Source organism: Pantoea sp. Cr_R13 (assembly GCF_029222565.1).
GTDB lineage: Bacteria > Pseudomonadota > Gammaproteobacteria > Enterobacterales > Enterobacteriaceae > Pantoea > Pantoea eucalypti.
The window spans coordinates 401,567-456,717 of sequence record NZ_JARHXL010000003.1; the positions used below are offsets into that span (position 1 = coordinate 401,567).

A 55,151-nucleotide genomic window follows, 5' to 3' on the forward strand; every position below is an offset into this window, starting at 1 on the left:
TTTCCCGCTCCAGATTCGCATGTCAGGTTAGCCTGGCGGCATCATAGTTTAAGGCGCGTTGGCAGAGTGGCTATGCAGCGGATTGCAAATCCGTGTACCTCGGTTCGACTCCGGGACGCGCCTCCAGTTACACCCAGCCCGGGTGGTGAAATCGGTAGACACAAGGGATTTAAAATCCCTCGGCTGTAAGGCTGTGCGGGTTCAAGTCCCGCCCCGGGCACCATATCGCTTTACCAATAAAATCAATGATAAGCAGTGTCGTCAAGCCGCCCTCTAGAGGCGGTTTTTTTGTGTCCGGAATCTGGCATGGCTGGCACCTCACATCCTTATGCCTTTCAACTGGCATCACGTCTCAGTGCTGAATAACTGTTCATTATCCGTGTCACTGCTTTGCCAATTCAAACCTGATTACATCTGATTTCATTCATTTTTGCGGCCTGAGTCGAACTTCATAACCTGTTGAAACAGGTTGGTTTATCATAAAGTGGTGGGTATTATTTGCCGTTGCAGAGACGTTAACGTCAATGACCAGACCTTTCAAACATGACTCACCCCTTTCGGCTTTACCGCCGGTTATTGGTATTGTCGCCAGCCAGTTATTCAATCCGTATCAACAGAAAATGCTGGACGAAGTAACGCGGCAACTTAATGTTCGCGGTGCTATCACCGTGCTGTTGAGTGCCGATAGCGAAGAAGCACTGACAGCACTCATCCGGCAGGCGACACCGCTTGCGATGCGGGGGTTGATACTGCTACCCGGCAATCGCATTACAGATACCTGCAATCTGCCGGTGCTTGAGATTGACGCGGAGCCTGAACTGCAAGCGGATGCGCGGCGGGCAGGGGAAGTAACATCGGAATTACTGCTCGCGGAAGGGCATCAGCGGTTTGGCTTTATGCAAAGCCAGCCTGTTGAAAGCGCGCAAAAGCAGGGCTATAGCACGGCACTACAGGCGGCGGGCAGGGTGCTGAATGCTGTGCTGACTTCAGAGGCAGATGATCGTGATGGCGCGTATCAGGCGATGATGGATTATTTGAAAAAGACCCGTGCCGCCGATCGTATTCAGGCACTTTTCTGTGAAAGCGATCTGATGGCCTTTGGTGCGATACAGGCAATCCGCGATTTTGGTCAGGGTGCCCACATTGCGGTGGCGGGATTTGGAGACAGTGAGGAAGCCCGGAGCTCTACCTGGCATCTTACCAGCTGGTCACCTGATATCAGGCAAATTATGGGCAACGCGTTAGATCGCTGGTTGGGGCAGCACACAGTCAGCAGTCAAGTGCAGGGGCAATTAGCGCGTCGCCACTCCCATTTTGGCAAAATTGCGCCAGGTGAAATGTCAGCCTGCGGCTGCGCCTTTCGGCATTAGCCAGCCTGCAACGCAGACTGGCTGAAACAGACTATCCCTGCGGTTGTCCTGCCGGGCCAACACCGCCTGGTGCGCCAACCGGCTGCTGCCCGCCCGGAGGAGGTGGTGGGGCCTCTTTGCCTGGCGGCGGTGGCGGTGGTGCATCTCTGCCCGGCGGTGGTGGTGCACAGGCAGTGAGTGTCGCAAGTATAGCCAGCATCGATAACAGGTAAGCAATACGTTTCATCGTAATTCCCTGATCAGGTAAGCGGAACGTAGAGTATAGAGAATCGCCGTAAAATTACCTGGAGGAGGTAACATGTCCGAGCCAGAGAGAGAATTCGTGACGATTATATGAGATGTCTCTCAACCCGAATAAACGGGCGATGCTTTTTGGGCAGGAGCAGGTTAAGGTGGTTCATTATTTAAGAGGAGTCGTTATGAATGGCATTATGAAATTCGTCCGCGGATGGCTGGTGTTCTCTGTACTGTGGGGCGTATTCATGTGGTTTATGTCATGGCATCAGCAGGAAAAAGAGCCAGGCCTGGCGATTCTGACAAGTCTCTATGCTGGTTTAATCTATCAGGCGCTGATTACTATGGTTGGCCGCTATCGGGCGCGGCGGCAACAGGCAGAGTAAAGTCTGCTGCCGGAGAGGCAGCAGAACGGAGTTATTTATCCGAAATTACCGGTAAGGCGCTGATGGAAATCAGTGCTGCGCGGATCCAGCCCTTCAATCGTCACGTCTGCACCATAACGCTGATAGCGATATTCAATACCATCCAGCGCTGCGACGCTGGATGCATCCCAGATCTGCGCGTGCGTTAAGTCAATAGTCACTTTTTTCGGGTCATGCGCATAATCAAAATGCTCAAACAGATCGTTGCTGCTGGCAAAGAAGAGCGGACCGCGTACCTCATAGCGTACCGACTTACCATCTTCACTCAGCTGACGTTCAGCATGAATGACATGTGCAATACGGCGGGCAAACAGCAGCATCGCCAGGATCACTCCAGCGAGCACGCCCAGTGCCAGATTTCCTGTCCAGACCGTTACCGCCACTGTCAGCACCATAATCAGCGTCTCTGACCACGGCATACGTTTCAGTGTGTTGGGCTGCAGGCTATGCCAGTTAACGGTTTTCACTGCCACCACCATCATGATACCGGCCAATACTACCATCGGAATTTGCGCCATTATCCGGCTCAGTCCGGTCACCAGCAGCAGCAGCACCAGACCCGCGGCCACGGTTGAAACGCGGCTGCGCGCACGGCCCAGCTCAACGTTGACGATAGTCTGACCTATCATCGCGCATCCGGCGATACCGCCATAAAATCCCGCAAGGATATTTGCCACACCCAGACCCCAGGATTCGCGGCGCTTACTGGAAGGGGTATCGGTCAGGTCATCGACCAGTTTGGCGGTCAGCAGCGACTCCATCAGCCCGACAAAGGCGATACTCAGTGCGGTGGGCCAGATAATCTGCAGAGTCTGCAGGTTAAGCGGTACCAGCAGGCTGTTAAAACCGGGCAGGCCAGGACTCATCGGTCCTTCATCGCCCACATTCGGCATGCGATAGCCCATTAATAGCGCGACGCCCGTCACCACCACAATGGCAACCAGCGGAGAAGGAACACTTTTTAACAGACGCGGTAACAACAGCACGATTGCCAGGGTCGCCGCAAAGAAGATCCACACCAGTGATGACTGGCCCCATACGTGCGGCACCTGAGCAAAGAAAATCAGCACGCCCAGCGCATTCACAAATCCCAGCATCACCGAGCGGGGGATGTAGCGCATCATGCGTGCCAGACCGGCCACGCCAAACAGAATCTGAATCACGCCGCCCATGACTACTGCGGGAAGAATATATTCAACACCGTGCAGATGAACCATCGGTCCGATTACCAGTGCGACAGAACCGGCAGCCGCCGTAACCATCGCCGGGCGTCCGCCGAGTATCGACAGGGTCAGGCAGAGCACGACCGAGGCGATGAGACTCACTTTAGGGTCTACACCGGCAATAACGGAAAAGGAGATCACTTCAGGGATTAATGCCAGCGCGGTAATTACTCCGGCAAGGCATTCGCGGGTCAGCAGCGCAGGCGAACGCAGAACGCGCCCCACACTTATATCGCCCGCCACAACGTCGGTTGCGGCAACATCATTGGTTTGAGTCATAAAGGTCTGCAGGCTCTTTAGTTGTTTTGCTCCCGCGCGAAGGGCGGGAAGATCAGGCTCATGGTGAGGGGCAGATAGTACCGGGCGACTGGCAAAGATGCCAGAAAAAGGGGGGAACTCCCTCCATGGAGTCAGTCTTACAGCGAAAAATCATCCGAGGTCTTGTGGACCACGAGGTCGAGCAGCTGGCGGTAGCTATCCAGCATTTCCCTGTCACTTTCCAGTTCAAGCCGATGAATGAGTTTGGAAATAATGGCTTTATTATTCACTGGCATGCCTGACTGCAAAATTTCTGCAATCAGGATACCCAGCATTTCCATCTCATTGGCTGGCTTGTTGGCCGCAGGGTTAAAATAATCAGCGATTTCCTGATTGGTCCGGGGAATAATATATTGCATGTGTAAGCCCTTCAGAACAGCCCGATTCCGGTTCGGATGTCAGGACAAAAGCGATCAAAAAAACCACCGCATGGACAGATGCGATGGTACCAGTACCACAAATTGAGCAAACAAAAATTAACCTCTGAAGGTGGAAATCCACTGACACCTTCAGAGGCGACGCAAATGCATCATTCGTTACAGAGTCGCATACAACTCGTGGCAGTAAACTTATACAATGAATAACTATCTGTAAAATCGAATTCTTTAGCAAAATGTGCCATTCACAACTTATCAACGAGTTATAAGGATTATTCCGACAAAAAAGTTGTACAAATAACCTATACAGAAGGCGGGATTGGCGAACAGGGTGGAAAAAGCCGGGAAGCTGCGGCCAGTTTCCCGGGAATAAATTAGCTGAACAACACCAGTTTAGTCGTCAGCTTACGCAGATTTTTTTTATCGCCGACGATGGCAATGCCCAGCAGACGCCACTGATGACGAGGTTGCTGCCGTAGTAAGGCTCTCAGCGCCTGGTAATCTGTGGTGGTCTGCCCCTCTTCGGGAAACAGGACCAGATCGTAATCAGCCTGCTCGCACTGTTCACGCAACGCATTGAGCTGGTCGTTGGTCGCGGACAGCACCGGAATGCCGGTGGTAATCAAACCGGGCGAAGCGTGCTTCTCAGCATCTTCCAGCATGTCGCCAACCAGCGCGGGATGCCGCTGTCCGAGTGTCAGGGCTATCACGGCAGCGGCATTAGTTGCTTTGCCTGGCGGCAGCGCGGCATTCAGTATCATCACACATCCTGGATTTTGCATTGCGTTTCTCCTGTCTGAAAAAGCGCATTGTGGCAAGTGCCTCACCCCGGGTCTGGAAGATTTGTGCAGGCGCGCTGATAACGTGTGGGAGAGAGCTGGCAGGCGCGTTTAAACCAGCGGCCAAGGTGACTCTGATCGGCAAAGCCCAGGGCGGCAGCGACATCGGCGACGGGCTGCCCCTGAGCGAGTTGACGACGTGCCTGACTCAGCCGCCATTGCACCAGCCAGGCGTGAGGCGGCAAACCCCAGTGCGTCTGGAACAGGCGTGATAACCGGAAGCGATCCACCTGCAGCTGCTGCGCCATCTGCAGCAGGCCGGGATTGTCTGCATGATGGGCAATCAGCCAGTCACGCGCCTGCAAAGCCAGCCTGGCATCTTTATCGACGGGCTGAGCGGGCAGTGACCATTGCCTGTGCGAGGTGAGCTGACTGAACATCCGATCCATCGCCGCCTCTTTGATGATCGCGGGATGGTTGTACCACAGTGCATCAAACGCGTGCCAGACAGCATAAGCCAATGGACGGTCGTCGCGCAGTGTGGTAGCAAAGCGGAGTTCACGCGGCAAGGGGTCATCAGCCTGATCAGGCGTAAGCTGCTGCGCAATCTGTTGCGGTGAAAGATAGAGCATACGATAGGTGAAGCCGCTGTGGTTGATAGCATCGCCATCATGCAACTCCTCAGGCTCCAGCATAAAAACCGTGCCGGGACGGCTTTGATGCTGTTTGCGCCGCGAATGAAACTGCTGTACACCTTGCTCGGTCACGCCAATAAGATAGCTGTCGTGCCAGTGGGGATCATAGGCGTGGCCAGTGAAATGGGCGCGTAATGCCTCAATACCGCTGACGGCGTCACGGCGCAAATCGATCCAGTTTGCTGATGCCTGATTCATGTTATCCGGCTCCTGATTGCGGCCTCTGGACATTCTGACGCGATCCACTAATTTTTAACAGACCGGACGCTTTTCAATCGCGTTTCGCTTTGCGTATAATAACGCCTCCACTCAATTAGATATCTTACTATTAGGCTGCTAACATTTGTCTGAGCATACGCGTACCTTTACCCACTTACTGCATCTGACCGCCCATGCCTGGCGCCTGGCGGTTGATCGTCACCTTAAAGATAGCGGCTTAAGCATGAGCAGCTGGATGGCCATCGGGCTGATTGCCAGTGAGCCGCAGCGCATGACACAGACCGAACTGGCGCAACTGCTGGGGCTGGAAGATGCCAGTATGGTGCCGCTGGTGGATCGGCTGGTGAAACAGTCGCTGCTGACGCGGGTACAACCGCCAGAAGACCGCCGTAAACGTCACCTGGTGCTGACCGATAAAGGCAATGAAGCCTTCGCCAAAGTGAAAACCGAGGCTGATGCTCTCCGTACTGAAATGCTGGCTGATATTGATCCCGGGGATCTGGCTGTCACCGAGCGCGTCCTGCAACAACTGCTGAGCCGCATGGGAAGTATGTAGAGGTGGCAAAGCGAAATCCCTACGCTGCACGCGAGTGGTTACCGCACGAAAAACCGATGCTGCCGGGTTCACCCTCGACACCGCTGCATCCCATGCCAAAGCGCCTGGCATTTGGCCTGATAGGCTTACTGATTTCGCTGACCGGTGCGTTAAGTAACGCACTGGTCACCGCGAACCTGGTTAATCTGCAGGGCACCTTTGGAGCCTGGTCGAATGAGATTGCGTGGTTACCTGCGGTCTACGTGATGGGCAACATCTCTATAAATCTGCTGCTGGTAAAATTCCGACAGCAGTTTGGCCTGCGTGTCTTTACTGAAGCATTTCTGGTGCTTTATGTACTGGTCGCATTCTTTCACTTATTCGCTAACGACCTTAGCTCGGCGATCATTGTGCGCACCGCCCATGGCATGGTGGCGGCGGCGCTCAGCTCACTGGGCATCTACTATCAGGTTCAGGCCTGGCCCGCAAAACATCGCCTGAAAGCGCTGGTGATTGGCCTGACGGTCTCTCAGCTGGCTATTCCGCTGGCCCGCTTATTTTCGTCAGAATTACTGCAGCTCAACGAGTGGCGTGGCCTTTATCTGTTTGAACTCGGTCTGGCACTGATCGCGCTGGGTGGCGTGCTGCTGGTGAAACTGCCACCAGGCGATCGCATTAAAACCTTTGAAAAGATGGATTTCCTGACCTTCGTTCTGCTGGCGCCTGGCATGGCGCTACTGTGCGGCGTGCTGACGCTGGGCCGTATTGAATGGTGGTTCACCACGCCGTGGTTGGGAATCTGTACTGCGATTGCCCTAACGCTGATTGTCGCGGCGATTGTTATTGAGCATAACCGGCGTAACCCACTGATTAACACCCGCTGGCTGAGCAGCGGCATGATGGTGCGGCTTGGCATTGTCATGGTCATGATCCGTATCGTACTGGCGGAACAGAACACCGGCGCGATCGGCTTTTTGCAGCAGATGGGTTTGCAGAACGACCAAATGCGCGGTCTGGCACTGGCGATCATGGCCGGGGTTATCGTAGGCATCGCCGCCAGCGCACTCACCATCAAACCCAATCATCTCAACTGGCCGATTGTCGCCTCGCTGGTGGTGATGATTATCGCCTCGCTGATGGATGCCCAATCCAGTCCGCTGACCCGTGGCCCCGAAATGTATCTCAGCCAGTTTTTGCTTGGCTTCAGCAGCGCCTTTTTCATGGCACCGGCGATGCTGATGGGCATTGGTAGCGTGGTGACCCAGCCAAAAAACCTGGTGAGCTTTGTGGTGCTGTTTGGCATGAGTCAGAACCTGGGTGGACTGATCGGATCAGCGATCCTTGGCACTTTTCAGGTCTGGCGGGAAAAATATCACTCCAGCCTGCTGGGCGATCAACTCTCACTGCTCGATCCTAACGTTACCGAACGGCTAAGCCAGTACAATGCGCTATTTAATTCACTGGTGGGTGACGACGTTCTGCGCGGTGCGCAGAGCACCACCCAGTTAGAGACGGTCGCCACGCTACAGGCTAATGTGCTCGCCTACAACGATACCTATCTGTTAACCGCTGCGCTGGCACTGGTGACTCTGATGTGGGTCATCTGGCGCTTAACCCGGCGTCGTTATCTTGACTGGCGTCAGGCACAATTTAACCTGCGTGAGCAGCAACAGCTGGCTGCGTTACAGGAATCAACGGAGAAACAATGAGTCAGCAGGATGAGCTTCAGGCGGCAGAACGCGAACGTGCAAACCGTCGACGTATTCTTTCGATAGCCGCCGGCAGCGGTATTGTAGTGATTGGCGTACTGGTTATCCTGTATGCCTGGCAGCTTTGGCCTTTTACCAGCGCAATACAAAGCACCGAGAATGCCTATGTGCGCGGTCAGGTGACCTTTATCAGTCCGCAGGTAAATGGCTATCTCACCTCGGTAAAGGTCATCGATCTGCAGCCGGTGAAGAAAGGGCAGTTGCTGATGACGATTGATGATCGTATCTATCGTCAGCGGGTGCATCAGGCGCAGGCGCAACTGGCGATGAAGCAGGCGGCACTGAAAAACAATCTGCAGCAGCGGCGCAGCGCAGAAGCGACCATCCAGAGCAATAAAGCGGCGCTGGAAAACGCGAAAGCGCAGGCACTGAAAAGCGGCTTTGATCTCAAACGCGTTGAGAATCTTGCGGCGGATGGATCGCTGTCGGTACGTGAGCGCGACGCCGCCCGCGCAGCAAACGCCCAGGCCCAAGCCCAGGTCCGCCAGGCTGCCGCGCAGATCGCCGTCGCCCAGCAGAACCTGCAAACCGTTATCGTTAATCGCGACGCGCTGGAGGGGGATGTCGAGAGCGCCCGCGCCGCGCTGGAGCTGGCGGAGATCGATCTGGCGAATACACGGATTACCGCGCCTGATGATGGCCAGCTCGGTCAGCTGTCAGTGCGAACCGGCGCCTATGTCACGGCGGGTACGCGCCTGACCTCGGTGGTACCCAATCACAAATGGATCATCGCGAACCTGAAAGAGACTCAACTGGCCCATATCCGGCCTGGCCTGCCGGTGACGATTCGGGTCGATGCACTGGATGGCAAACGCTTTAACGGGCAGGTGGAATTTATCTCGCCGGCAGCCGGCTCAGAGTTCAGCGCTATTTCACCTGACAATGCCACGGGTAACTTCGTTAAAATTGCACAGCGTATTCCGGTTCGAATCCGTATCAACGATCAGGATATGCAGCAGCTGCGCCCGGGCATGTCGGTTGAAGTCGATATCGATACCGCAGCCCAGGCCGCCGATGAGGGCGCACAATGATGCGTCGCGGCATACTGGTAAGTGCGCTGATGCTGGCGCTGACCGGCTGCGCCACGCAGGTTGAAAAGGCACCGTCCTCTCTGCCGATCCCCGCCGCCTGGCGTAACAGTGTCGGGCCTGCTGCTGCGCCGGAAGCGGAGTGGTGGCGCGCGTTTCATGATGCGTATCTTAACCGGCTGGTCACACAGGCGCTGCGCAACAATCCTGATATTCTCACCGCGCGTTCCCGGGTTGATCAGTATCGCGCCCAGCTGCGCGCCACGCAGGGTGATGAATTTCCGACCCTCAGCGCCGGCGTAGCGGCGACCCGTGAGCGAACGCTCTCGTCAGTGACGGGCCAGCCGTATGAAACCGATGTTTTTCAGGGGTTGTTACAGGCAAATTACGAGGTTGATCTCTGGGGGGCGCGTAGCAACAGCGTCTCGGCGTCGCAGGCAAGCTTAGCGGCGCAGCAGGCCGCCGCGTCTGCTGCAGAGCTGACCATTGCCAGCTCAGTGGCATCGGGTTATCTCAACCTGTGCGCGCTGGATGAACAGCTGCGGGTCACCGAGGCGACGCTGGCGACCCGCAACAATTCACTGAAGCTGGCCCAGCGTCAGTTTGAGAGCGGCTACACCTCAAGGCTGGAGTGGATGCAGGCCGCTTCTGAATATCAGTCGGCTAAAGCACAGATACCGCAGCTGCAGCATCAGATCGCGCAGCAGGAGAATGCGCTGAGCATCCTGGTGGGCATGAACCCGCGTAGCATTGCCCGTCGTCAGCAGTTTGACCAGATTCTACCGCAGCAGATGCCATCGCTGCTGCCGTCCGAGCTGCTAAATCGCCGCCCGGATATTGTGCAGGCGCAGCGTCAGTTACTGGCCGCAGATGCCAGCCTTGCCTCGTCGCGGGCTAAGCTGCTGCCGGGGCTGAACCTCACTGCCACCGGCACCCTGCAGAGTTCGGTGCTGCACCAGCTCGCAGACAATCCATTCCGGCTCTGGAGCGTGGGCGGCAGCATTCTGGCACCGTTGCTGAACCGTGAAGCGCTGACGGCACAGGTTGATGTCTCAATGGCAACGCGTAATCAGGCGCTGTATGGCTATGAAAAAGTGGTGCGCAACGCCTTCTCGGAAGTCAACGATGCCCTGGACGCTATCCGACAGCGTGAGGCACAGCTTCAGGAACTGCAAAAGCAGGAAACTTACGTAACCGAGGCGCTGCGCATTGCCCGCAACCGCTATCAAAATGGCTACGCTTCCTATCTGGATGAACTGGATGCGCAGCGAACCCTGTTTTCAACTCAGCTGAATCGGGTGGCCGTTAAAAATAATCTGTTGCTGGCGCAGATCGATCTCTATCGCGCACTGGGCGGTGGCTGGGCACCCGCCTCCACACAATGACTGTCCGGGCCGATCCAGCCGCAGTAAGAGTTTCTGCGGCCGGGCTCGGCCTCTGCGCAGACGCGTCGACTGCGCATTTTACCTCGCGTTAATCCCTCAAATAACCACCAAAAACCTATACATACTTCTGCTTACCTGTCTTTACATTCGATGGTATCATGCGCGGGTTTTGAACCAGCCAGCCGGAAAAAAGCACTTAATGTTAAGCTGGTGTTGGGTGATTTTTACGTTTAAATCACTGATAAAAAAGATCAAAGAAGGGACTCGTTATGATCAAAAAAACAATTTTCGCGCTGGCTGTGGTCGCTGCATGATTAACCGGCTGCGCACGCACGCCGCCGATTCATAACGTGAATCAGGCCCTCACTCAGCATGACAGTGATAATCAGATGAAACTGGCGATGATTGAGGCGGGTATTGGCCGGAAACAGGTGATGACACCCGTTTCGCCTGGTGTAATCAATGGTCGTCTGGCCCAGCGTGATGTTGTGGCGACCATCCGCATTACTTACACCAGACAGAATTACCGCATTGAGTCTGTCGGCAGTGAAAACCTGAAAGCGGGACAGAGTGTGATCCACAATAACGATAACGACTGGATGGCCAATCTCGATCAGGATTTTCAGTTGCGGCTGTCGGCCCTGGCCGCCCGGTGATGGTGTGCTATCGCAATAATGGGTCGACAGACTCGCTAAGCATAAAGTTCTGCGGCAACCGGCCGACAAATCAGATGAGCTGCTATTGATGAATCCTGGAGTAAACCTCTACCGTGAGAACCTGATAAGGGTTCGGCAGGTTTTCCGGTACGCACTTTTTTTGCAGAAGGCAGGAGTGACGATCCAATGAACGCCGACTCCACACGTATGATGAAAAGAGTGTTGAGATGAAACTCGCTTACTCACTGGTCGACTGGCAGGCACTGGCTCCGGGTTTAAGCGCGCCAGAAGCCTGGCAGGACTGGGCGCAACAGAGCAGGGCCATCGACCCCTTAGCGGCGATGGCAAAGCCGCAATGCTTACCGATGATGACGTCGCGTCGTCTGAGCGGCGGCAGCCGTGCGGCGGTGGAGTGCGGGCTGGCGCTTCTGGCACGGCAGAAGGCAGACGCTATCGTGTTTACCAGCCGTCACGGTGAACTGGAGCGTAATCTGCGTATTCTTAATACCCTGGCAGATCAACAGTCGATGTCACCCACAGACTTTGCCATGTCAGTTCACAATTCGGCGGTTGGCAGCCTGACCATTGCGGCAAAAGCGCCGCTGGTGTCGACCTCCATCGCGGCAGGCATTGACTCTTTTCAGCAGGGATTGATTGAAGTCAGCGCTCTGCATCAGGCGGGTTATCAGCAGGTGCTGCTGGTCGACTTCGACGGCATCGTGCCGGACTATTATCTGCCGTGGCTGGCGGATCAGCGCGTGAATTTCCCCTATGCGGTGGCACTGCTGCTGCGTGCGGGCGAACAACTCTACTGCACTGGCTGTAAAAGCGGAGAGAAGCGGGCAGAACCGCTGTTACCGCAGAGCCTGCGTTTTCTGCAGCAATGGCTGGCGGCTTCGCCCACCTTCAGCCTGGCAGGCGAACGCCTGACATGGCACTGGGAGAGAAATCATGGCTGAGTGCTCACAACCCGCACAGCACTCAGGCAGCCGCCTTAACTACTGCTGGCGACTGGTGATGACCGCCGTCAGTTTTACACTGTTTGGGCTGGGCGGACTGCTGCTGTCACTGATTGGCTTCAACCTGCTACTCCTGATCCAGCGTGATTCTCTGCGCCGCCGGCTGCTGGCCCGACGCGCTATCGCCTTTAGCTTCCGCTGCTTTCTGCGTTTCTGCCGGATGACGGGCGTTTACGACTACCGCATTGAAGGCGCAGAGCTGCTGCAACAGGATCGCGGATGCCTGATTGTCGCCAATCATCCGTCGCTGATCGACTACGTGATGATCGCGTCGGTACTGCCAGAGATGGATTGTCTGGTAAAGGCCGATCTGCAAAAAAATCCCTTTATACGTGGGGTGATTCGCGCCGCCGATTATCTGATCAACAGTGAAGCGGAGACGCTGCTGCCGGACAGTCAGCAGAGACTGGCGCGCGGCGACAATATCCTGATTTTTCCGGAAGGCACCCGTACCCGTTACGGTCAGCCGCTGACTCTGCAGCGCGGAGCCGCCAATATTGCGGTGCGCGCCGGATGCGATCTGCGCGTGGTTCACATCACCTGCAGCCAGCGTATGCTTGATAAACAGAGCCGCTGGTATCAGATTCCGCCGGTTAAACCGCTGTTTACCGTGCGAGTAAAGTCACGAATCGACAGTCAGTCGTTTTGTGAAAGCAATCCCGATGCGCAGCCACTGGCCGCGCGTCGCCTGACCCGCCACTTAGAGCAGGCGCTGGTCCCCCAGAACAGGTAAGACGAAAACCGGTATGGATTCATTAATTAACGATATCAAACAGATGATTATCGCCACGCTGAACCTTGAAGATCTCAGCCCCGATGATATTGAGACTGACGCTGCGCTGTTTGGCGACGGGCTGGGGCTGGACTCAATTGATGCACTGGAACTTGGCCTGGCAGTGAAAAATCGCTACGGTGTGACGCTCTCTGCGGAAAGTGAAACCCTGCGTGCCCACTTCTTCTCTGTCGCGACGCTGGCCGCGTTCGTCAACCAACAGCGCGGCTGAAAGCGGAGACAATCTTATGATGAACAAAGAAGAGATTTATCAGGAAGTGACTTCGCTGCTCACCAGCCTGTTTGAAATTGCGCCTGAGGATATCCACCCCGAGGCGCGTCTGTATGAAGATCTTGAGCTCGACAGCATTGATGCTGTCGATATGGTCGTGCACCTGCAAAAACGTACCGGCCGTAAAATCAAACCGGAAACCTTCCGCGCGGTCCGAACTGTGCAGGATGTCGTGGATGCCGTGGAACAACTGATGCGCGAAGACGCCTGATCCGTCGTGCCTGCTGCTACGCTTCGCCTGCTCAATCTGCTTACGCTGCTGGCCTGGCCCTTGCTGGTCTGGCTGGCGCTGACCCAGCCGCGCTGGCAGGGACTCTTCTGGCTGCTGGCGCTGCTGTTTGGCCTGCGCTGGCTGCAACTGCGTCGTCAGCAGAACGCGCTGGGCGCAGTCATGGGCTGGCTGGCGCTGCTCGGCGCACTGCTCTGTATCAGCAGCCAGCTGTTACGCGCTCAGCATCTGTTGCTGTGGTATCCGGTGGCGGTCAATCTGGCGATGCTGCTGGTGTTCGGTACTTCACTCTGGAGCGCGATGCCGCTGGTGGAGCGTATTGCCCGGCTGCGTGAGCCAGAACTTCCTGCCGCCGCAGTGCCTTACACCCGTCGCGTCACGCAGATCTGGTGCCTGTTTTTTATCGGCAACGGCAGCATGGCTTTCTATACCTGTCTGCAGGACGATCTGCGGCTCTGGACGCTGTGGAACGGTGGCATCAGCTACCTGTTGATCGGCGTGCTGATGGGCGCTGAGTGGCTGGTTCGTCAGCGTGTGAGGCGAAAAGCATGAGCGTGGCAGAGTGGCTGACAGGCGCCGATCGTGAAGTCGCCTGGCGAGGCGATCAACCCTTGATGCTCGGCGCGATGCGTCGTCAGGTGCAGGCACTTAGCCTGCGCTTAGCGGCACAGCCGGGCACGCACTGGGCGCTCTGTTTTGACGACAGTTATCGTTTCTGTGTGGCGCTGCTGGCCTGCTGGTATGCCGGTAAAACGCCGGTGATGCCGGGTCATAGCCGCGCCGCGCTGCTGGATGAGATGCAGGATCAGCTGGATGGCGTGCTATGCGACATGCCGCTGGCGGTCAGCCTGCCGCTGCTGACGTGGGATGAGGCAGAAGCCCAGGGCCAGCTGCCGCCACTGCCTGCGAGCTCAGCGCTGATACTCTTTACCTCGGGGTCCACCGGCGCACCGCGTCAGGTGGTGAAGTCACTGACGGTGATGGAGCAGGAGAGCCGCTGGCTCAGCGCTCTGTGGGGCGAACAGCTGCAAGGCTGTCGTGTGATTGCCTCCGTCAGCCATCAGCATCTTTACGGTTTATCGTTCCGACTTTTCCTGCCAATGACGCTCAGGCTGCCGTTTTCCGCTCAGCCGCTGTTCTACGGCGAGCAGCTGGCCCAGCTCCCGCGCGACTGTCGCTATGCTTTTATCAGCAGCCCGGCTTTTTTATCGCGGCTGGACAGTACGCTCGACGCGCCCGGTTGTGAACTGATTGTCTCTGCCGGTGGCACCCTGCGCGGGCCGGATGCAGAACAGGCCTGGCAGCGCTTTGGCTGCCCGGTCAGTGAAATCTACGGTAGCACCGAAACCGGCATTCTGGCCTGGCGTCAGTGCGATCGGGCCGATGCACCGTGGCGAAGTTTTTCTGGCGTCAGGCTTGAGCAGGTGACGCCAGAACGCTGGCAGGTCTGGTCGCCGCTGATTGCGGGTGATAACGGCCTTGCGCTGGACGACCGCCTGAATATGCAGCCGGATGGCGGATTTCAGCTGGCAGGACGTCACGATCGCATCGTGAAAATTGGAGACAAGCGCATCTCATTAAGCGAGATAGAGCGCCGACTGACCGATCTGCCGGAAATCGACGATGCCGTGGCGCTGGTGGTCACGCGTCATGATCGTCAGGCAATTGGCGTCGTGCTGTCGCTCACCAGCACGTTGGATGAAGCGGCTCTGCACCAGCACAGACAGCAATGGAAACGCCAGCTGCAGTGCTGGCTGGAACCGCTGGCGATGCCGCGCTACTGGCGGATTGTTGCCACCATTCCGGTTACCCCCCAAAGTAAACGCGCCTGGCCGCAAATAGAGGAACTTTTTCATGTTGCCGATTGAACGAAGCCGGGAGTTGCAGGCTGACAGCGCCACGCTGATTCTGCAGGTTGAAGCCGGACTGTTCTGGTTCCAGGGCCACTTTCAGACGCTGCCTATTCTGCCTGGCGTGGCTCAACTGGACTGGGTGATGCACTACGGCGTGTCACTGCTCGCGCCGGGTAAGCAGTTTGCCGCCATTGAAAACATCAAATTTCAGCAGCCGGTGCTACCTGACTCACTTCTGCAACTGCGTCTTGACTGGGATGCTGAAAAGTCGCGCCTGAGTTTCCGTTACAGCCTGCTCAGTCACGACGGCGAGCAGAGCGCCAGCATCGGGAAGATCGCGCTGTGCTAACCCTGCCGTTTACGCCTTGCGTAGTGATCCCGTGTTACAACCATGGTGCGATGATGGCATCGGTACTGGCTCGGCTGGCACCGTTTAATCTGCCGGTTATCGTCGTGGATGATGGCAGCGACACGGCGACTCAGCTTCAGCTGGCGACGCTGTACGGCCCAGAGCTCACTGTGCTGCGATTCGACAGCAATCAGGGTAAAGGTGCGGCGGTGATTCATGGTCTGCGCGCTGCGGCGGCACGCGGATTCACCCATGCCGTGCAGCTTGATGCGGACGGTCAGCATCAGGCGGAAGATCTGCCGCTGATGCTGGCGGAAGCTGAGCGCTATCCCGACGCGCTGATCTCCGGACAGCCGATTTATGACGATTCGATCCCTAAATCACGTCTTTACGGTCGCTATATCACGCACTTCTGGGTCTGGATTGAAACGCTGTCGCTGTCGATCCGCGACAGCATGTGCGGTTTTCGTGTCTATCCGCTGGCCGCCACGCTGGCGCTGTGCGATCGCCGTGCCATCGGTCAGCGCATGGATTTCGATACTGAGATCATGGTGCGGCTCTACTGGCAGGGCATACGCAGTCGCTTTATCCCGACCCGCGTCACCTATCCCGCCAGCGGGCTGTCGCACTTCGATGCGCTCTATGACAATCTGCGCATCTCCTGGATGCATACCCGTCTGTTCTTCGGCATGCTGCCGCGCATCCCGCGTCTGCTGGCGATGCGTAACGCGCCAGCACACTGGTCTGTGGAAACGGAGCGGCGCGGACAGTGGGGATTACGTTTTATGCTTTCGGTGTATCGCTATGGCGGGCGGCTGCCCTTTACGCTGCTGCTCTGGCCGGTCGTCGCGGTCTACTGGCTGAGCGGTCAGCGCGCGCGAAGCGCTTCACGGCAATGGCTGGCGCAGGTCACCGCCGCCGCACAGCAGCGGCAGGTTGCATTACCGCCACGGCTTAACAGCTACCGCCATTTTCTGCGCTTCGCCGGGGCGATGCTGGATAAAGTCGCCAGCTGGCGCGGGGATTTGCACTGGGGACGGGATATCGATTTCGCGCCGGGCGCAGAAGCGATAATCCGCGCACCCACACCCCAGGGCAAGCTGATCCTGGCCTCCCATCTTGGCGACATTGAAGCCTGTCGCGCGATGGCGCAGCAGGTCAGCGGACTGGTGATTAATGCACTGGTATTTACCGACAATGCCCGGCGCTTTCGGGCGGTACTGGAAACTATCGCCCCGCAGGCGGGGGTCAATCTGATGCCGGTCAGTGATATCGGGCCGGAGACAGCAATCCTGCTGCAACAGAAGCTTGATGCGGGCGAATGGGTGGCGATTGTCGGGGATCGTACGGCGGTCAATCCCCAACGCGGCGGCGAGCGTCGGGTCATCTGGAGCGATTTTCTGGGCCGGGCAGCACCGTTTCCGCAGGGGCCGTTTGTGCTGGCGGCAGCATTACGCTGTCCGGTGCTGCTCATGTTTGCCCTGCGGCAACAGGGTAAACTGCTTATCCACTGTGAGCCGTTTGCCGATCCGCTGCTGCTGCCCCGTGCACAACGTCAGCAGGCGCTGCAACAGGCGGTCGATCGCTATGCGCAACGGCTGGCGCATTATGCGCTGCTGGCCCCGCTGGACTGGTTCAACTTTTTCGATTTCTGGACGTTGCCTGAGCACCAGGCACACCACAAGGAGTCTGACCATGACTGAACATCATGCTGAAGTCGTGCTGACCGTCTCATTCCACGACTGTGATCCCATGGGTGTGGTCTGGCACGGTAACTATTTCCGCTTCTTCGAAGTGGCACGCGAAGCTCTGCTGCGCAGCATCAATTACAGTTATGCCGAGATGGCTGCCAGTGGCTACGTCTGGCCGGTAGTCGATACCCGGGTTAAATATCGCCATCCCCTGCGCTGTGAAGAGACGATTCGCGTCAGTGCCCGGATTACAGAATATGAGAACCGCCTGCGCATCGACTATGAGGTGCGAAACGCGGCCGATCAGATCACCACTAAAGCGCATACGCTGCAGGTTGCGGTGGAGCAGGAGAGTCAGGCGCTGTGCTTTGTTTCGCCCGATATTTTACTGGAACGTTTAGGAGTAAAAGGATGCTGAAAATAGTGCTTGCCGGCCTGCTATTGTGGGCCAGTGCCGCCAGCGCAGTCACACTGGATCAGCTGCAGCAGCGTTTTGCCAGCCAGCCGGTGATCCGGGCCGACTTTACCCAGACGCGCACCATTTCAGGTATGCGTCAGCCGCTGGTGTCGCACGGTCAAATGCTGATCGCCCGTGAGCAGGGGTTATGGTGGCATCAGCAGACGCCGTTTGTGATGACACTGCTGCTGGATGATAAGCGCATGGTACAAAGCCTTAACGGCCAGAAGCCCCAGGTGATCACCGCTGACAGCAATCCGCAGATGTTCCAGTTCAATCATTTGCTGCGGGCGCTGTTCCAGGCTGACCAGAAGGTGCTTAACGAAAATTTCAGCGTGGCCTTCAGCGATCGTGGCAACGGCGCCTGGACGCTGGACCTGACGCCCAAAGCTGCGCCACTCAACAAAATCTTCAACCGTATCTCGCTGGCGGGTAATACCTTCCTGGACAGCATCAACCTGGATGATAAGCAGGGCGATAAAACCCAGATTCAGCTCAGTAACACCCGCATAGAACCGCCGCAGTTAAGCGACGAGGAGCAAGCACGTTTTGCCGGGCCGTAACGATCGGCTGCTGGCGATCCTGTGGCTGGCCATCTGTCTGCTGCTGGCGGCGGCGCTCGCTTTTCTGTTGCCGCGCAGCCAGCTCAACAGCAGCGTGCTGGCTTTGCTGCCGCAACAGAATCTGGGCGCGGCACCGCCTGCGCTACAGCAGGCTTTTATGCAGCGGCTGGATCGCCAGATGGTGTGGCTGGTTTCACCCGGTGAGCAGGACGATCCGCAGGTCGCTGCCTGGTGGCTGGCGCAGTTGCGTGCGCTGCCTGACCTGATGCATGTGCAGGGCGATCTTGATGCACAGCAGCAGCAGCAGTGGGGCCGTTTCGCCTGGCAACACCGCAATGGTCTGCTTGATGAGGCGACACGCAGCCGCTTGGAGAACGGGGGTGAAGCGCAGGCGGACTGGCTGCTGGCGCAGCTTTTTTCAGCCTTCTCTGGCGTCAGCAGCAGAGAGTTGCAGGGCGATCCTTTGATGCTGGTGCGCGGTTCACAGCTGGCACTGGCTCAGAATGCCGGGCGTATGACGCTGCATGATGGCTGGCTGACCGTAAAAGACGAGCAGGGTAAGCAATGGTATTTTCTGCATGGCGAACTGGCGAACAATGCTTTCAGTATGCAGCAGAGTCATGCGCTGGTGACCCGGCTTAGCGCGCTGGAGCAGCAGCTTAAAAGCCGCTGGCCGCAGGCGAAACTGCTGACGCGGGGTACTGTCCTGTTCAGCGACAACGCCAGCCAGCGTGCGCAGCACGATGTTAAAACTCTGGGGAGTGTAACGCTGGGTGGCGTCGTCCTGCTGGTGCTGCTGGTCTTCCGATCACTGCGTCCATTGCTGCTGACGGTGACGTCTGTGGCGGTTGGCGCGATGGCAGGCACAGTGGTGACGCTGCTTTGCTTCGGTGAGCTGCATCTGATGACGCTGGTGATGAGTCTGAGTATTGTCGGCATCTCGGCGGATTACACGCTCTATTATCTCACTGAGCGTATGGTTCACGGCGAACAGCAGTCACCGTGGGAGAGCCTGCGCAAAGTCCGCGGTACGCTGCTACTGGCGCTTGCGACCACCGCGATTGCCTGGCTGCTGATGCTGCTCGCGCCATTTCCCGGACTGCGTCAGCTGGCGGTGTTTGCCGCCAGCGGATTAACCGCGTCCTGTCTGACGGTAATTCTGATGACGCCGTGGCTGGTACGTGGATTACCGGTGCGCCCTGTGCCGCTGATGGTGCCGCTGGCGCGCTGGCTTGCCGCCTGGCGTCGCCAGCGCGGATTGCGTGTCGGATTACCCGTATTGATGGCCATCTTCGCCCTGACCGGGATCGCTCAATTAAAGATAGATGATGATATTGCGCATCTGCAAAGTGCCCCGGCACAGTTGCTGGAACAGGATCGCCAGCTCGCTACTCTAACCGGTCAGCGTGCCGATCAGACCTGGTTTGTGGTCTGGGGCGATGACGCGCAGCAGACGCTGCAGCGGCTGGAAAAACTGGCACCGGATCTTCATCAGGCACAGCAGCAGGGCTGGCTGCAACATTATCGTCTGCTGCCGCTGAAGTCGCTGGCACAGCAACAGCAGGATCTGCAGCTGCTGAAACAGGCCGTTCCGACGATTACGGCCCGCCTGCAGCAGGCGGGAATTGCCCTTGCCGCGCCAGATCTGACGCCAATGCCGGTAACACCCGATGCCTGGCTGTCGGGTCCGCTGAGTGAGGGCTGGCGTCTGCTGTGGCTGACGCTGCCGGACGGGCAGAGCGGCGTTCTGATCCCCACCAGCGGCGTAAAAAACAGCGCCGCACTCGCAGAGCTGGCTAAGCAGCATCCTGGCGTCAGCTGGATCGATCGCAAGGCGAGTTACGATGCGCTGTTCAGCTTCTGGCGCACCTTGCTTGGCGGATTACTGGCACTGGCGCTGCTGCTGATCACCCTGAGTTTTGTACTGCGGCTGGGATTAAAGGCGGGCTTACGCAGCGCGCTGCCGTCGCTGCTGTCGCTGGCGATGGCGCTGGCAACGCTGGGCTGGATCGGCGCATCGCTGAACCTGTTTGCACTGCTGGCGCTGATTCTGGTGCTGGGGATCGGCATTAACTACACGCTCTTTTTCAGCAACCCACAGGGTACACCATTGACCTCATTGCTGGCGGTATCGCTGGCGATGATCACCACCTTACTGACGCTGGGCATGCTGGTATTCAGCAGCACCAGCGCGATTGCCAGTTTTGGCACCGTATTATGCAGCGGCATCTTCAGCGCTTTCCTGCTGTCACCGCTGGCGATGCGACCCACCCGATCAAGGAGTAAACGATGATCCGCGCCGCCTGTATTCTGCTGATGGCTTTGCTGCTCAGCGCCTGTGCCGGACCTGCACCCGATAGCAGCCGTCCCACCGCCTGGCTCAAACCGGGCGTGAAGGTGACGCTGCCGCCGCCAGGCATCCGTCCCGCCTTTCAACAGCAGCAGTTGCTGACCGGCCAGGTTAAAGGTCAGAGTCAGTCACTGCTGGTGCTGCTCAGTGCTGATGAACAGCAAATTGATCTGGCGGGGCTCTCTTCGGTGGGTATTCGACTCTTCAGTCTGCGCTATGATGCCAGCGGTATTCATACCCAGCAGTTGATGCCGCTGCCGCAGATGCCGCCCGCGAGTCAGGTACTGGCAGACATCATGCTCAGCTACTGGCCGCTGGATGCCTGGCAAAAACAGCTGCCACCAGGCTGGAAGCTGCAGGATAAGGGATTAAAGCGCCAGCTAAGGGATGCCGATAATCAGCTGGTAACGGAGATTGATTATCTGCAACGGGGTAATCAGCGCCAGCCAGTCAGCATTCGGCAGCATGCCTTTGGCTATCAGATCCGCATTCAACATCTGGACGCCTCATGATTTATATCTCTGCTATCGGCATGCTGAATGCCCTGGGAAATGACAGCCAGCAGATCGCGGCCAGCCTGAAAAAAGGTGAAGCACCCGGCATGCAGTTGCGTCATGGCTGGCTTAGCGGCGATCGCGCCTGTTGGCTTGGCAGAGTTGAAGGTGAGCTACCAGCGATTCCTGCTGTCCTTAGCGCGCATAACACCCGCAACAACCAGCTGCTGCTGGCCGCGCTGATACAAATCCGTCCGACGCTTGACGCGGCGATTGCACGCTATGGAGCCAGCAGAGTGGCAATCGTACTGGGGACCAGCACCTCGGGGGTGGATGAGGGGGATCAGCAGATTTGCGGCGGCCAGCCCGATTATCACTACCAGATGCAGGAGCTTGGCGATCCGTCACGTTTTCTGGCGCACTACCTGCAGCTGGATGGCCCGGCCTATACCATTTCTACCGCCTGCTCTTCCAGCGCCCGCGCCATTATCAGTGGTGAGCGGCTGATCGCGGCAGGGCTGGCGGATGTCGCGCTGGTGGGCGGTGCAGACTCGCTGAGTCGGATGCCGATCAACGGCTTCGACAGTCTGGAATCGCTCTCTGAGCGCCGCTGCGCGCCGTTCAGCCGCGAGCGTGACGGCATCTCGATTGGCGAAGGAGCCGCGCTGATGCTGCTGACGCGGGAACCGCAGCCGCTGGCGCTGTTGGGTGCAGGTGAATCTTCTGACGCCTGGCACATGTCTGCGCCCCATCCTCAGGGCGAAGGCGCTGAACGGGCGATGCGAATGGCGCTGCTACAGGCGAATCTGTTGCCGCAGCAGGTGGGTTATATCAATCTGCATGGTACCGCCACGCCGCTGAACGATCAGATGGAAGCCGCCGTGATTCATCGTCTGTTTGGCAATGCGGTGCCATGCAGCTCAACCAAACATCTGACCGGCCATACGCTCGGCGCGGCGGGTGTGTGCGAAGCTGCGCTCAGCGCGTTGATCCTGCAAAACAATCTGCCGCTGCCTGCGCAGGATTTTAGCGCGGCAGCGCAGGATGAGACGCTGCCGGATTGCGGATTGCTGTTACAGCCACAGGCGCTGCAACGGCCGGTCATCGCCTCTAATTCATTCGCCTTTGGTGGCAACAACACCTGCCTGATTCTGGGACGCCTTGATGGACATTAATTCTCCCGCGGCACTCTGGCTGCCGCATGCTGCACCGATGTTGCTGCTTGATCAGCTGATTGCCGTTGATGAAGAGCACGTTCACTGTCAGGTATCGACCAGTGCCGATGGCGTACTGGCGCCGTTTCTGACGCCACAGGGCGAACTGCCTGCCTGGTTTGGCGTCGAGATGATGGCTCAAACCGTGGGCGTCTGGTCGGGCTGGCATGCAAAGCAGGGTGGCGCAACCCTTATCCCGCCCGGCATGCTGCTGGGTGGACGCGGCTGGCGGGCAGATCAGCCGTACTTTCACGCGAACGTCACGCTGGACATCAGAATGACGTTGCTGATGCGCGATGACCGTATGGGCAGCTTTGAGGGCGATATTTGTTACGGCCCGCAACGGCTTGCCAGCGGTCGTCTCAACACCTGGCAACCCAATGAAACAGAGTTAAAGCAATTAATGTCACAAGGAAATCAGCCATGACAAAGTCGGTATTAGTCACGGGCGCCAGTAAAGGCATTGGCCGCGCGATTGCGCTGCGTCTCGCCCAGGATGGCTATCAGGTTATCGTTCATTTTAACCGCGACCGCGCGGGGGCTGAGCAGTGCCTGCAGCAGATCGAATCTGCAGGCGGCAGTGGTCGTGTGCTGGGATTTGATGTGGCTGACCGGGCAGCCACCCGTGCCGCGCTGGAAGCGGATATTGCGCAACACGGGGCCTACTATGGCGTGGTGAGCAATGCTGGTATCACCCGTGATGCAGCGTTTCCCGCCCTGACGGATGAGGAGTGGGACAGTGTAATCCACACCAACCTCGGCAGCTTTTACAACGTTATCCAGCCCTGCGTGATGCCGATGATCGGCCTGCGCCGCGGTGGCCGCATTATTACCCTCTCTTCGGTCTCCGGAATGATGGGCAATCGCGGTCAGGTCAACTATAGCGCGGCGAAAGCGGGCATTATCGGGGCTACCAAGGCGCTGGCGATTGAGCTGGCTAAACGTAAAATCACCGTTAACTGCATCGCGCCCGGTCTGATCGATACCGGCATGGAGGGGCTCGAGCCTCAGGTGATCGAAGAAGCGATGAAGATCGTGCCGATGAAGCGCATGGGCGCGGCTGACGAAGTCGCCGGACTGGCGAGCTATCTGATGTCCGATATCGCCGGTTACGTAACGCGTCAGGTGATTTCAATTAATGGAGGCATGCTGTGATCCAGCGGGTGGTCGTAACCGGTATGGGCGGCGTAACTGCCTTTGGTGAATCCTGGGCTGAGGTTTCGGCGCGTATTCGTGCCGGGCGCAACGCGGTACGCTTTATGCCGGAGTGGCAGATCTATGACGGACTGCATACCCTCCTCGGCGCGCCCGTGGATAACTTTGAACTGCCTGCGCATTATACCCGCAAGCGTATCCGCGCCATGGGCCGCGTTTCGCTGCTGGCAACGCGTGCGACCGAACTGGCGCTGACCCAGGCAGGGCTGATTGACCATCCGGTGCTGACCAGCGGAGAGACGGGCATCGCCTACGGCTCCTCTACCGGCAGCACCGGGCCGGTCAGCGAGTTCGCCACCATGCTGACCGAAAAGCACACCAACAATATTACCGGCACGACGTACGTGCAGATGATGCCGCATACCACCGCCGTGAATGCCGGGCTCTTTTTCGGCCTGCGCGGCCGGGTGATCCCGACCTCCAGCGCCTGTACGTCAGGCAGCCAGGCCATTGGCTATGCCTGGGAGGCGATTCGTCATGGATATCAGACGGTGATGGTGGCGGGTGGTGCGGAGGAGCTCTGTCCGTCGGAAGCGGCGGTGTTCGATACCCTCTTTGCAACCAGCCAGCGCAATGATGCACCGCACACCACCCCAGCGCCTTTTGATCAGCAACGCGATGGCCTGGTGATAGGCGAAGGGGCCGGCACGTTGATCCTGGAGTCGCTGGATCATGCCCTGGCGCGTGGTGCCACAATTTATGCTGAAATCACGGGCTTCCACACCAACTGCGATGCCGCCCATATCACGCAGCCGCAGCGGGAAACCATGCAGATCTGCATTAAGCGGGCATTGCAGAGCGCCGGTATTACCGCATCAGAAGTCGGTTATGTGAATGCGCACGGCACAGCCACTGAGCGGGGTGATAGGGCAGAAAGTCTGGCGACGGCGGCGGTGTTTGGCGAGTCAACGCCGATCTCCTCTCTGAAATCCTATTTTGGCCATACGCTGGGTGCCTGCGGGGCGCTGGAAGCCTGGATGAGCATTGAGATGATGCGGGAAGGGTGGTTTGCGCCCACGCTTAACCTGACGCAACCGGCCGCTGATGGCGGTCAGCTGGATTACATCATGGGTGAGCCGCGAGAGATTGAAACCGACTATATCCAGAGCAACAATTTTGCCTTTGGTGGCATTAACACATCTCTGATCTTCAGACGCTGGCGCGGCGTCTGATATCCGGTCCGTGCGGTACTGGCACGGGCCAGTTTATTTTCCGAACGAAAAAACCGGACGATAAACAACCTTTCATTTACACTGTCACTCACCGCATTACACCCTGCGGCCCCTATTTTCCACAGGATAGTTATGTCTTTGCCCTTGCCACCCGACGATCACGATGAGCCAATTCGCCAGTCACTTGACGATGCGCACTTTGCGATAGTGGTGCTTGCGGTGACCTCGGTAACGCTTATAATCTTTGTCCTGATAGTTACGCTCTGGATGAGCTGACACGCCCAGGGATTCGTCGGATGGCATAAGGAGAAGGCGATGGACTCCGGAGATGACAAATTAATCGCAATTATCGGTTTGCTGGCGGCCTGCCTGATCGGGGTCACTTTCCTGTTTACCATGGTCTGGCTGACCGACGTTCGTCATCCTGCCGATCCCTCTCTTGATGTTCGCTCCTGTTACCCGAAGAACCATCCTTCTCAGCATGCCTGATTATGCGTTACGTGTGGTGAACTTAATCTGCTGACTGCGCAGAACCAGCGCCAGCGCTTCATGCAGCTTGCGGTTGCCATTAGGATCAGCTAATCCCAGCAGCGGACCTGGTGAACGCCGGTCGTCAGCCCAGGCGGGATACTCCACTACCGGATAGAGCGAAATGCCCTCCACTGCAATGCCGTGATCCAGCGCCACCGCCACGTTTTCACTGATCTCCTGCAGCCAGGGCGCGCGCGCGTCACCCTCTGCGCCGGTTTCGGCAATTAACATCGGGCGCTGGTAGCGTTGCCAGCACTGCGCCAGCAAAATGTGCAGTGGAGTTCGCGCCGGATCCTCCAGTGACATCGGCTGGTCGGGGAAAAACCAGTGGTTATCGGGATAGTAGTTCAGGCCCAGGATATCCAGGCAATCTTCACTGCCGCCTAACTCTTTATCAACGCGGCCGGCCAGCATATCCCAGGCCTCAAACTGCGCCTGATGCTGCGCATCCGCGTAAGGTTTGCTGTCTGGATTATCGGGATGATGGGCAATCTGTACCAGCGGATCGGTCAGTACAAAACGTGCTTCCGGATAGACTTCGCGAATGGCGTGAATCGCTGCCAGCGAGGCACGGACCAGCTGTCGCTTCAGTTCTTTACCGCGATTAGCGGCATGGGGATTGAACCAGGCCACATCGGCTCCAGCCCATGACCAGAATGAAATTTGATTTACCGGCGTAAAGAAGGGGCGTTCGATGCCCTGATCGCGCATCAGTTGTGCCATCGCACGGGCGAAACGACTAAAATGCTCAACAAATTCGGCTTTCCAGATATTAAGATGATCGGGATAACCAAAGTGCGCCAGCTCCCAGATGATCTCCATCTGCTGACGCTGCGAAGCTTCTATCATCGGCAGAAAACTTTGCCAGTCATACTGGCCGGGGATCTTTTCAATCAGATGCCAGCGTGCACCGTCACGGGCGGTGAGCAGATGCTGTTCAGTCAGGGCAGCATAATCTTTTTCCAGCAGCATATCGTGGCCACTGCTGAAAACCATATCGAGCCGTTTACCCGGTGTACGGCAGGCGGTGGAGCAGGGAAAACTGCCCTGAAAAAAGCTGCGAAACAGGCTGGGATGGTAGCGCTGGCGGGCATCTGTAAGGGATTGATGAGACATATTCCTCTCCTGCCGGGTTAATGCCGGTCACAGATCGTCCGATTAAGTCTAGACTAAAAAACGCCCATAACTGCGCACGCATTCGGAACAGAGGTATGGTGTCAGAGGGCGGGCCGGGGAATAATAAAAATAACTGCATTTTACAGGGAATTGTCATGACCGAAGCGTTTGAGCTCTCCCAGTCATCGGAACGTACCAGCTGGCTGGAAACGCAGCTGGAGCCAGAGTGTCAGCGTCATCCGGGAATGAGCGGTGTCCATCAGCTGAGCGACGGGCTGGATGCCTTTGCCGCGCGCTATCTGCTGATGCAAAAAGCGGAACGTTCACTCGATATTCAGTACTACATCTGGCAAAACGATCTGTCGGGACGGTTGCTGTTCAGCGCGGTGCTGGAGGCGGCCCGTCGTGGCGTGAAAGTGCGGCTGCTGCTGGATGACAATAATACGCCGGGCCTGGACGATACGCTCGCCCAGCTTAATCGCCATCCCAACATTGAAGTGCGGCTGTTTAATCCCTTCTCGTTTCGTACCCTGCGCGCACTGGGATATCTCACTGACTTTGCCCGTCTGAATCGCCGCATGCACAACAAGAGCTTTACCGTGGATGGTGTCACGACTGTGGTTGGCGGGCGTAATATCGGCGACGAATATTTCGGCACCGGCAATGAACCGTTGTTTGCCGATCTGGACGTGATGGCGATAGGTCCGGTGGTGAAAGAAGTCGCAGAGGATTTTGAGCGTTACTGGCGCAGTAAGCCGGTATCAAAGCTGCAGCAGGTGCTGGATGAAGAGGAATCCGAAGAGGACAGTGTGAGCCTGCCAGCAGAATGGCGTCATAGTGAACCGGTACAGCGTTACCTTCAGCGGCTGGAAAATTCGTCACTGCTACAGGAGCTGGAAGAGGGCACGCTGGCCCTGACCTGGGCGAAAGCGCGACTGCTCAGTGATGATCCGCGTAAAGGACTGGGTAAAGCACGCGCCAGAAGCCTGCTGCCGCAGCGGATGCTGGAGGTGATTGGTACGCCCCAGGAGCAGTTCGACATCATCTCTGCCTATTTTGTGCCGACACGCGCTGGCGTCGCTCAGTTGCTGGCGCTGAAGCGCAAAGGGGTAAAAATTGCCATTCTGACCAACTCGCTGGCGGCCAACGATGTCTCGATTGTCCATGCCGGCTATGCTAAGTGGCGCAAAAAACTGCTGCGTCACGGCATCGCGCTCTATGAACTTAAACCACAGGCGGGCGTGCCTGATGCCCCGCACGACCGGGGATTAACCGGTAACTCGGGCTCCAGCCTGCATGCCAAAACCTTTTCGGTGGATCAACAGACGCTGTTTATCGGTTCGTTTAACTTCGATCCGCGTTCAGCAGTGTTGAATACCGAGATGGGGCTGGTCATTGAGAGTGCGGCGCTGGCCGCAGAGACGCATCAGCGTTTCAGCCACTCGATGCGCGATCGGGCATGGACGCTTCGGCTGGATAAGTGGGGAAGGGTTAACTGGCTGGAGTATCCGGATGAGCCGCAGCAGATTGTGCATAAACACGAGCCGGGTTGCTCGTGGTGGCAACGTCTTCAGGTAAGGCTGGTGTGGCGACTGCCGATTGAGTGGTTGCTGTAAGCCAGGCTCTTCACCGCAGTTTACACCCAAAACCACAGATTGCTTATCACAGACGACTCCTGGGCGTAAAGCGATGGGAGTCTGTGCCCGTAGCAAAGCAGCGCGGGCCATGGACAAGAACGCTTGGAGCGTTTTTGAACAACAACGCAAAGCGTTGGCCCGGTTACAGGCGCACCTCAGAGATGAGGTGCGTATTCGCCCGCGCTGAGCCTGCCATGGGTGGCATCTTTTGCGCTTTTGCGAAGGGCACAGGCTCCCTGAGCCTGCTCGCTGTACTCAAGGCGATGAGGGTGTAGTCCCATCGCTTTGAGTTGTCGACTCTATTCAGGCAATACCGTCAATGCTCTTGTCCGGATTGTTTGCGCTCAAACTTCCCCGAGAACAGGAAGCGCAGCAGCGGGATGCGCAGGTGAATCTCATACAGCAGAAACGCGATGCCAAACACCATCAGCAGGCCCACAAAGAAGCCCAGCGTGTTGTTTTCAATCCGTGGTGTGACATAAATACCATATAAGAGCGTCAGTGGATGGTGCACCAGATAGATAAACAGCGACGCATTCACCAGATACATGATGCGTGGCGAATGCGAATTCAGCAGCTTGTGACCAAAGCAGAAGCAGACGTTCAGCATGCAGAGGCCCATCAGCGTGGTGATAATCGCGTCCAGCTCATATAACCAGCCATCGCCGCTGCTCAGACGCTGATTTGTGCAGTAGGCAACAAACATCACCACTGCGCCGACCCACATCACCGGATTGAACCGCACAAACAACTGTTTCAGTGGCGGATGTTTCCATGCCAGCGCCCCCAGCATAAAGAACGGCAGATAGAAAAGCGTTTGCATAACCACAATGCTGAATAAGCCATCCATCAGCCAGGCTGGCTGGAACATAAACACCAGACGGCGGAACACACACCACACCAGCGCCCATGTCAGCACACCAGCGGTAAGCGCTCCCCAGCCCACCCGCGTATAATCAAGGGTGCGATGCTGATCGCGCAACCAGCGGAACGTGACCATGCCGAGCGTGGTCAGCATCACCAGCACCACCAGGAACCACAGGTGTGAAATCAGCTCCCACATCAGGTTATTGAATTTCTGGTACGGCGTGAATCGCGGCCAGTCAGCCAGCTTATCTGTCCAGGCCTTCAGCATGAAAAATTGCGGCAGCGTGAGCAGCGGAACGGCCGTGAGTAGAGGGATTCCCACACGCTCAAGACGTACTTTCAGGAAGCGACGTGGCTGATAGCGCAGATACAACATGTAGGAGAAGTATCCCGAAATGACAAAAAACACCTGCATACGAAATGCATGAATAAAGTCATTCAGCAGCGTCAGCCATAACGAGGCTTCATGACTGTTGACGGCCCATTTTTGCGCGGAATAAATGAGGGAAACATGAAACGGTACCCCCAGTAACATCAGGTACGCGCGTATGGAATCGAGAAAGTATTCACGTTCAGGTTTTACAGTACTCATAAAGTTCCAGTTCGTTAGTACGTATGGCCGGTTTCACCCTGAAACCGGATTATGTTCTGTGAAAAGTCTACCTGGGATAAACCAGGTATACTATCAGTGGAATCCGTAGTGTCTAATTGTCCTAAAAGTAGCGTTAACCCAGACGAAATGCGGGAACAATGTTGCGCATAAGCTGTCGGAAAACCGAATAATCCTTTAAGATAAACGGGTTTGATTTAAGCACACGAAAGGGGGGGATGTGCCGACTAAAGAAAAAAATAAAGCCGGACTGATGAAGGTACGCTGGATTGGTACTGCAGTTCTGCTGGCGTTGTACGCCAATAACAGTTGGGCGTTTAACATCGATGATGTAGCCAAACAAGCCAAAGCGTTGGCAGGGAAAAGCTTTGAAGCGCCTAAAAGCAATTTACCCTCTCAATTTCGTGAAATGAAATTTGCTGATTATCAGCAGATCCAGTTTAACCACGATAAAGCGTATTGGGGCAAACTGCGCACGCCATTCAAGCTGGAGTTCTATCATCAGGGCATGTATTTCGATACCCCGGTGCAGATCAACGAAGTGACGGGCAGCGCGGTACGCGAGATTAAATACAACCCCGACTATTTTAATTTCGGTAACGTAAAACATGACGCAGAAGCGGTAAAAAACCTCGGATTTGCCGGTTTCAAAGTGCTTTACCCACTCAACAACAAGGGTAAAAACGATGAGATCGCCAGCTTCCTGGGTGCAAGCTATTTCCGTGTGATTGGTGCTGGCCAGGTTTATGGCCTGTCGGCGCGTGGCCTTGCCATTGATACGGCTTTGCCATCCGGTGAAGAGTTCCCGCGTTTCAAAGAATTCTGGATTCAGCGTCCTAAACCGCAGGACAAGCAGCTGGTGATCTACGCACTGCTTGATTCGCCGCGTGCGGCGGGCGCGTATCGCTTTGTGCTGCATCCGGGTGAAGCGTCAACGGTTGATGTGCAGTCTAAAGTTTACCTGCGTGATAACGTCGGCAAACTCGGGATCGCACCACTGACCAGTATGTTCCTGTTTGGTCAGAACCAGCCGTCGGCGGTGAACAACTTCCGTCCGGCACTGCACGATTCTGATGGACTCTCTATCCATAATGGCAACGGGGAGTGGATTTGGCGTCCGCTGAATAACCCGCGTCATCTGGCGGTGAGCACGTTCACCATCGAGAATCCGAAAGGTTTTGGTCTGCTGCAACGTGGGCGTGACTTTGACAACTACCAGGATCTGGATGACCGCTATGACCTGCGTCCAAGCGGCTGGGTTGAGCCAATCGGCGACTGGGGTAAAGGCCGGGTTGAACTGGTTGAAATCCCGACTGCAGATGAAACCAACGACAACATCGTTGCTTTCTGGACGCCAGAGACGCTGCCAGAGCCTGGTAAAGAGATGAACTTCAAATATCGTCTGCACTTCTCGCGCGACGAAAACCAGCTGCACTCCGATGATACCGCCTGGGTCAAAAATACCCTGCGTTCAGCGGGTGACGTGAAGCAGTCTAATCTGGTGCGTCAGCCGGATGGCACCGTGGCTTTCACCATCGACTTCGTGGGTAAAGACATGAGTAAGATGGCGGAAAACAGTCAGGTGGCACCTCAGGTCAGCGTCGGTAAAAATGCTGATGTGGTTGAGCAGAGCGTACGTTATAACCCGGTCACCAAAGGCTGGCGTCTGGTGTTGCGTCTGCGTGTGAAAGATGCCAAGCAGTCCACGGAAATGCGTGCGGCCCTGGTAAGCGGCGACAAGACATTGACGGAAACCTGGAGCTATCAGTTACCTGCCAATGAATAAATCGACTTTTACACCTCAACGTTATGTGGAATCTCTGCCGCTGGATGCGGCAGGGAAGGCTCGCCTGAGCGTCTCATTGCAGAATGCCGGTGAGTTCCACTTCATCCATGATGCGCTGGGAAGGGATGCCGCAGCCAGTGATCGTCCGGATGATGCGCCGTTAAAATCGGTCTCATCGCGGGTTGAAATGGCCTGGCCTGATTCATTGGCCGACGGTCAGCAGTTGGGCAAAGATTATCTCGACCGCACCACGCTGAAAGCGATGCCGAAGGTCAAGCGCTCACTGATGTTTCCGGAAGCGTGGCGTACCAACCCGGTCGCCCGTGCCTGGGACTCACTGCGTGGACACAAATCGGTTCCGCGTTATGCCAATGCGGAAGAGCGTCGCGCCGAAGAGAAGTGGCGTCATGTCGGTTCAATTCGTCGCTACATCCTGCTGATCCTGACCATTTTTCAGACAGTGGTCGCCACCTGGTACATGAAGAGTATTCTGCCTTATCAGGGCTGGACGCTTCTGGATCCGATGGAGATGATCAATCAGAACTGGCAGCAGTCAGTGATGCAGATTCTGCCTTACTTATTGCAGACCGGTATCCTGTTCCTGTTTGCCATACTCTTCTGCTGGGTCTCTGCTGGCTTCTGGACAGCACTGATGGGCTTCCTGCAGCTGCTGATTGGACGTGACAAATACAGTATCTCTTATTCAACAGTCGGAGATGAGCCGCTAAATCCGGAACATCGTACTGCGCTGATTATGCCGATCTGTAATGAAGACGTTGAGCGTGTTTATGCCGGTCTGCGTGCGACATGGGAATCTGTGGTTCGCACCGGTAACGCTGAACACTTTGACGTTTACATCCTCAGCGACAGTTACGATGCGGATATCGCCATTGCCGAGCAGAAAGCCTGGATGGAACTGGTGCGGGATGTCGGCGGCGCAGGCAAGATTTTCTATCGCCGTCGTCGTCGTCGTGTGAAGCGTAAAAGCGGCAACATCGATGATTTCTGCCGTCGCTGGGGCAGCAACTATAGCTACATGGTCGTGCTGGATGCGGATAGCGTCATGAGCGGTGAGTGTCTCACCGGTCTGGTGCGCATGATGGATGCTAACCCGAATGCCGGGATCATCCAGTCGTCGCCGAAAGCATCGGGTATGGATACGCTGTATGCGCGCTGTCAGCAATTTGCCACCCGTGTATACGGTCCGCTGTTTACGGCCGGTCTTCACTTCTGGCAACTGGGCGAGTCTCACTACTGGGGTCACAACGCCATTATTCGCGTAAAACCCTTTATTGAGCACTGTGCACTGGCTCCGTTACCAGGTGAGGGCTCCTTTGCCGGTTCGATCATGTCCCATGACTTTGTGGAAGCTGCGCTGATGCGTCGTGCTGGCTGGGGCGTCTGGATTGCCTATGACCTGCCGGGATCCTATGAAGAGCTGCCACCGAACCTGCTGGATGAGCTGAAGCGTGACCGCCGCTGGTGTCACGGTAACCTGATGAACTTCCGCCTGTTCCTGGTTAAAGGTATGCACCCGGTCCACCGTGCGGTGTTCCTGACCGGTGTGATGTCCTATCTGTCTGCTCCTCTGTGGTTTATGTTCCTTGCGCTTTCAACTGCCTTGCAGGTGGTGCATACGCTGATGGAACCGACCTACTTCCTGCAACCGCGACAGCTGTTCCCGGTCTGGCCGCAGTGGCGTCCGGAGCTGGCGATAGCGCTCTTCTCGACCACCATGGTGCTGTTGTTCCTGCCGAAGATGCTGAGTGTGGTGCTGATCTGGTTCAAAGGGTCAAAAGCCTACGGAGGTCCCCTGCGCCTGCTGGCTTCACTGGTGCTGGAAACGCTGTTCTCAGTGCTGCTGGCGCCGGTACGTATGCTGTTCCATACGGTGTTTGTTGTCAGCGCCTTCCTCGGCTGGGAAGTGGTGTGGAACTCTCCGCAACGTGATGACGATGCGACGCCGTGGAGCGAGGCATTTAAACGTCACGGTTCGCAGATGGCATTGGGTCTGGTGTGGGCAACGGGTATGGGACTGCTGGATCTTAACTTCCTGTGGTGGCTGGCCCCGATTGTCTTCTCGCTGATTCTGTCGCCGTTTGTTTCTGTGATGTCGAGCCGCTCAACACTGGGTCTTAAGAGCAAGAAAGCCAAATTGTTCCTGATCCCGGAAGAGTACTCGCCGCCGCAGGAACTGGTGGATACCGATCGTTATGTGCTGTTAAACCGCGAACGTGCGCTGGAAAATGGCTTTATGCATGCCCTGTTCCATCCTGCGTTTAACGCACTCGCAACGGCACTGGCGACATCGCGCCACAAGCAGAGTCAGCTGCTGGACTATGCACGTGACCGTCGTGTGGATCAGGCACTGAGCGATGCACCGGATAAACTGGGCCGCGAGCAGCGACTGCAGTTAATCAGCGATCCGGTGGTACTGGCCCGTGTTCATACCCGACTGTGGGAAAATGCGGATAAGTATCATCAGTGGGTAGAGAGTTATCAGAAACTTAACCTCAACCCTAACGCGCTGGCAAAAAACGCGTAATCTGAAAAGCGGCAGCGATGCCGCTTTTTTATGGGATTAAAACAGCGATACGCTGATAAATTGTTTGCTGGCAGTCACCGTGAACAGCGCGTGACGTTCTCAATGGCAGTTCATAGCGGGTATCAGTGGTGAAAGCATTTTTAAAGGCAGGCGTTGTTGTAGCTGCGGTGCTTTGCTTAAGCGGATGCGGCAGTATCATCAGTCGCACCCTGCCGGGGCAGGGACACGGCAATCAATATTATCCCGGCGTTCAGTGGGATGTACGCGACAGCGGCTGGCGAGTCTTAACGATCCTCGATTTGCCACTGTCGCTGGTGGTTGACACCCTGTTATTACCGGTGGATGCCAGTCACGGTCCTTACGAATAACTGCGATCGGAGTCGCTGTTATCATCTTCCCACTCTTGCGCGGCGGCTTCACCCTCTTCGGTGTCCAGCGGCGGCTCAAGCTGGAATTCGCCGTCATCCCACTCGTGCAGGGTATTTTCTGCTAACCACTCCTGACGCAGTTCAACTTCGTCAAAGTCAGCATCAAAGATGGCCTGTGCGGCGTCACCGCTGCGGAAGGGCAGGCATTCGCCCGCTTCACCTTCATCGGTCAGGAACTCAGCCTGCCACATAATATCGCCATCCTGCATGACATACTTTTGCAGGCCAAACTGACTGATCGATGCTTCTTCTTCATCCACCTCAGGATTATTAGCGAGGTACTCTTCACGTGCAGCATCAATCGCTTCCTCTAACGTACTGTACATGCTCATAGATCTTCTCCTTACCGGGTTCATTAACTGCAGATTCATTTGATTTCAGTGAAGGATAGACGAAATTCAGGGGAGGGAAAGGGCGGGTCAGTGCAACTGGCGGGAAATAAACCATTTCCCGCCAGTCAGGGTCAGATCATCTTTTGTGGAAAGTGCAGAACGGGTTGAACAGAGTCATGAATCACCGGTGCTGAGTAGCGGATACAGCATTTTATACAGGGCTTAACTTTCTTAAAATTAATTCTGGCGATAGAAAGCGCCTGGCTCAGGTTATATAAAGTGCCAATGAAGATGACTTCATCTTTATCTGGCATTCGCTTACATCCCTTACGATGAAGGAAATGATAATTTTCCTGATCGGTACCAATTGTGACGTAATAGTAGAGACCTTTGTTCATATAATATGTCCCGATAGAGGTTTGCTGTGTTGTCTTTTTATAATTTTTGTCAGAGCGGTTAAAGATCTGACTGTCACGAAAGAAACTACCGATTAGCTTTAACTTCTTCAAATGCCATAACGGTCTATCAGGCTGTTAAAAAAATGTAAAAAGGAATATAGGTCAAATTAACGAGGCAAAAGCTTGTAATATAAGTTAATTTTAATCGATCCATTAGCCAGAATACATCGTTAAGCCTGGCTAAATAGGATTAGGCCTGGTTTGAAAGTTAATTAGCACCAAATAATATTAAATACTGCACGCTGAAAATTAATGACTGAAAAGAAAGTCAGACAGAACGGCGCCTGTTGGTAAGGTTTTTGATTGGCAACTTTAAGTTTTAAATAGATAAATAAATTATTATGAGTCTGCGGCTTGATTAATTAACGGTCCTGAGAATTCGATGAAATGCTGATTCCGCCACGAGCGACTGATTTATTCAGCAGAGCATAGAGTAAGAAAAGCGCTAAATGCCAGACAGACATTTAGCGCGAAAGGATTAATAACGGGAGGGTTCGCCTTCGGGGCGGGTTTTAAAGCGACGATGAAGCCACATATACTGTTCCGGTGCCAGCAACACGCCTTCTTCAACCACTTTGTTCATTCTGGCAGCGGTGACAACATCGCTCTCCAGTGTAAATTCGTCGCTGATGTCAGGCAGTATCATCAGTTCATAACCACGACCACCAGGCAGACGACGCGGCACAAAGGGAATAACCGCCGGTTTACCGGTACGAATCAGCAAGTGGGTGCCCACCGTGGTTGCCGCTTTTTCCACAGCAAAGAAGGGCGCAAAAACGCTGCTGCGCGGGCCATAATCATGGTCGGGTGCGTACCAGATAATGTCGCCGTTTTTCAGCGCGCGAATCATTCCTTTAAGATCTTTGCGGTCAATCATACTTTTATTTGAACGCATCCGGCCTTTAACCTGCAGCCAGTCGATCAATTTGTTGTCATTAGGGCGATAGACACCAATGCCTGGATTATGGATACCAAACATGCGCGCCCCAATTTCCAGTGTCAGAAAGTGCATGCCAATAAGCAGGACACCACGCTGACTATCCCGCGCCTGCTGAATATGCTCCAGACCTGAAGGCTTATGCCATTTATTGATGCGCCAGTCAGGCCAGAACCATGCCATCCCGGTCTCGATCAGTCCCATGCCAACCGATTCGAAATTGTGTTTTACCATCGCTTCACGTTCATTGATCGGCATTTCCGGAAAACATAATTCCAGATTACGTCGGGCGACACTGACGCGGTGCTTCATAAAACGCATCCCGATACGACCAATATTGCAGCCGAGAACATAAAGCAGGGGATAGGGAAGTAGCACCAAAAGATAAAGAAAAGCGACACCCACCCAGGACAACCAATAGCGCGGGTGAAGCAGTTCTCGTGAAAACTGAGGCAACTGGGTCATATGAAGGTTAATTTTCCTGCGTCGCGCACCGTGCGGTGCTGATATCTCATTAATTTCTGCCATTGTGCCAGTTTTTATCGGGCGTATAAATATCACTGACGGAACAGGCTACTGCAGGCGGATGTAAACTCTCCAGATATTGGCGGAAAAAACAGCAATAGATGATCAGTTCTGACACTGGCCTTTGCATCCTGCTGAAATCAGGTATCATGTGCCCGCTAAAATTCTCCTATTGATAACAGGAAAGAACACCATGCCAGTGTTACATAACCTCGTTTCCAATAAAGAGCTGAAGGCGCGCATGCTGGCTGAAACTGAGCCGCGCACCACTGTCTCTTTTTACAAATATTTCCAGATTGCCGATCCAAAAGCATTCCGTGATGCGCTCTACCTTGGCCTGACAGCACTCAAGGTGTTTGGCCGCGTCTATGTCGCGCACGAAGGTATTAATGCGCAAATCAGCGTGCCCGCCAGTCAGTATGAAAAGATGAAAGCGTGGCTCTATAGCTTTGATCCGGCGCTGAATAATCTGCGTATGAATATTGCACTGGATGATGATGGAAAATCGTTCTGGGTGCTGCGTCTGAAAGTGCGCGATCGCATTGTCGCGGACGGAATTGAAGACAGCAGTTTCGATGCCAGCAATGTGGGTCAGTATCTTAAAGCGGCAGAAGTTAACGCGATGCTGGACGATCCTGACGCGCTGTTCGTGGATATGCGTAACCACTACGAATATGAAGTGGGCCGCTTTGATAATGCGCTGGAAGTGCCTGCTGACACCTTCCGCGATCAATTGCCGATGGCGGTTGATATGCTGCAGGATCAGAAAGACAAAAAGATCGTAATGTACTGCACCGGCGGGATCCGCTGTGAAAAGGCCAGTGCCTGGATGCGGCACAACGGCTTTGAGGATGTCTATCATATCGAAGGCGGGATCATCGAATATGCCCGCCGCGCGCGTGAGCAGGGATTACCGGTACGCTTCAAAGGCAAAAACTTTGTCTTTGATGAGCGGATGGGTGAACGTATTTCTGACGACGTGCTGTCGAACTGTCATCAGTGCGGCGAACCCTGTGATACCCACGTCAATTGCGTCAATGACGGCTGTCATCTGCTGTTTATTCAGTGCAAAAGCTGCGCAGAGAAGTTTGAGAACTGCTGCAGCCCGATCTGTCAGGAAGAGGCAAAACTCTCTCCGGAAGAGCAGCGCGCTCGCCGGGCGGGGCGTGAGAATGGCAATAAGATCTTTAACAAGTCACGTGGCCTGTTAAATATGACTATTCCTTCGCCAGTGAAGAAATAAACGTGGCCGCCTGAAGTCAGCTTCAGGCGGCGTGTTGTTTTACTGACGTACACCTTCAACTGAGATCATCAGCTGCACCTTCTGCGAAGCGGGCCCCAGATCTTTAGTGATGTTGAAATCTTTCAGTGCAATTTCCCCTTCGGCCTCAAAGCCAGCGCGGTAACCGCCCCACGGATCTTTACCTTCACCCAGCATTTTTGCCTCCAGCGTCACCGGTTTCGTCACGCCATTCAGCGTCAGATTGCCGGTAATCTTCAGCTCATCACCCTCTTTTTTTACCTCTGTGGATGTAAACGTGGCCTGCGGGTTTTTACTGGTGTTCAGGAAGTCAGCGCTGCGCAGGTGCTTGTCACGTTCAGCGTGATTGGTATCGACGCTGCTGGTGTTAATCGTGACATCGACTTTGTCTGCTGCAGGGTTCTTCTCATCAAAAGTGAAGCTGCCATCGAAATCTTTAAAGGTGCCGTAGAGCCAGCTGTAACCCAGATGCTGAATACGGAACTGAATAAACGCGTGCTGGCCCTCTTTATCGATTTTGTAGTCTGCAGCATTGGCGGTCATCGAACTGAGCAGCAGGCTGGCACCGGTCATCGCCAGCAGAGTCTTCTTGAACATATTATTTATCCTTTTCAGAGGGAGAAGGGATGCGTAAACCTGACATCCGTTTTAGGGTGATATCACGATCGATAAAATGATGTTTTACCGCAGCCAGACCATGCAGTATTGAGAGGATCACAACCGTCCAGGCCAGCCAGAGGTGAATGTCGCCCGCCAGGTCAGCCTGCGCGCCTGCACCGCTGAATAGCGCAGGCAGGGTAAACCAGCTAAATACAGATATCGGTTTGCCATCGGCGGTAGAGATCAGATAGCCACTGATTAAAATGGCCAGCAGCAGGGTGTACAGCAAAAGGTGCGCAACCATTGAACTGATACGCACCAGCGGGGAATAACTGTTCAGCGGTTTTGGCGGCGGCGAAATAACACGCCACACCAGACGAACAATCAACGCCAGCAGCAGCATCACGCCAATGCTTTTATGAATTTCCGGCGCGTCGTGATACCAGCTATCGTAGTAGCCCAGACCGACCATCCATAACCCCAGCGCAAACATGGCATAAATCGCCAGCGCCATACACCAGTGCAGCAGCACGGCAATCAGTCCAAACTGATGAGATGAATTACGTAATAACATGATGTCGTTTCAAAAAAGAAATAATATGAAATAAGAATCCACACTTTGAAATATAAAAGCAATTGCCCTTACGTTTCTATAAATTTTAATTTTTAATATGAAATGGCTGAATAAGAAGGGATGAAAATGCGCAATATTTCTGAATGAGTTATTTGTGGCAAAGGGCTCGTCAACGAATAAGGCAGTAAATTAACTTAAAGGGCGAAATAAACAGCGTCGCTATGTCAGCAAAATTCGATTTACGTCATTTAATGTCAATGGGTGGCCCCCGCTGGATGCCACCCATTTTCAGCGTCAGAAGCGTGAAAGCCGGAAAGGGGTCAGATCAAATGAGAACGGTTTTTTCTGAGCAAATTCTGCAGCCAGTTCGCCTAATACACTGGCAAATTTAAACCCGTGTCCGCTGAGTCCGGTAATCAATAAACGGTCAGGTTCACCTGGCAGCGTATCAATAATAAAGTCCTCATCCGGGCTGAAATCGTAGCTGCAGGCTTCACCATGCAGACAGACACCCACGCCGGGTAAAAACTGACGCAGGAAACCAAAGGCTTCACTGCCATCGGCCGCGACCGCACCAAAAGGTTTACGATCCTCTGGCTGCTGCATCGGCTGTCCGCCATCATGACGCCCCACCTTCAACGCGTTATTATCCGCCGGGAAGCCATAGAACTGGCTGCCATTCGTCATTTCTACTGTAAAGCCGGGAAACTTATTGTTTTCGCTGTAGCGACCATCAGCCTGATACCAGGCAAACACTTTGCGGGTGGGGGCCACTGGCAGGTCAGGAACTAATTTACCCACCCATGTGCCGGCACTGACCAGCATTTTGCGACCCCGATAGATGCCGTCCAGGGTGGTGACCTGCTGCAGATCGCCATCACGTCCCAGCTCTGTGACCGGACAGTTAAACAGCTGCGCACAACCCGCCTGCTCCGCCAGCTGAATCCAGCTGCGAACCGCCTGTTCGCACTTCAGATAGCCGGAGTCCGGCTCAAAGACGCCCAGATAACCCTCAGGCACGTTAATTTGCGGCCAGCGCTTTCGCACGTCATCGGGCTGCATTACCTCAATGTTGAGTTGCCAGCGAGCGGCGCTGTCGATGACGTTCTGAATAAAAGGTGACTGAATTGGCGCAAGGTTAAGTACGCCGCTGCGATGCATAATGCGCTCACCGGCGCGCTGTTCCAGTTCATCCCACAGCGTCTGCGCTCGCAGGACCAGGGGAACGTAACGTTCGCCTTCGCCATAAGCGTGACGGATCAATCGACTTTCGCCGTGATGCGTGCCCTGATTGTGGGGAGGATGTGCACTGTCGATCATCAGCACCGATAAACCCGCCTGGGTAGCATAGTAGCCTGCGGCCGCGCCCACTGAGCCGCTGCCGACGACGATAAGATCATAAATCATGATAACTGTGCTCTAAGAGTAAGATAATCAAAAGAATACCAGAAACAGAAACGAAAAAGGCACCCCTGAGGGCGCCTCTTTGATGCGGCAGAGATTAATGCTTATTGAGGAGTCGTTCTATCTGCTCGGCTGATTCTATCTTGGCGATGCCCGCTTCGAGTATCGAGATAAACTGCCTTGCCACATCCGTTGTCAGCCAGTAAGTAGGGCCAACATCCGCTTCTTCTTCTTTTTGATCCTGCGACGACAGCGAGTGCAGGCGGATCATCATGGCGTCATAGCTATCAACGGTACTGATATCCCAGCCCACCAGCGGATGAGTCTGAATAACGTCTTTTCTTCTGTCCATTATAACCTCCTTATTACTCGTTAAACGAAGTGCATGGTGAGGTTCAATGCGGCTTTTTTATTCCAATAGCGAAACTATTATAACAGTAAACCAGGGAATCATGACTTTAAAAAGGCCGTGAGTCAGCTTCTCACAGAATATTTGCGTTTGAAAGGCGCGGAGGAAAAAATAAAATGCCTGACAGGCAGGCATTTTAATCACTATTCATTGGGCAGGCAAAAAGTGGCTTAAGCCACGTGAGCGTGCTTAAAGTGTCGGGCTTTCTGGCACGATGCCGCCGCCACGTTTCTGCAGTGTTTCTGCCAGACGGGCAAAGTGCTGCTGAAGCTGTTCATCATGGTTTTGATTTTGGGCTTCCAGCGACAGATTGTGCACCAGCAGCTGACTGGCGCGATCGTCAAGACAGAAAATCAGACTGGAAAAGGCATTTTCCAGCACCGTCAAACGACGCTGTTGATCACCAATCAGTGCTAACAACTCACCAAAGGTCATCGCCTCTTCCGGTTTATCAGTAGTCATGGTGCGCACCTCCTGTTATGCGTGACGAGCGCAAGGATAGGGCATTGATCATTAAGAGTCTAGATGCAGAGAGGGGGAAGTGCGAGAGGGAAGAAAAGATAAAAAAACCGGGTGGCGACACCCGGAAAAAAAGCACAGTGGCGGTTAATCAGTAATGAACCAGTCATCAGCACTTTCCCACGTCTGCTGCAGGATTTCGCTGATCTGGTCGCGCGTCTCTTTTCCACCGCCCAGCACGCTGAGATTATTGGCACTGGCGTAACGTACCTTGACGTGATTGGTCGAGTCAGGGAACTGTTCATCAATGCGGCGCGATAATTCATCGCTTAACGCTTCAATCGCGCCAGCAGGAAGAGGTCGGGTATTGGATACGGTAATTTCAACGCGCATAATAGCCTCCGGTTAAGATACTGTATATATTTACAGTATAGGCGAGCCGGAGGCAAGTAAAATTATGCGATGCGCCAGTTCAGTGTCTCACCCGCCAGGAACGGCACCAGAGCGTGGCTGCCGAGCGCGATTGATTCAGGCACCTGCCAGGGCTCACGCACCAGCGTAATCGTTCCTTCATTCAGCGGCAGGCCGTAGAAACGCGGCCCATTCTCAGAACAGAATGCTTCGAAATGTTCCAGCGCGTTCAGCTCTTCGAAAACGGTGGCGTAAGCGGGCAATGACGTTGGCGCATTAAACACGCCAGCGCAGCCGCAGCTGGCTTCTTTGAGATGGCGCAGATGCGGCGCAGTGTCAGTGCCGAGGAAGAAGCGTGGGTTTCCGCTTGCTACCACCTTACGCAGCGCTTCCTGATGCACGTTGCGCTTAAGGATCGGCAGGCAGTAGAGGTGCGGACGAATACCGCCTACCAGCATATGGTTGCGGTTAAACATCAGATGCTGCGGGGTAATGGTTGCGCCCAGCGTCTCATCGGCGGCGGCGACATAGTCAGCAGCGTCCTGCGTGGTAATGTGTTCCATCACCACCTTCAATGCCTGAAACTGGCTGCGCAGCGGCACCATTACGGTTTCGATAAACCGGGCTTCACGGTCAAAAATATCAACGTGCGCATCGGTAACTTCACCGTGGATCAGCAGCGGCATACCGAGCTTCTGCATACGCTCCAGCACGCGGGCAATCGACGCGATGTTGGTGACGCCATGGCTGGAGTTGGTGGTGGCGTGCGCCGGATAAAGCTTAGCTGCAGTGAACAACCCCGAGGTAAAACCGCGCTCCAGCTCATCAGGATCCAGCGAGTCGGTCAGATAGCAGGTCATCAGCGGCGTAAAGGCGTGTCCGGTGGGCAGCGCCGCCAGGATACGATCGCGGTACGCTTCACCTGCCGCCACGCTGGTCACCGGCGGAACCAGGTTCGGCATGACAATGGCACGACCATTCACCGCGCTGGTATAGGGCAGGACCGTGTTGAGCATCTCATCATCACGCAGATGAATATGCCAGTCGTCAGGGCGACGCAGGGTAAGTTGCTGAGGTTGTGCTGTCATCAGTGAAGCTCCGGCAGAAGGGAAACAAAAGGCATGTTTTGGCCGGGGTCTAAGCATAAGGATTCAGGCAACCGTTTGCACCTGCTTTTTATGCCGATAAAGAAAATCCGCGCCATAAGGCGCGGAGATCGGGGTTACTGTGTGAGCGGAATGACCAGTTCTCCCGGTTTCACTTCCAGTCCTTTGGCAAATTTCTTCGCCAGCGACTCGCCTTTACTGCGGTCAGCACTCAGCACATAGGCCGGATTTTGATCAAAATAGCTTTTGAGTGACTGATTCAGGTATGGCGTCAGCGTCTTCATAATTGACGCCATTTTTTCCGGGGCAACCTGCGTATCTACAATCTCCAGATCGCGAAGATATATGGCGCCCTGCTGCGGCTCATAAACCGGCTGAGCACGCATCTTCAATTGCATATCGGCCTGCTGAGGACCAAACAGTGAGGTGACGTTAATTTTTGCATTGCCGGAAAGTGTCACTTTTCCGGGTTCTTCGCGACCAATCTGACTGGTCAGGTTGTTCAGCACGATATGTGCGTTAACCAGTCCGGAGACACCAATGTCTTTCTCATAGTTGTTGTGCTTCTGCAGCGCCTGATTCACTTCCTGTTCGCTGATGGTGTATTGGGTCAGTTGATTACATCCGCTCACCAGCAGCGCAATCAACAGGGCCGTCAGCCCGAAAAATGCCTTTTTCATCGATCTTTATCCTGAATATCAGAGCCAGTAAACAGGCTATAGCCTGCCTGAATGCGGGGCGGGTGTCATCAGGAAAGGGATGAGAAACGCCGCAGCGTCTCTCATCGCGGCAGGGTTAGTGGGCTATTGAAGAGAGAAGATTTACCTGGGTCTGTTTAGCCATATTATCGCGGTAGTCAGCGACCCGTGCTGGCCAGTCGATACCCGCCACCAGCGTCAGTGAGCGCAGCAGTGGAAAGAGATTAAAATCATCTTCTGACAGCTCGCCGTTCACCGCATTGGGCTGTTCGATTAATTTGTCCAGCTTGCGCAGATCCTGGCTGACATTTTTAATCAGCCCGGCCGAGTGACTTTTCAGCGCGTCAAAATCACCGATGCTTGCCTGCTTTTTGGTGTGGAAATAGTCACGCGCCTCCGGGGTAGCGAATTCGGCAAACGCCGACTCAGCAATGCGCGGCAGTAGCAGTTTGTTGACATAGCTATTCATATGACGCAGCCAGTCAGCGATTGCCGGATTCAGCGCGCCGGTAATCAGCGGCTCGCGATCCTGCTGATCGACATAATGCACAATATCCATACTCTCAGGCATCGCGCTGCCATCCTGCTTCTGCAGAATCGGCGCCATTTTCTGCCCAATCAACCGGTTCGGCGTCTCCTCGTCGTCGTTTAGCATCACCACCAGCTCAACCGGTTTGTTCTTCAGGCCAAAAATCATTCGCGCTTTAACGCAGAAAGGACAGTGGTCATAGATATAGAGCTTCATCCTGATCTCCCGGGTTTCAGAGGGTTATTGTTTAACAGAACGAATCAATTCTTTCTGTTTTCGGGCGTGTGAAAAGTATGGAAGAGATTACTCAACAGGGCAAACTCACCTGACAGAGGCATCACAGGATCCGCCGCTTAAACCAGCCATCCTGATGAATGAAAGCGGTGATAACAGAGCAAAATCAACCTCTTTATGGCGAAAAAGCTGTAACGTTTTACCGCAGCCCAGGCGACGGTTATAGTGAAAGCCGGTTAATGACGGCTCATCTTCATCAGCCATTGATTTCAGGAGTCAGGATGTTTGGCTATCGTTCTGCCGCGCCCAGGGTGCGATTAACCACCGATAGACTGGTGGTCCGTCTGGTTCACGAACGTGATGCCTGGCGAATGGCAGATTACTATTCGGAAAATCGCCAGTTTTTAAAACCCTGGGAACCGGTGCGCGATGACAGTCACTGCTATCCCTCAGGGTGGCAGGCAAGGCTCGGACTGATTTCGGACATGCATAAGCAGGGTTCCGCTTTCTATTTTATTCTCATGGACAGCGATGAAACCGAGGTGCGGGGCGTGGCGAATTTCAGCAACGTGCTGCGCGGATCGTTTCACGCCTGTTACCTTGGCTATTCACTGGGTGAAAAGTGGCAGGGACAAGGGCTGATGTTTGAGGCGTTGCAGGCGGCTATCCGCTATATGCAGCGCCAGCAGCATATTCATCGCATCATGGCGAACTACATGCCGCACAACCAGCGCAGCGGCGATCTTCTGGCGCGACTGGGTTTTGAGAAAGAGGGATACGCGAAAGATTATCTGCTAATTGATGGGCGCTGGCAGGATCACGTGCTGACAGCGTTAACTCTGCGGGAATGGACGCCTGACCGGCGTGGATAATGATGAGGATGCTAGCATGAAGATGGTTTTATCGGCGCAGGCGTTGCGCGTACTGGGCTGTCTGCTGGAGAAGCAGGTCACCACGCCGGAGCAGTATCCGCTGTCACTGAATGGTGTTGTGGTTGCCTGTAATCAGAAATCGAATCGCGATCCGGTCATGGAGCTAAGCGAAAGCGAGGTTCAGAATCAGCTCGATCTGCTGGAAAAGCGGCATCTGATCACCGCCAGCAGCGCCGCCGGGCAACGGGTAGTGAAATATGAGCAGCGTTTCTGTAACTCTGCGTTTGGCGCGCTGAAGCTCAACAGCGCGGAAGTCGCCCTGCTGACGCTGCTGCTGCTGCGTGGGCCACAAACACCTGGAGAACTGCGTACCCGCAGCGGTCGTCTGCATGAGTTCAGTGATGTCAGTGAGGTCGAGCAGACGCTGGAAGGGCTGATGCAGCGCGACGACAGTGCACAGGTTATCCGCCTGGCGCGAGAGCCGGGTAAGCGTGAAAGCCGCTTTATGCATCTGCTGAGTGATGAGAGTGATCAGCCACAGGCCGCTGACGCGCCGGAAGAGCAGGGCGAGCTGGCCACGCGCATTACCCGGCTGGAGCAGCAGGTCGCGGAGCTTCAGGCCCGACTCACCCAACTGCTGCAAACGGAGCGCTGAAATGACACTACGTATTGGGGTGGTGGGATTAGGCGGTATCGCGCAGAAAGCCTGGTTGCCTGTGCTTTCTGCGGCAACAGACTGGACGCTGGTGGGCGCATTCTCCCCGAACCAGGCCAAAGCCCGCCCAATCTGCGACAGTTATCGCATCTCAAATTTTGGTTCGTTAAATGATTTAGCGGCTGCCTGCGACGCGGTCTTTGTCCACACCAGCACCGCTACGCATTACGACGTGGTCAGGGCACTGCTGCTGGCCGGAAAAGATGTCTGTGTCGACAAGCCGCTGGCTGAAACTCTGGAGCAGGCTGAGTCGCTGGTGGCGCTGGCAGAAAAACGTCAGCGTAAACTGATGGTGGCGTTTAACCGTCGATTCGCGCCGCGCTATCAGCAGCTGCGGGCCAAGATGACCGACGCTGCCTCTCTGCGGATTGAAAAGCATCGCAGCGATAGCGTCGGGCCACAGGATCTTCGCTTTACCCTGCTCGACGATTACCTGCATGTGGTGGACACCGCACTCTGGCTGGGCGGCAAACCGTTTCGCCAGGTTCAGGGACGTATCGAGACCAACGAACAGGGACAGATGCTCTATGCTGAGCACCATTTCAGTGTTGAAGGATTAACGATCTCCACCAGCATGCACCGCCGCGCAGGCAGTCAGCGCGAGCGGGTCAGTGCGGTATGTGACGGTAAATGCATCGACATCAGCGAGATGCGCGACTGGCACGAAGAGCAGAGCGAGGGCCTGATAATTACGCAGCCACCCGCCTGGCAGAGCCATCTGGCTCAGCGCGGTTTCAGCGGCGCGGCGCACCATTTTATTGACTGTGTACAAAATCAGACGAAGCCTGAAACCAGCGGTGAACAGGCACTGATGGCGCAGCGTGTCGTGGAAAAACTGTGGCGCGAGGCCACCCGCGAATAACGCCTTGTAACACTCCGTGCTGGTCATTTCCCTCTGTGGCAGTAGACTGTCGCCGGGCATCCTCAGGTGCCCGCGCTAATTCTCCTTTTTTGCTGATTCTTTTCAGGATGCGCCGTCAATTATGAATTTGTTGAAATCGCTGGCAGCGGTCAGTTCTATGACCCTGTTTTCCCGCGTACTGGGCTTTGCCCGTGATGCCATCGTGGCGCGGGTGTTTGGCGCCGGAATGGCGACCGATGCGTTCTTTGTTGCGTTTAAACTGCCCAATCTGCTGCGGCGTATTTTTGCTGAAGGTGCATTTTCTCAGGCTTTCGTGCCGATTCTGGCTGAATACAAAAGTAAGCAGGGCGAAGAGGCGACCAGACTCTTCCTGGCTTACGTCTCGGGCCTGCTGACGCTGGCGCTGGCGCTGGTCACCGTGGCGGGCATGATCGCTGCGCCCTGGGTCATCATGGTCACGGCGCCCGGCTTTGCTGACAGTCCTGATAAGTTCGCGCTGACCAGCTCGCTGCTGCGGGTAACCTTCCCCTACATTATGCTGATTTCGCTGGCGTCGCTGGCGGGTGCGGTGCTCAACACCTGGAACCGTTTCTCGGTGCCAGCCTTTGCGCCGACTCTGCTGAACGTGAGCATGATTGGCTTTGCGCTGTTTGCTGCGCCGCACTTCCATCCACCGGTGATGGCGCTGGCCTGGGCCGTGGTGGCTGGCGGCGTGCTGCAACTTGGCTATCAGCTGCCGCACCTGAAGAAGCTGGGGATGCTGGTGCTTCCGCGCCTGAATCTGCGTGACGCGGGTGTCTGGCGGGTTATGCGTCAAATGGGGCCTGCCATTCTGGGCGTTTCCGTCAGTCAGATTTCCCTGATCATCAATACCATCTTCGCCTCATTCCTGGTCTCAGGTTCAGTCTCCTGGATGTACTATGCTGACCGTCTGATGGAGTTTCCCTCTGGTGTCCTCGGCGTGGCGTTGGGCACTATTCTGCTGCCATCGCTGGCTAAAAGTTTTGCCAGTGGCAACCATGATGAATATTCCCGACTAATGGACTGGGGTCTGCGCCTGTGCTTCCTGCTGGCACTGCCCAGCGCCGTAGCCTTGGGTATGCTCTCCGGCCCGCTGACCGTGGCACTGTTTCAGTACGGTAAATTTACCGCCTTTGATGCATTGATGACGCAGCGTGCCTTGATTGCTTACTCTGTCGGCCTGATGGGACTGATTGTGGTCAAGGTGCTTGCACCGGGCTTCTATTCCCGTCAGGACATCAAAACGCCGGTTAAAATTGCGATTATTACTCTGATCATGACGCAGGTAATGAACCTGGCGTTTATTGGTCCGCTGAAACATGCCGGTCTGTCACTGTCGATTGGTCTGGCAGCCTGTCTCAATGCGTCGCTGCTTTACTGGCAGTTGCGTAAGAAGAATATCTTTAACCCGCAGCCGGGCTGGAGTAGCTTCCTGATCCGCCTGCTGGTCGCGGTGGTGGTCATGGCGGGTGCACTGTTCGCCATGCTGCAGTGGATGCCCGCATGGGAGCAGGGTTCGATGTTATGGCGACTGCTGCGTCTGGCGGCGGTCTGTGCAGTCGGCGGCGGGGCCTATTTCCTGGCGCTGGGGCTGCTGGGCTTCCGGTTGCGTGACTATGCACGGCGCACGACGATATAAGTCAGCGCCTGAAATCAGAAAATAAAAAATCCCGCACCAGCGGGATTTTTTTCAGATCAGTGAAATTTTACAGAAACGCAAAAATCCCGCACCTGGCGGGATTTTTTTACGCTACTTTTTGGCTCAGGCTTTACGGCTTAACGTCGCCTGGCCTTTACCCATCCCATCCGGGCCATAAAAGGCCTGCGTCTGATGCGGCTTCAGCACTTCAAGCGCATTTTCGGTGTAGCGAATCTGATGTTGCAGCAGCAGGCCATTGTGGACATTGGCATCCTGCAGACGACGGGAATGCTGCTGGATCGTATCCCAGCGGCGAGCCATGTCGTTCTGACCACGATAAGGTGCTGATGTCGCCTGACTCTGTTCAGCGGCGCGACGCATCTCATCCAGATAGTTGAGCGTACTGAGCAGCGCGCTTTTATCTTCGGTGATACGCTGCAGCAGGTTGCTGTTAATGCTGCCCGCTGCCAGCTGCTGCTGCTCTTCTTCCAGCACGGCTGACAGCGATGCCAGCACGTCCTGCATCTTATCTAATGTGGTCTGCAAATTACTCATGGGAATTAGTTACCCTCTAAATACGCCTTGGTGTCGGCAATCAGCGCATCGGCGATTTTGCCGGTATCCATCTTCAGTTCGCCATTACGAATGGCGGTTTTCAGTTGTTCAACGCGCTCGACGTTAATATCTTTGCTGCTCGGCTGCATCAATTGCGCCTGCGCGCTGCTCAGGCTGACCTGGGCTGCTGCAGGGGTCGTGGCGGCTGCCACCGGGCTGGCGCTCTGGCGCACTTTGCTGTTACCGGACTCACTGCTATCGCGGCTCTGTACGGTGCTGGCGGGTTTCAGCGGTTGCGTTCTGTCAATGCTCATGTTCGGGCTCCTGTACGGTCAGGGGGAAGTCTGCCACCTGAATCATAATAGCGTTATCGCTTTGTTGATTCTTCTATCGGCAGCACTTAGGGCTTCTTTAACACTTTACAGCGTTATAAGAATATTCCCATCCTCCCGGACCTTACCGCTGACAACCTGGCCATTTCCCATCCGGACGCGGACCGACTGCGATCGGGCGGCATTGTTCAGCGCCTTGCCCTCACCGCTGGCATCAAATCCATCACCACTGGCAATCACCATCACATTCTGACCCGCCTTAACCCGCCATGGCTGACGCAGCGTGGACGGATTAATTGGCTGTCCGGGCTGGATATCGCGCAGCACCACAGCATCGGCGACCGAGTCCGCATTCAGCAGGGCGCGGGCAGGCAGGGTGTCCAGGCGGCCGGTCTGCAGCGTGAAATCGCTCTCGCTGACGCTACTGCCCTGACTCAGCAGCCGGTTCGCTACCAGATAAGATCCGGTGACCTGGACCTGTACCTGGATATAACGGCGATTCTCGCCGCAGTTTGCCGCCACGCTCATATTGCCCCACAACCGGCTGTTGCCGGGCAGCGTGAACTGTGGCGCCTCACAGGCTGGCCACTGTTCTTTCGGCGTGCGAACCACTACGACCATGCCAGCAGCATGCTGGGCGTCACGCGCTTTAAAAAATTGATTCAGTTGTGCATTGAGATCCCCGGCAGAAGCTGGCAGGGCAATCACGACCAGCAGACTGGTCAGCAGGGTCAGATATCGACGCATTGTGCATTTCCTCACTGATGATGGCGACGAGTGTAACCTTTAAGAAAAATCCTCAATTGTCAAAATAGCGGCCATTTAAGTCGCTATTCAGACGATGACGTCTTGCTTTTTCAAATTAAGCTGCGAGCTCGAAATTCTCATACGCGGAGGAAACATGCTCGACAAACTGGATGCGGCGCTGAAATTTGGTACGGAGGCCCTCAACCTGCGTGCTCAACGTCAGGAGATCCTGGCGTCAAATATTGCCAACGCCGATACCCCTGGATATCAGGCCCGGGATATCGACTTTGCAAGCGAGCTGAGTCGGGTGATGTCCAATGGTCGTGCGGAAGGCAGCAGCATGGCGTTAAAAGTCACGTCAGCCCGGCACATTGAAGCACAGACAAACGGCGCACCATCGATGGATATGCTTTATCGCATTCCCGATCAGCCTTCTGCCGACGGCAACACCGTAGATATGGACCGTGAGCGTACGCAGTTCGCGGATAACAGCCTGAAATATCAAACCGACCTCACCCTCATCAGTAGCCAGATCAAAGGCATGATGAGCGTGTTACAAGGGCAATAATTATGGCCTTGCTGAATATTTTTGACATTGCCGGCTCAGCGATGACCGCGCAATCACAGCGATTAAACGTCAGTGCCAGTAACCTGGCGAACGCCGACAGCGTCACCGGCCCTGATGGTAAGCCTTATGTTGCTAAGCAGGTGGTCTTCCAGACCGATGCGGCACCCGGCTCCGCCACCGGCGGTGTGAAAGTGGCAAAGGTCGTGGATGATCCCACACCCGCAAAGCTGGTGTATGACCCGGGCAATCCCATGGCTGATGCCAAAGGCTACGTGAAGATGCCGAACGTGGATGTGGTTTCTGAAAGCGTCAACACCATGTCGGCGTCACGCAGTTACCAGGCCAACGTTGAAGTGCTCAACACCGTGAAGTCGATGATGATGAAAACCCTGACCCTTGGGCAATAACGGAGAAAATTTATGGCTATCGCGGTAGGCGTTAACGACAAGCTGGACCCCACGGTTCTTAGCTCTTCTAACACCAGTGGCACGGGCAACAATGCACAGGATCTGCAGAACCAGTTCCTGACCATGCTGGTGACGCAGTTAAAGAACCAGGATCCTACGAATCCTATGGATAACAGCCAGCTCACCACGCAGCTGGCACAGATCAATACCCTGAGCGGCATTGAAAAACTGAATACCACGCTGGGATCGATCTCCGGCCAGATCAACACCAGCCAGTCACTGCAGAGCTCTACGCTGATTGGGCATGGCGTAATGGTCAATGGCGGACAGATTCTGGTCGGCAAAGGCACCACGACGCCATTTGGCGTTGAACTGGCCTCTGCCTCAACCGGCGCAACCGCCACCATTACAGATGCCAATGGCTCGGTAATCAACACCGTCGATCTGGGCGCGCTGAGCGCCGGCGTGCACACCTTCTCGTGGGACGGCAAGCTCACCGATGGCTCCATTGCGCCAGATGGTAAATACAGCGTTGCGATTGCCGCAAGCAATGGCAACACACAACTGGTGGCACAACCGCTTAACTACGCCTACGTCAATGGGGTGAGTACAGCGAACAACACCACAAAACTGGATCTCGGCACCATGGGCTCCGCCACCCTTGACGACGTACGTCAGATTCTCTGATTAACCTGTAGACAGGAAACAAACACATGTCATTTTCCCAAGCGGTCAGCGGCCTTGGTGCTGCTTCAAGTAACCTTGATGTCATCGGTAACAACATTGCTAACTCCGCCACAGCGGGCTTTAAATCGAGCACCATCGCGTTTGCCGATATGTTTGCCGGTTCTAACGTTGGCCTCGGCACCAAAGTCGCTGCGGTAATCCAGAACTTTAACGATGGTGCGACCACCACCACCAGCCGTGGCCTGGACGTTGCGCTGAGCGGTAACGGTTTCTTCCGTATGACCGACAGCAGCGGCGGCGTCTTCTATTCACGTAATGGCCAGTTAACGCTGGATGCCAACCGTAACCTGGTCAACACCCAGGGTCTGAACGTGACCGGCTATCCGGCCAGCGGTTCACCGGCTACCATCCAGGCAGGTGCTAACCCGGTTGCACTGCGTATTCCTACTGAGCAGATGCCCGCCCGTGCGACTACCACCGCCGGTCTGGTTGCCAACCTGAACTCAACGGATACCACGCCATCCGTGCCTACCTTCTCGACGGCGAACGCAGACAGCTACAACAAGAAAACCACTGCAACCGTGTTCGACTCGCAGGGTAATGACCACGCGCTCGACATGTATTTCGCGAAAGACACCGCCAGCAACAGCTGGACCGTGCGCACCATTGATGCCAATACCGGCCTTTCAGCGGGCGATTTCAGAATGGCGTTTGACACCAGCGGTAAGCTGACCAGCGTCTCTAAACTGAATGCAAACGGTACGGTAGCGAGCACCACCACCGATGGCACTGTTGGCCTGACGCTGAACGTGGGCGGTGCCAATGGCGCAGTCGCCAATCAGCCCATCACTATGAGCATGCTGGGCAGCCTGCAGCAGAACACCGGCGCCACGAACTTTGGCAGCCCGACCCAGGATGGTTATGCCCCTGGCGATCTGACCAGCTACGCGATCAATAATGACGGCACCATCACCGGCAGCTACTCAAACCAGAAAACCCAGCTGCTGGGTCAGATCGTCCTCTCGAGCTTCTCGAACCCGGAAGGTCTGCAGTCTAAGGGCGATAACGTCTGGCAGGCGTCAAGCGCATCCGGTCAGGCAGCCATTGGTCTGGCTAACACCGGCACCTTTGGTTCACTGACCGCCGGCGCACTGGAATCTTCCAACGTCGACATGAGTAAAGAGCTGGTGAACATGATCGTGGCGCAGCGTAACTATCAGGCGAATGCGCAGACCATCAAAACTCAGGACCAGATTCTCAACACGCTGGTTAACTTACGTTAATTCGCTAACAGGATTGCCATATGGATCACGCGATATATACCGCGATGGGCGCGGCCAGCCAGACGCTGGATCAGCAGGCGGTGACCGCCAGCAACCTCGCCAACGCCTCTACACCGGGTTTTCGTGCGCAGCTGAATGCACTGCGCGCAGTACCGGTGAGTGGCTGGTCGCTGCCAACCCGTACGCTGGTCGCCGCCTCTACACCCGGCGCCGACATGAGTCAGGGCGCGATGGATTACACCGAGCGTCCGCTCGATGTGGCGGTGCAGCAGGATGGCTGGCTGGCGGTACGTACCGCTGACGGCAGCGAAGCCTACACGCGTAACGGCAATATGCAAATCAGTCCGACCGGTACGCTGACGGTTCAGGGCAATCCTGTGATGGGCGATGGCGGTCCGATTGTGATCCCGCAGGGCACTGAAATCACCATTGCTGCTGACGGCTCGATCACCGGGCTGAATGCCGGTGATTCGCCAAATGCCACGGTACAGCTGGGCAAGCTGAAGCTGGTCAGGGCTACCGGGCAGGAGCTGCAGCGCAGTGATGACGGCATGTTCCGTCCTACTGCGTCGACGCAGGCGACCCGCGGAGCCGCGTTACAGGCGGATCCCACCATGCAGGTTATGCCTGGCGTACTGGAAGGCAGCAACGTCAAACCGGTAGAAACCATGGTCGATATGATCGCCAACGCCCGACGTTTTGAGATGCAGATGAAAGTCATCACCAACGTCGACGAAAATGAACAAAAAGCCAACCAGCTCCTGAGCATGGGCTGAGGCACGAGGATAACAACATGATTCGTTCTTTATGGATCGCTAAGACCGGTCTTGATGCGCAGCAGATGAACATGGACGTCATTGCCAACAACCTGGCAAACGTCAGCACCAACGGCTTTAAGCGTTCACGTGCCGTGTTCGAAGACCTGATGTACCAGACCATGCGCCAGCCGGGCACCCAGTCATCAGAACAGACGACGCTGCCATCGGGTTTGCAGATTGGTACCGGTGTCCGTCCGGTGACGACGGAGCGTCTGCATACTCAGGGCAACCTGTCGCAGACCAGCAACTCGAAAGATATCGCCATTAATGGCCAGGGTTATTTCCAGATTCAGATGCCGGATGGCACCTCGGCTTATACCCGTGACGGCGCGTTTCAGGTTGATCAGAACGGCCAGCTGGTGACCAACTCCGGCTTCCCGGTGCAGCCAGGCATTACCATTCCCGCTAACGCCACCAGCATTACGGTGTCGCGTGACGGTGTGGTCAGCGTGACGCAGCAGGGTCAGGCTCAGGCCGCGCAGGTTGGTCAGTTAACCCTGAGCACCTTTATGAATGATGCCGGTCTCGATAGCGTGGGTGAAAACCTCTACAAAGAAACACAGGCATCGGGCGCACCGACAGACAGCACCCCAGGCCAGAACGGCGCGGGTCTGCTCTATCAGGGCTACACCGAAACCTCAAACGTTAACGTAGCGGAAGAGCTGGTCACCATGATCCAGACGCAGCGTGCCTACGAAATCAACAGCAAGGCGATCAGCACTTCCGATCAGATGCTGGCGAAATTAACGCAGCTTTAATCCCGAACAGGGCCAGCCCGTGCTGGCCTGAATGACAGACATTAATAAGGTCGTGACACCGTGGCGAAGCAACAGATTCTCAAGCCTGGACATTGGTTAGTCGCCTCGTTGCTGCTAACTCTTAACGGATGTGCTCTGGTCCCGCGTACCCCGCTGGTCGAAGGTGCAACCACAGCGCAACCTATGCCGTCCGCGCCACCGGTGGTCAACGGCTCCATATTCCAGGGCGTCGCGCCGCTTAACTACGGCTATCAGCCGCTGTTTGAAGATCGTCGTCCGCGTAACATCGGCGATACCCTGACCATTACGCTGCAGGAAAACGTCAGCGCCAGCAAAAGCTCCTCGGCCAGTGCCAGCCGCGATGGCAGCAACAGCCTGGGTATAACCGGGGTGCCGACAGGCCTCGCCGGTCTGGTCGGTGCAGGTGGCGAAAAAGCCAATCTCAGCGCCGAAGGCAAAAACGATTTCGCAGGTAAAGGCGGCGCATCTGCCAATAATACCTTTACCGGCACCATTACCGTCACCGTGGACCAGGTGTTGTCAAACGGCAACCTGCACGTGGTGGGCGAAAAACAGATCGCCATTAATCAGGGCACGGAGTTCATTCGCTTCTCAGGCGTGGTCAATCCGCGCACCATCAGCGCCAGTAACGCCGTGTTATCTACCGCTGTCGCCGATGCACGTATTGAGTACGTCGGAAATGGTTATATCAATGAGGCGCAGACCATGGGCTGGTTCCAGCGTTTC

Annotated in this window: 62 protein-coding genes, 3 tRNA genes and 1 pseudogene (2 of these 66 running past the window's edge); 44 read left to right on the plus strand and 22 right to left on the minus strand. The window is 55.5% G+C overall.

Annotated elements, in window-relative coordinates; all coding sequences use genetic code 11:
• The 4 genes from P2R09_RS02970 to P2R09_RS02985 all read left to right on the plus strand — a co-directional run.
• A tRNA-Gly gene (locus P2R09_RS02970) sits at positions 1-12 on the plus strand; it begins 64 nt to the left of the window's first position.
• A gap of 40 nt (positions 13-52) precedes the next feature.
• A tRNA-Cys gene (locus tag P2R09_RS02975) sits at positions 53-126 on the plus strand.
• 10 nt (positions 127-136) lie between these two features.
• Positions 137-223: transfer RNA gene (locus tag P2R09_RS02980), tRNA-Leu, on the plus strand.
• Between the two features lie 301 nt (positions 224-524).
• On the plus strand, positions 525-1,370 hold the full coding sequence (locus tag P2R09_RS02985) for a substrate-binding domain-containing protein (protein WP_275766969.1): 846 nt from the start codon (positions 525-527) through the stop codon (positions 1,368-1,370).
• A gap of 31 nt (positions 1,371-1,401) precedes the next feature.
• Here the strand turns inward: P2R09_RS02985 and P2R09_RS02990 are convergent, their stop codons facing one another.
• Entirely contained in the window at positions 1,402-1,596 is a 195-nt protein-coding gene (locus P2R09_RS02990) for a hypothetical protein (RefSeq protein ID WP_003849973.1), read from the minus strand.
• 193 nt (positions 1,597-1,789) lie between these two features.
• Between P2R09_RS02990 and P2R09_RS02995 the strand changes: the two genes are divergently transcribed.
• Positions 1,790-1,990, plus strand: a complete 201-nt coding sequence (locus P2R09_RS02995) for a DUF6404 family protein (protein WP_275766972.1) — start codon at positions 1,790-1,792, stop codon at positions 1,988-1,990.
• Positions 1,991-2,025: 35 nt separating this feature from the next.
• Here P2R09_RS02995 and P2R09_RS03000 read toward each other — a convergent pair whose 3' ends face one another.
• The 4 genes from P2R09_RS03000 to P2R09_RS03015 form a co-directional block, all read right to left on the minus strand.
• Complete coding sequence (locus P2R09_RS03000; protein ID WP_275766974.1) at positions 2,026-3,531, minus strand: SulP family inorganic anion transporter; 1,506 nt, start codon at positions 3,529-3,531, stop codon at positions 2,026-2,028.
• Positions 3,532-3,668: 137 nt separating this feature from the next.
• Positions 3,669-3,929 carry a biofilm/acid-resistance regulator YmgB/AriR gene (locus P2R09_RS03005; protein WP_275766976.1) on the minus strand — a complete coding sequence of 87 codons (261 nt, stop codon included), beginning with the start codon at positions 3,927-3,929 and terminating at the stop codon, positions 3,669-3,671.
• A 392-nt stretch (positions 3,930-4,321) separates the two neighbouring features.
• The gene (locus tag P2R09_RS03010) at positions 4,322-4,729 is read right to left on the minus strand and encodes a DUF2000 domain-containing protein (protein WP_275766978.1); all 408 of its coding nucleotides are present in this window, start codon (positions 4,727-4,729) and stop codon (positions 4,322-4,324) included.
• Between the two features lie 41 nt (positions 4,730-4,770).
• Positions 4,771-5,619 carry an AraC family transcriptional regulator gene (locus tag P2R09_RS03015; protein ID WP_275766980.1) on the minus strand — a complete coding sequence of 283 codons (849 nt, stop codon included), beginning with the start codon at positions 5,617-5,619 and terminating at the stop codon, positions 4,771-4,773.
• Positions 5,620-5,764: 145 nt separating this feature from the next.
• Between P2R09_RS03015 and P2R09_RS03020 the strand changes: the two genes are divergently transcribed.
• The 23 genes and pseudogenes from P2R09_RS03020 to P2R09_RS03130 all read left to right on the plus strand — a co-directional run bounded on the left by P2R09_RS03020 (position 5,765) and on the right by P2R09_RS03130 (position 25,172).
• Positions 5,765-6,196, plus strand: a complete 432-nt coding sequence (locus P2R09_RS03020) for a MarR family transcriptional regulator (protein ID WP_003849964.1) — start codon at positions 5,765-5,767, stop codon at positions 6,194-6,196.
• 2 nt (positions 6,197-6,198) lie between these two features.
• Positions 6,199-7,884 carry an MFS transporter gene (locus P2R09_RS03025; protein ID WP_275766983.1) on the plus strand — a complete coding sequence of 562 codons (1,686 nt, stop codon included), beginning with the start codon at positions 6,199-6,201 and terminating at the stop codon, positions 7,882-7,884.
• Positions 7,881-8,975 carry an HlyD family secretion protein gene (locus P2R09_RS03030; RefSeq protein WP_275766985.1) on the plus strand — a complete coding sequence of 365 codons (1,095 nt, stop codon included), beginning with the start codon at positions 7,881-7,883 and terminating at the stop codon, positions 8,973-8,975. Before P2R09_RS03025 ends, P2R09_RS03030 begins: the two co-directional genes overlap by 4 nt.
• Entirely contained in the window at positions 8,975-10,357 is a 1,383-nt protein-coding gene (locus P2R09_RS03035; RefSeq protein ID WP_275767280.1) for an efflux transporter outer membrane subunit, read from the plus strand. Before P2R09_RS03030 ends, P2R09_RS03035 begins: the two co-directional genes overlap by 1 nt.
• 269 nt (positions 10,358-10,626) lie before the next feature.
• A pseudogene (locus P2R09_RS03040) lies at positions 10,627-11,013 on the plus strand (hypothetical protein).
• A 227-nt stretch (positions 11,014-11,240) separates the two neighbouring features.
• Positions 11,241-11,972, plus strand: coding sequence for a beta-ketoacyl synthase chain length factor (locus P2R09_RS03045; RefSeq protein WP_275766989.1), 732 nt, complete (start codon positions 11,241-11,243; stop codon positions 11,970-11,972).
• The gene (locus P2R09_RS03050; RefSeq protein ID WP_275766991.1) at positions 11,965-12,765 is read left to right on the plus strand and encodes a lysophospholipid acyltransferase family protein; all 801 of its coding nucleotides are present in this window, start codon (positions 11,965-11,967) and stop codon (positions 12,763-12,765) included. The genes P2R09_RS03045 and P2R09_RS03050 overlap by 8 nt, the downstream gene beginning before the upstream one ends.
• A gap of 13 nt (positions 12,766-12,778) precedes the next feature.
• Positions 12,779-13,036, plus strand: coding sequence for a phosphopantetheine-binding protein (locus tag P2R09_RS03055; protein WP_275766992.1), 258 nt, complete (start codon positions 12,779-12,781; stop codon positions 13,034-13,036).
• Positions 13,037-13,052: 16 nt separating this feature from the next.
• On the plus strand, positions 13,053-13,307 hold the full coding sequence (locus tag P2R09_RS03060; protein ID WP_003849951.1) for an acyl carrier protein: 255 nt from the start codon (positions 13,053-13,055) through the stop codon (positions 13,305-13,307).
• 6 nt (positions 13,308-13,313) lie between these two features.
• Positions 13,314-13,877 (plus strand): hypothetical protein, encoded by a 564-nt coding sequence (locus P2R09_RS03065; RefSeq protein ID WP_275766995.1) that lies wholly within the window; start codon positions 13,314-13,316, stop codon positions 13,875-13,877.
• A complete protein-coding gene (locus tag P2R09_RS03070; RefSeq protein WP_275766997.1) occupies positions 13,874-15,193 on the plus strand; it encodes an AMP-binding protein in 1,320 nt (439 codons plus the stop codon). Before P2R09_RS03065 ends, P2R09_RS03070 begins: the two co-directional genes overlap by 4 nt.
• Entirely contained in the window at positions 15,180-15,527 is a 348-nt protein-coding gene (locus P2R09_RS03075) for a hydroxymyristoyl-ACP dehydratase (protein WP_275766999.1), read from the plus strand. Before P2R09_RS03070 ends, P2R09_RS03075 begins: the two co-directional genes overlap by 14 nt.
• The gene (locus tag P2R09_RS03080) at positions 15,521-17,230 is read left to right on the plus strand and encodes a glycosyltransferase family 2 protein (protein WP_275767001.1); all 1,710 of its coding nucleotides are present in this window, start codon (positions 15,521-15,523) and stop codon (positions 17,228-17,230) included. The genes P2R09_RS03075 and P2R09_RS03080 overlap by 7 nt, the downstream gene beginning before the upstream one ends.
• Positions 17,223-17,636: a thioesterase family protein gene (locus P2R09_RS03085; protein WP_003849946.1), complete on the plus strand. Its 414-nt coding sequence runs from the start codon at positions 17,223-17,225 to the stop codon at positions 17,634-17,636. The genes P2R09_RS03080 and P2R09_RS03085 overlap by 8 nt, the downstream gene beginning before the upstream one ends.
• On the plus strand, positions 17,630-18,238 hold the full coding sequence (locus P2R09_RS03090) for an outer membrane lipoprotein carrier protein LolA (RefSeq protein ID WP_275767004.1): 609 nt from the start codon (positions 17,630-17,632) through the stop codon (positions 18,236-18,238). Before P2R09_RS03085 ends, P2R09_RS03090 begins: the two co-directional genes overlap by 7 nt.
• On the plus strand, positions 18,225-20,531 hold the full coding sequence (locus tag P2R09_RS03095; RefSeq protein ID WP_275767006.1) for an MMPL family transporter: 2,307 nt from the start codon (positions 18,225-18,227) through the stop codon (positions 20,529-20,531). The genes P2R09_RS03090 and P2R09_RS03095 overlap by 14 nt, the downstream gene beginning before the upstream one ends.
• Positions 20,528-21,100 (plus strand): DUF3261 domain-containing protein, encoded by a 573-nt coding sequence (locus P2R09_RS03100; protein WP_275767008.1) that lies wholly within the window; start codon positions 20,528-20,530, stop codon positions 21,098-21,100. Before P2R09_RS03095 ends, P2R09_RS03100 begins: the two co-directional genes overlap by 4 nt.
• Positions 21,097-22,257 (plus strand): beta-ketoacyl-[acyl-carrier-protein] synthase family protein, encoded by a 1,161-nt coding sequence (locus P2R09_RS03105; protein WP_275767010.1) that lies wholly within the window; start codon positions 21,097-21,099, stop codon positions 22,255-22,257. Before P2R09_RS03100 ends, P2R09_RS03105 begins: the two co-directional genes overlap by 4 nt.
• Positions 22,247-22,723 carry a hotdog family protein gene (locus tag P2R09_RS03110; protein WP_275767012.1) on the plus strand — a complete coding sequence of 159 codons (477 nt, stop codon included), beginning with the start codon at positions 22,247-22,249 and terminating at the stop codon, positions 22,721-22,723. Before P2R09_RS03105 ends, P2R09_RS03110 begins: the two co-directional genes overlap by 11 nt.
• Entirely contained in the window at positions 22,720-23,451 is a 732-nt protein-coding gene (locus tag P2R09_RS03115) for a 3-ketoacyl-ACP reductase FabG2 (protein ID WP_275767014.1), read from the plus strand. Before P2R09_RS03110 ends, P2R09_RS03115 begins: the two co-directional genes overlap by 4 nt.
• Positions 23,448-24,683: a beta-ketoacyl-ACP synthase gene (locus tag P2R09_RS03120; protein WP_275767016.1), complete on the plus strand. Its 1,236-nt coding sequence runs from the start codon at positions 23,448-23,450 to the stop codon at positions 24,681-24,683. The genes P2R09_RS03115 and P2R09_RS03120 overlap by 4 nt, the downstream gene beginning before the upstream one ends.
• Positions 24,684-24,815: 132 nt before the next feature.
• Positions 24,816-24,959, plus strand: a complete 144-nt coding sequence (locus tag P2R09_RS03125) for a hypothetical protein (RefSeq protein WP_003849938.1) — start codon at positions 24,816-24,818, stop codon at positions 24,957-24,959.
• A 39-nt stretch (positions 24,960-24,998) separates the two neighbouring features.
• On the plus strand, positions 24,999-25,172 hold the full coding sequence (locus P2R09_RS03130) for a hypothetical protein (RefSeq protein ID WP_003849936.1): 174 nt from the start codon (positions 24,999-25,001) through the stop codon (positions 25,170-25,172).
• Here the strand turns inward: P2R09_RS03130 and P2R09_RS03135 are convergent, their stop codons facing one another.
• On the minus strand, positions 25,173-26,330 hold the full coding sequence (locus P2R09_RS03135; protein WP_078804269.1) for a beta-glucosidase: 1,158 nt from the start codon (positions 26,328-26,330) through the stop codon (positions 25,173-25,175).
• Between the two features lie 155 nt (positions 26,331-26,485).
• Between P2R09_RS03135 and P2R09_RS03140 the strand changes: the two genes are divergently transcribed.
• The gene (locus P2R09_RS03140) at positions 26,486-27,946 is read left to right on the plus strand and encodes a phospholipase D family protein (protein WP_275767030.1); all 1,461 of its coding nucleotides are present in this window, start codon (positions 26,486-26,488) and stop codon (positions 27,944-27,946) included.
• A 337-nt stretch (positions 27,947-28,283) separates the two neighbouring features.
• On the opposite strand, the gene mdoC is transcribed toward P2R09_RS03140, so the two are convergent.
• Positions 28,284-29,426 (minus strand): glucans biosynthesis protein MdoC, encoded by a 1,143-nt coding sequence (mdoC, locus tag P2R09_RS03145; RefSeq protein WP_275767032.1) that lies wholly within the window; start codon positions 29,424-29,426, stop codon positions 28,284-28,286.
• A 268-nt stretch (positions 29,427-29,694) separates the two neighbouring features.
• Here mdoC and P2R09_RS03150 point away from each other — a divergent pair, with 268 nt between their 5' ends.
• The 3 genes from P2R09_RS03150 (at position 29,695) to P2R09_RS03160 (ending at position 34,143) form a co-directional block, all read left to right on the plus strand.
• Positions 29,695-31,230, plus strand: a complete 1,536-nt coding sequence (locus tag P2R09_RS03150; protein WP_275767282.1) for a glucan biosynthesis protein G — start codon at positions 29,695-29,697, stop codon at positions 31,228-31,230.
• On the plus strand, positions 31,223-33,775 hold the full coding sequence (mdoH, locus tag P2R09_RS03155; protein WP_275767034.1) for a glucans biosynthesis glucosyltransferase MdoH: 2,553 nt from the start codon (positions 31,223-31,225) through the stop codon (positions 33,773-33,775). The genes P2R09_RS03150 and mdoH overlap by 8 nt, the downstream gene beginning before the upstream one ends.
• A gap of 128 nt (positions 33,776-33,903) precedes the next feature.
• Positions 33,904-34,143, plus strand: coding sequence for a YceK/YidQ family lipoprotein (locus P2R09_RS03160; RefSeq protein WP_033743162.1), 240 nt, complete (start codon positions 33,904-33,906; stop codon positions 34,141-34,143).
• Here P2R09_RS03160 and P2R09_RS03165 read toward each other — a convergent pair.
• From P2R09_RS03165 to P2R09_RS03175, 3 genes are all read right to left on the minus strand, one after another.
• Positions 34,134-34,535 (minus strand): MysB family protein, encoded by a 402-nt coding sequence (locus P2R09_RS03165; RefSeq protein ID WP_003849925.1) that lies wholly within the window; start codon positions 34,533-34,535, stop codon positions 34,134-34,136. The two genes, P2R09_RS03160 and P2R09_RS03165, sit on opposite strands and share 10 nt — an antisense overlap.
• Positions 34,536-34,666: 131 nt before the next feature.
• Entirely contained in the window at positions 34,667-34,933 is a 267-nt protein-coding gene (locus P2R09_RS03170) for a hypothetical protein (protein WP_008925916.1), read from the minus strand.
• Positions 34,934-35,471: 538 nt separating this feature from the next.
• A complete protein-coding gene (locus P2R09_RS03175; RefSeq protein WP_275767038.1) occupies positions 35,472-36,395 on the minus strand; it encodes a Kdo(2)-lipid IV(A) acyltransferase in 924 nt (307 codons plus the stop codon).
• Positions 36,396-36,648: 253 nt separating this feature from the next.
• Here P2R09_RS03175 and P2R09_RS03180 point away from each other — a divergent pair, with 253 nt between their 5' ends.
• Entirely contained in the window at positions 36,649-37,698 is a 1,050-nt protein-coding gene (locus tag P2R09_RS03180) for a rhodanese-related sulfurtransferase (RefSeq protein ID WP_275767040.1), read from the plus strand.
• Between the two features lie 39 nt (positions 37,699-37,737).
• Here P2R09_RS03180 and P2R09_RS03185 read toward each other — a convergent pair whose 3' ends face one another.
• The 9 genes from P2R09_RS03185 to grxB form a co-directional block, all read right to left on the minus strand.
• Positions 37,738-38,313, minus strand: coding sequence for a YceI family protein (locus P2R09_RS03185; RefSeq protein ID WP_078804271.1), 576 nt, complete (start codon positions 38,311-38,313; stop codon positions 37,738-37,740).
• 1 nt (position 38,314) lies between these two features.
• Entirely contained in the window at positions 38,315-38,890 is a 576-nt protein-coding gene (locus P2R09_RS03190; protein WP_275767043.1) for a cytochrome b, read from the minus strand.
• 294 nt (positions 38,891-39,184) lie between these two features.
• Positions 39,185-40,297, minus strand: a complete 1,113-nt coding sequence (solA, locus tag P2R09_RS03195; protein ID WP_008925919.1) for an N-methyl-L-tryptophan oxidase — start codon at positions 40,295-40,297, stop codon at positions 39,185-39,187.
• A gap of 94 nt (positions 40,298-40,391) precedes the next feature.
• Complete coding sequence (gene bssS, locus P2R09_RS03200) at positions 40,392-40,646, minus strand: biofilm formation regulator BssS (protein ID WP_003849911.1); 255 nt, start codon at positions 40,644-40,646, stop codon at positions 40,392-40,394.
• Positions 40,647-40,892: 246 nt separating this feature from the next.
• Entirely contained in the window at positions 40,893-41,165 is a 273-nt protein-coding gene (locus tag P2R09_RS03205; protein WP_003849909.1) for a hypothetical protein, read from the minus strand.
• A gap of 144 nt (positions 41,166-41,309) precedes the next feature.
• The gene (gene dinI, locus P2R09_RS03210) at positions 41,310-41,555 is read right to left on the minus strand and encodes a DNA damage-inducible protein I (protein ID WP_003849907.1); all 246 of its coding nucleotides are present in this window, start codon (positions 41,553-41,555) and stop codon (positions 41,310-41,312) included.
• 62 nt (positions 41,556-41,617) lie between these two features.
• Entirely contained in the window at positions 41,618-42,661 is a 1,044-nt protein-coding gene (pyrC, locus tag P2R09_RS03215; RefSeq protein ID WP_275767048.1) for a dihydroorotase, read from the minus strand.
• A gap of 134 nt (positions 42,662-42,795) precedes the next feature.
• Positions 42,796-43,359, minus strand: coding sequence for a lipoprotein (locus P2R09_RS03220; RefSeq protein WP_275767050.1), 564 nt, complete (start codon positions 43,357-43,359; stop codon positions 42,796-42,798).
• Positions 43,360-43,474: 115 nt separating this feature from the next.
• Entirely contained in the window at positions 43,475-44,122 is a 648-nt protein-coding gene (grxB, locus tag P2R09_RS03225; protein WP_275767052.1) for a glutaredoxin 2, read from the minus strand.
• 299 nt (positions 44,123-44,421) lie between these two features.
• On the opposite strand from grxB, the gene rimJ reads away from it, so the two are divergent.
• The 4 genes from rimJ (at position 44,422) to murJ (ending at position 48,249) form a co-directional block, all read left to right on the plus strand.
• A complete protein-coding gene (gene rimJ, locus P2R09_RS03230; protein ID WP_003849899.1) occupies positions 44,422-45,012 on the plus strand; it encodes a ribosomal protein S5-alanine N-acetyltransferase in 591 nt (196 codons plus the stop codon).
• A 16-nt stretch (positions 45,013-45,028) separates the two neighbouring features.
• Entirely contained in the window at positions 45,029-45,667 is a 639-nt protein-coding gene (locus tag P2R09_RS03235; protein ID WP_275767054.1) for a DUF480 domain-containing protein, read from the plus strand.
• Between the two features lies 1 nt (position 45,668).
• Positions 45,669-46,589 (plus strand): Gfo/Idh/MocA family oxidoreductase, encoded by a 921-nt coding sequence (locus P2R09_RS03240; protein WP_275767056.1) that lies wholly within the window; start codon positions 45,669-45,671, stop codon positions 46,587-46,589.
• 121 nt (positions 46,590-46,710) lie between these two features.
• The gene (murJ, locus tag P2R09_RS03245) at positions 46,711-48,249 is read left to right on the plus strand and encodes a murein biosynthesis integral membrane protein MurJ (RefSeq protein ID WP_275767058.1); all 1,539 of its coding nucleotides are present in this window, start codon (positions 46,711-46,713) and stop codon (positions 48,247-48,249) included.
• A 123-nt stretch (positions 48,250-48,372) separates the two neighbouring features.
• Here the strand turns inward: murJ and flgN are convergent, their stop codons facing one another.
• The 3 genes from flgN to flgA all read right to left on the minus strand — a co-directional run bounded on the left by flgN (position 48,373) and on the right by flgA (position 49,883).
• Positions 48,373-48,804: a flagellar export chaperone FlgN gene (gene flgN / locus P2R09_RS03250; RefSeq protein ID WP_003849895.1), complete on the minus strand. Its 432-nt coding sequence runs from the start codon at positions 48,802-48,804 to the stop codon at positions 48,373-48,375.
• Positions 48,805-48,809: 5 nt separating this feature from the next.
• Positions 48,810-49,118, minus strand: coding sequence for a flagellar biosynthesis anti-sigma factor FlgM (flgM, locus tag P2R09_RS03255; RefSeq protein WP_003849894.1), 309 nt, complete (start codon positions 49,116-49,118; stop codon positions 48,810-48,812).
• A 105-nt stretch (positions 49,119-49,223) separates the two neighbouring features.
• Positions 49,224-49,883, minus strand: coding sequence for a flagellar basal body P-ring formation chaperone FlgA (gene flgA / locus P2R09_RS03260; protein WP_008925924.1), 660 nt, complete (start codon positions 49,881-49,883; stop codon positions 49,224-49,226).
• 154 nt (positions 49,884-50,037) lie between these two features.
• On the opposite strand from flgA, the gene flgB reads away from it, so the two are divergent.
• The 7 genes in view from flgB to P2R09_RS03295 are tightly spaced (at most 60 nt apart) and all read left to right on the plus strand, a layout consistent with a single transcriptional unit that may run on beyond the window.
• Positions 50,038-50,451: a flagellar basal body rod protein FlgB gene (gene flgB, locus P2R09_RS03265; protein ID WP_003849889.1), complete on the plus strand. Its 414-nt coding sequence runs from the start codon at positions 50,038-50,040 to the stop codon at positions 50,449-50,451.
• 2 nt (positions 50,452-50,453) lie between these two features.
• On the plus strand, positions 50,454-50,858 hold the full coding sequence (flgC, locus tag P2R09_RS03270) for a flagellar basal body rod protein FlgC (RefSeq protein WP_003849888.1): 405 nt from the start codon (positions 50,454-50,456) through the stop codon (positions 50,856-50,858).
• Between the two features lie 12 nt (positions 50,859-50,870).
• Positions 50,871-51,545, plus strand: coding sequence for a flagellar hook assembly protein FlgD (gene flgD, locus P2R09_RS03275; protein WP_275767064.1), 675 nt, complete (start codon positions 50,871-50,873; stop codon positions 51,543-51,545).
• A gap of 26 nt (positions 51,546-51,571) precedes the next feature.
• Positions 51,572-52,828, plus strand: coding sequence for a flagellar hook protein FlgE (gene flgE / locus P2R09_RS03280; protein WP_003849884.1), 1,257 nt, complete (start codon positions 51,572-51,574; stop codon positions 52,826-52,828).
• 20 nt (positions 52,829-52,848) lie between these two features.
• Positions 52,849-53,604 (plus strand): flagellar basal body rod protein FlgF, encoded by a 756-nt coding sequence (locus P2R09_RS03285; protein WP_008925926.1) that lies wholly within the window; start codon positions 52,849-52,851, stop codon positions 53,602-53,604.
• 17 nt (positions 53,605-53,621) lie between these two features.
• Positions 53,622-54,404, plus strand: a complete 783-nt coding sequence (gene flgG, locus P2R09_RS03290; protein WP_003849881.1) for a flagellar basal-body rod protein FlgG — start codon at positions 53,622-53,624, stop codon at positions 54,402-54,404.
• Between the two features lie 60 nt (positions 54,405-54,464).
• Positions 54,465-55,151, plus strand: partial view of a flagellar basal body L-ring protein FlgH gene (locus P2R09_RS03295; protein ID WP_008925927.1) — the 5' portion only. 24 nt of this gene lie beyond the right edge of the window; only the first 687 of its 711 coding nucleotides appear in the window; the start codon lies at positions 54,465-54,467; the stop codon falls past the right edge of the window.

Bases quoted from the DNA above. Each gene is read 5' to 3' on its own strand.
- P2R09_RS03285 (WP_008925926.1), top strand. From the start codon at position 52,849: ATGGATCACGCGATATATACCGCGATGGGCGCGGCCAGCCAGACGCTG.
- flgG (WP_003849881.1), top strand. From the start codon at position 53,622: ATGATTCGTTCTTTATGGATCGCTAAGACCGGTCTTGATGCGCAGCAG.
- P2R09_RS02990 (WP_003849973.1), bottom strand. From the start codon at position 1,596: ATGAAACGTATTGCTTACCTGTTATCGATGCTGGCTATACTTGCGACA.
- dinI (WP_003849907.1), bottom strand. From the start codon at position 41,555: ATGCGCGTTGAAATTACCGTATCCAATACCCGACCTCTTCCTGCTGGC.
- flgA (WP_008925924.1), bottom strand. From the start codon at position 49,883: ATGCGTCGATATCTGACCCTGCTGACCAGTCTGCTGGTCGTGATTGCC.
- P2R09_RS03075 (WP_275766999.1), top strand. From the start codon at position 15,180: ATGTTGCCGATTGAACGAAGCCGGGAGTTGCAGGCTGACAGCGCCACG.
- P2R09_RS03165 (WP_003849925.1), bottom strand. From the start codon at position 34,535: ATGAGCATGTACAGTACGTTAGAGGAAGCGATTGATGCTGCACGTGAA.
- P2R09_RS03135 (WP_078804269.1), bottom strand. From the start codon at position 26,330: ATGTCTCATCAATCCCTTACAGATGCCCGCCAGCGCTACCATCCCAGC.
- P2R09_RS03130 (WP_003849936.1), top strand. From the start codon at position 24,999: ATGGACTCCGGAGATGACAAATTAATCGCAATTATCGGTTTGCTGGCG.
- P2R09_RS03140 (WP_275767030.1), top strand. From the start codon at position 26,486: ATGACCGAAGCGTTTGAGCTCTCCCAGTCATCGGAACGTACCAGCTGG.
- flgC (WP_003849888.1), top strand. From the start codon at position 50,454: ATGGCCTTGCTGAATATTTTTGACATTGCCGGCTCAGCGATGACCGCG.
- P2R09_RS03050 (WP_275766991.1), top strand. From the start codon at position 11,965: ATGGCTGAGTGCTCACAACCCGCACAGCACTCAGGCAGCCGCCTTAAC.
- P2R09_RS03220 (WP_275767050.1), bottom strand. From the start codon at position 43,359: ATGAAAAAGGCATTTTTCGGGCTGACGGCCCTGTTGATTGCGCTGCTG.
- mdoH (WP_275767034.1), top strand. From the start codon at position 31,223: ATGAATAAATCGACTTTTACACCTCAACGTTATGTGGAATCTCTGCCG.
- P2R09_RS03110 (WP_275767012.1), top strand. From the start codon at position 22,247: ATGGACATTAATTCTCCCGCGGCACTCTGGCTGCCGCATGCTGCACCG.
- P2R09_RS03235 (WP_275767054.1), top strand. From the start codon at position 45,029: ATGAAGATGGTTTTATCGGCGCAGGCGTTGCGCGTACTGGGCTGTCTG.
- pyrC (WP_275767048.1), bottom strand. From the start codon at position 42,661: ATGACAGCACAACCTCAGCAACTTACCCTGCGTCGCCCTGACGACTGG.
- P2R09_RS03010 (WP_275766978.1), bottom strand. From the start codon at position 4,729: ATGCAAAATCCAGGATGTGTGATGATACTGAATGCCGCGCTGCCGCCA.
- P2R09_RS03030 (WP_275766985.1), top strand. From the start codon at position 7,881: ATGAGTCAGCAGGATGAGCTTCAGGCGGCAGAACGCGAACGTGCAAAC.
- P2R09_RS03115 (WP_275767014.1), top strand. From the start codon at position 22,720: ATGACAAAGTCGGTATTAGTCACGGGCGCCAGTAAAGGCATTGGCCGC.
- P2R09_RS03055 (WP_275766992.1), top strand. From the start codon at position 12,779: ATGGATTCATTAATTAACGATATCAAACAGATGATTATCGCCACGCTG.
- P2R09_RS03100 (WP_275767008.1), top strand. From the start codon at position 20,528: ATGATCCGCGCCGCCTGTATTCTGCTGATGGCTTTGCTGCTCAGCGCC.
- P2R09_RS03035 (WP_275767280.1), top strand. From the start codon at position 8,975: ATGCGTCGCGGCATACTGGTAAGTGCGCTGATGCTGGCGCTGACCGGC.
- flgD (WP_275767064.1), top strand. From the start codon at position 50,871: ATGGCTATCGCGGTAGGCGTTAACGACAAGCTGGACCCCACGGTTCTT.
- P2R09_RS03015 (WP_275766980.1), bottom strand. From the start codon at position 5,619: ATGAATCAGGCATCAGCAAACTGGATCGATTTGCGCCGTGACGCCGTC.
- grxB (WP_275767052.1), bottom strand. From the start codon at position 44,122: ATGAAGCTCTATATCTATGACCACTGTCCTTTCTGCGTTAAAGCGCGA.
- mdoC (WP_275767032.1), bottom strand. From the start codon at position 29,426: ATGAGTACTGTAAAACCTGAACGTGAATACTTTCTCGATTCCATACGC.
- P2R09_RS03060 (WP_003849951.1), top strand. From the start codon at position 13,053: ATGATGAACAAAGAAGAGATTTATCAGGAAGTGACTTCGCTGCTCACC.
- P2R09_RS03170 (WP_008925916.1), bottom strand. From the start codon at position 34,933: ATGAACAAAGGTCTCTACTATTACGTCACAATTGGTACCGATCAGGAA.
- murJ (WP_275767058.1), top strand. From the start codon at position 46,711: ATGAATTTGTTGAAATCGCTGGCAGCGGTCAGTTCTATGACCCTGTTT.
- P2R09_RS03240 (WP_275767056.1), top strand. From the start codon at position 45,669: ATGACACTACGTATTGGGGTGGTGGGATTAGGCGGTATCGCGCAGAAA.
- P2R09_RS03070 (WP_275766997.1), top strand. From the start codon at position 13,874: ATGAGCGTGGCAGAGTGGCTGACAGGCGCCGATCGTGAAGTCGCCTGG.
- P2R09_RS03045 (WP_275766989.1), top strand. From the start codon at position 11,241: ATGAAACTCGCTTACTCACTGGTCGACTGGCAGGCACTGGCTCCGGGT.
- P2R09_RS03105 (WP_275767010.1), top strand. From the start codon at position 21,097: ATGATTTATATCTCTGCTATCGGCATGCTGAATGCCCTGGGAAATGAC.
- P2R09_RS03005 (WP_275766976.1), bottom strand. From the start codon at position 3,929: ATGCAATATATTATTCCCCGGACCAATCAGGAAATCGCTGATTATTTT.
- flgN (WP_003849895.1), bottom strand. From the start codon at position 48,804: ATGAGTAATTTGCAGACCACATTAGATAAGATGCAGGACGTGCTGGCA.
- P2R09_RS02985 (WP_275766969.1), top strand. From the start codon at position 525: ATGACCAGACCTTTCAAACATGACTCACCCCTTTCGGCTTTACCGCCG.
- solA (WP_008925919.1), bottom strand. From the start codon at position 40,297: ATGATTTATGATCTTATCGTCGTCGGCAGCGGCTCAGTGGGCGCGGCC.
- flgM (WP_003849894.1), bottom strand. From the start codon at position 49,118: ATGAGCATTGACAGAACGCAACCGCTGAAACCCGCCAGCACCGTACAG.
- P2R09_RS03125 (WP_003849938.1), top strand. From the start codon at position 24,816: ATGTCTTTGCCCTTGCCACCCGACGATCACGATGAGCCAATTCGCCAG.
- P2R09_RS03090 (WP_275767004.1), top strand. From the start codon at position 17,630: ATGCTGAAAATAGTGCTTGCCGGCCTGCTATTGTGGGCCAGTGCCGCC.
- flgB (WP_003849889.1), top strand. From the start codon at position 50,038: ATGCTCGACAAACTGGATGCGGCGCTGAAATTTGGTACGGAGGCCCTC.
- flgE (WP_003849884.1), top strand. From the start codon at position 51,572: ATGTCATTTTCCCAAGCGGTCAGCGGCCTTGGTGCTGCTTCAAGTAAC.
- rimJ (WP_003849899.1), top strand. From the start codon at position 44,422: ATGTTTGGCTATCGTTCTGCCGCGCCCAGGGTGCGATTAACCACCGAT.
- P2R09_RS03175 (WP_275767038.1), bottom strand. From the start codon at position 36,395: ATGACCCAGTTGCCTCAGTTTTCACGAGAACTGCTTCACCCGCGCTAT.
- P2R09_RS03085 (WP_003849946.1), top strand. From the start codon at position 17,223: ATGACTGAACATCATGCTGAAGTCGTGCTGACCGTCTCATTCCACGAC.
- P2R09_RS03190 (WP_275767043.1), bottom strand. From the start codon at position 38,890: ATGTTATTACGTAATTCATCTCATCAGTTTGGACTGATTGCCGTGCTG.
- P2R09_RS03205 (WP_003849909.1), bottom strand. From the start codon at position 41,165: ATGACTACTGATAAACCGGAAGAGGCGATGACCTTTGGTGAGTTGTTA.
- P2R09_RS03185 (WP_078804271.1), bottom strand. From the start codon at position 38,313: ATGTTCAAGAAGACTCTGCTGGCGATGACCGGTGCCAGCCTGCTGCTC.
- P2R09_RS02995 (WP_275766972.1), top strand. From the start codon at position 1,790: ATGAATGGCATTATGAAATTCGTCCGCGGATGGCTGGTGTTCTCTGTA.
- P2R09_RS03000 (WP_275766974.1), bottom strand. From the start codon at position 3,531: ATGACTCAAACCAATGATGTTGCCGCAACCGACGTTGTGGCGGGCGAT.
- bssS (WP_003849911.1), bottom strand. From the start codon at position 40,646: ATGGACAGAAGAAAAGACGTTATTCAGACTCATCCGCTGGTGGGCTGG.
- P2R09_RS03180 (WP_275767040.1), top strand. From the start codon at position 36,649: ATGCCAGTGTTACATAACCTCGTTTCCAATAAAGAGCTGAAGGCGCGC.